This window comes from Pseudomonas sp. 3-2 (genome assembly GCF_019710535.1).
Taxonomy (GTDB): Bacteria; Pseudomonadota; Gammaproteobacteria; order Pseudomonadales; family Pseudomonadaceae; genus Aquipseudomonas; species Aquipseudomonas pharyngis.
The window spans coordinates 5,593,391-5,651,061 of sequence record NZ_CP081200.1; the positions used below are offsets into that span (position 1 = coordinate 5,593,391).

A 57,671-nucleotide genomic window follows, 5' to 3' on the forward strand; every position below is an offset into this window, starting at 1 on the left:
GCGACCACTCCTGCAATGGCAGGTCAATGCGGTACAGGTTGGTGCCGTCCAGCGACGGTGGCTGGTTGGTGACTTCGTGGGTTTCGGCGAACTGATGCAGGTTCATGACGGGGCTCCTTGATCGGCCAGAACCTCAGTTAAGCACCGCCCCGAAACCGATCAAAGTGTCATATCGGCCTTAATACCGACGCTTTCACCCTGTCAGCAACTCAACACCCGCCGCTGCATCGCCACCTGCAGATCCTCGAATTTCACCGGTTTGCTCAGGTAGTCGATCGAGCCACCCGACGCACAATGCTCGCGATCCGCCCCCAGCGCGATCATGAACACCGGCAGATGAGCGCATCCCGGCAGGTCACGAATCTGGCAACACAGCGATGCCCCGTCGAGCGGCGGCAACTGGCAGTCGATCAGCACCGCATCGAAGCGCTCGCGCTGCAAACAGTCGAGCGCCGCCGCGCCGTGGTCGGCAGTGCGCACCCGAAATCCGAGCTTGAGCAACATGCCGCGCATCACCAACTGGTTGACGCTGTTGTCGTCCACCAGCAGCACGGTGCAATCCTGCGGCGCGCGCACGGTGTCGCGGCTGAACGCGGGCACGGCTTCCACTTCCGGCAACTCAAACTCGACATCCAGTTGAAAGCGGCTGCCACTCCCCGGTTCGGAACGGTGCGTGAGCTTGCCACCGAGCAATTCCACCAGTTGACGGCAGATCGCCAGGCCGACGCCCAGCCCGCCATATTCGCGGGTCATCGAGCCGTCGAGCTGGAAGAACCGCTGATACATCGTCGCCTCGCCCAGATCGGTAAAACCGATGCCGGTGTCGATCACCGCGAAGGACAGCGCCAGGCGATTGTCCGTCGACGGTTTGCCGGTGACCCGCAAGGCGAGGCCGCCGACGCGGGTGAACTTGATCGCGTTGTCCAGCAGGCATTCCAGGCATTGCGCGAGTTTGGCGCTGTCGCCGTGCAGGCGATCCGGCAGGGTCGGCAGCACGTCGACCTTGAAGTCCAGCGACTTGCTCGAAGCATTGCCATCGAACTGCATCCGCAACGCCTCGACCACCCCGCGCAGGCTGAAACTGCCCGGCGTGGCCTTGAGCTTGCCGGCCTGCAATTCGGTCAGGGTCAGGATGCCGTTGACCATGCGCATCATGTCTCGCGCCGAACCGGCGGCGGTCTGCTGGTATTGCTCCAGTTCCGGATCGAGTTCGACGGTCTGCATCAGCTCCAGCGAACCGATCACCCCGTTCATCGGCGTGCGTAGTTCGTGGGTCAGGGTCGCGAGGAATTCGTCCTTGAGCTTGTTGCTGTGGGCCAATTGCTGGTTCAGCACTTCAAGTTTCTGGCCGGCGTCGAACAGGGTCTGCGCCTGTTGTTCGCGCATGGCGTTGATGCGGTCAGCCAGCGCCAGGGACAGCAGCGCCACTTCAATGGCCGAACCGATCTGGCTGGCGTACATGGTCAGGAACACATTCGGCAGCAGGCCCAGCACCATCATGGTGTTGACGATGCCGCCGATCAGGAACGCCGACCAGGCAATGATGAAATAGCGCGCCACCCGCAGGCCGCGCCACCAGGCCAGGATCCCGGCGGCGAAAATCACCACGGTAAAGGTCAGGGCCAGGGTCGTCGCCAGGCGCAGGGCCAGGCCATAACTGGTCATCAACGACAGGCCGATCACCACGGCGCCGAACGCTATCAGGGCAATCAGCAGGCGATCGAGCCAGCGGCTGTGGTTCCTGGTCTGCAGGAAGCTGCGGGCGAACTGGCTGCCGAACAGCCCCGCACAACCGATGAAGAACGGCGTGGCGGCGTTGGCCCACCACGGGTTATCCGGCCAGAAATACTCGACCGCCGCGCCGTTGACCGAGAGCTGATAAAGGCCGAACGAAGCGATATAGAAGATGTAATAGAGGTAACTGGTGTCGCGCACGCTGAGGTAAATGAACAGGTTGTAGACCAGCATCCCCAACAGCACGCCATATATGATCCCCAGCACGTACAGGCGCACCGGCTGGTCTTCGAGGTACGCGGTGCTCGACCACAACGTTACCGGCGCCTGGATCGAGCCTTCGCTGGACAACCGCAGGTAAACGGTTCGTTGCTGATCCGGCTTGAACGCCAGGTCGAACAGGTAATTGTTCTGGCGGATCTCGCGACTGGCGAACGGCAAGGCGTCCCCGGTCTGCCGCACCAGACGGTAGTCGCCGGCGGCATCGGGCAGATACAGGTCGAGATGATCGAGCGGCGGATACGCCAGTTCCAGCAGCCAGCTGCGCTGCGCCGACGGGTTGGTCGGGCGGTAATGCAGGTCGATCTTCAGCCAGAACGCCGAGCGCGAATAACCGGCATTGAGCGTGGCTTTGTCATGGGGTTTGAAGTTTCCGGCGGCGGCTTGCGCGCGGACGTCGGCAATGCTCGCCTCACCGCTCGGGTCTTCGAACACTTGCAGGGATCGACCCAGCGGGAGGCTCTGGGTGAACTCGTCGAACTCGACGGCGCTTGCCAGGAGGGGCAAGCAGAACAGCAACATCAACAAATAGCGCATTGAAGCCCCAGCGTGGCTTGGCCGGTTGTGTCAGGAAGCCCCCCATTCCCTTTGAGATGACGTAAAACCGGTATTACCTGTTATTGGTTTGGATCCACTCTAGCATAGCCGTTGATGGCCATTGAGCACCATGGAAATTTTTCCCACAAAGGCTCTAGAACGGGCGTTCCAGAGCAAAACACCGGACTAGAGCTGTTGGCTCGGTCAGATTGTGGCAAGCGCTGTGGATCTCGCTACCCGGGTTATCGGCCGCGCACTGCGCCACAACACCCGGAAAACAGGTTTGGTGGTAAGCTCGCGCACCATGAATATCTACAGCTCACGCCCCGTTGTCCTCTGTCTCTCCGGCCACGACCCCAGTGGTGGCGCCGGCCTGCAGGCAGATATCGAAGCCCTGCTCGCTCAGGGTTGCCATGCGGCTCCGGCCGTCACCGCCCTGACCGTGCAAGACACCGTCAACGTCACTGACTTTCGCGTCCTCGACCGTGAGTGGGTACTGGCCCAGGCCAATGCCGTGCTCAACGACTCCGAAGTCGCGGCGGTGAAACTGGGCATGCTCGGTTCCCTGGAAATGGTCGACACCGTCGTCGAACTGCTCCAGGCGCACCCGCACTTGCCAGTGGTCTGCGACCCGGTGCTGCGTGCCGGCGGCGGCGGACGCCTGGGCAAGGACGAAGTCGGCTACGCCATGCGCGAACGCCTGCTGCCGCTGTCGATCATCGCCACCCCCAACCTTCCCGAAGCCCGGATCCTTGCCGAACTGCCGGAAGGCACCGCGGACGAGTGCGCTGAAAAACTCCTGCCGTTCATCAAGAACCTGCTGATCACCGGCGGTCACGGCGACGAAACCGAAATCCACAACCGCCTGTACAGCCGCGACGGTCTGCGCGAAACCTTCAAGTGCCAGCGCCTGCCCGGCAGCTATCACGGTTCCGGCTGCACCCTGGCCAGCACCCTCGCCGGCCGCCTGGCACTGGGCGAAAACCTCGCCAGCGCGGTGCGTACTGCGCTGGATTACACTTGGCGCACCCTGCGCGATGCCGAACAGCTGGGCAAAGGCCAGTTCGTGCCGCGTCGTCTGCCGCTGGATTTCTGTTCCTGATGTTCCGAGCCTGAGGTCTGCGCGATGAAACTACGTGGCCTGTATGCCATCACCGACAGCCAGTTGCTGGCCGGCAAGTTTCTGTCCTACGTGGAGGCGGCGCTGGAAGGCGGCGTCACCCTGCTGCAATACCGCGACAAGAGCAGCGACGAGGCCCGCCGTCTGCGTGAGGCCGAAGCCCTGCGCGATCTGTGCGAGCGCTACAAGACGCAACTGATCATCAACGATGACGCCGAACTGGCCGCGCGCCTGAACGTCGGCGTGCACCTGGGCCAGACCGACGGCCCGCTGTCGCCGACCCGCGCCCTGCTCGGCTCCAAGGCGATCATCGGTTCGACCTGCCACGCGCAGCTGGAACTGGCCGAACAGGCCGCCAGGGAAGGCGCGAGTTACGTCGCCTTCGGTCGGTTCTTCAATTCCAACACCAAACCCGGTGCACCGAGTTGCAGCCTCGATCTGCTCGACGAAGCCAAGCGCACCCTGCACCTGCCGATCTGCGCGATCGGCGGCATCACCCTCGACAACGCTGCGCCATTGGTGGCCCACGGTGTCGATCTGCTGGCCGTGGTCCATGGCCTGTTCGGCGCCGACAGCAGCGCCGAAGTGACCCGCCGCGCCCGCGCCTTCAATGAATTATTAAAAGTCTGAGAGCCCGATCATGTCTCGTTCCGAAACCCTGTTTGCCAACGCCCAGAAACACATTCCCGGTGGCGTGAACTCGCCGGTGCGCGCGTTCAAGAGCGTTGGCGGCACGCCGCTGTTCTTCAAGCACGCCGAAGGCGCCTACGTCACTGACGAAGACGACAAGCGTTATGTGGATTACGTCGGCTCCTGGGGCCCGATGATCCTCGGCCACAGCCACCCGGACGTGCTGGACGCAGTGCGTAACCAGTTGCAGCACGGCCTGTCCTACGGCGCGCCGACCGCGATGGAAACCGAGATGGCCGACCTGGTCTGCTCGCTGGTGCCGTCGATGGAGATGGTGCGCATGGTCAGCTCCGGCACCGAAGCGACCATGAGCGCGATCCGTCTGGCCCGTGGTTTCACCGGCCGCGACAGCATCATCAAGTTCGAAGGCTGCTACCACGGTCACTCCGACAGCCTGCTGGTCAAGGCCGGCTCCGGCGCACTGACCCAAGGCGTACCAAGCTCGGCCGGCGTACCGGCAGCGTTCGCCAAACACACCCTGACCCTGCCGTTCAACGACATCGACGCGGTTGAAAAAATGCTCGCCGAAGTCGGCCAGGACGTCGCGTGCATCATCGTCGAGCCAGTGGCCGGCAACATGAACTGCGTACCACCGGCGCCGGGTTTCCTGGAAGGCCTGCGCAGCCTGTGCGACAAGCACGGCGTGGTGCTGATTTTCGACGAAGTGATGACCGGTTTCCGCGTCGCCCTCGGCGGTGCCCAGGCCTACTACGGCGTGACCCCGGACCTGACCACCTTCGGCAAGATCATCGGCGGCGGCATGCCGGTCGGCTGCTTCGGCGGCAAGCGCTCGATCATGGAGCGCATCGCGCCGCTGGGTCCGGTCTATCAGGCGGGTACCTTGTCGGGTAACCCGCTGGCGATGGCCGCCGGCCTGACCACCCTGCGCCTGATCAGCCGTCCGGGTTTCCACGCCGAGCTGACCGACTACACCACGCGCCTGCTCGACGGCCTGCAACAGCGCGCCGATGCCGCCGGCATTCCGTTCGTGACCACCCAGGCGGGCGGCATGTTCGGTCTGTACTTCAGCGGTGCCGACGACATTGTTACGTTTGAAGACGTAATGGCCAGCGATGCAGCGCTGTTCGGCCGCTTCTTCCACCTGATGCTGGAAGGTGGCGTGTACCTGGCACCGAGCGCCTTCGAAGCCGGTTTCACCTCGATCGCCCACGGCGAAGCCGAACTGAAACTGACCCTCGACGCTGCCGAACGCGCCTTCGCCAAGTTGAAGTAAAACGCCCCGCCGCTGACGTTGGCCATTGCCAGCGTCAGCGTTCTCCTACATCTGCACGCCTTTTCCGACATGCCTGCCAAAAATCTCCCATAAAGTGGGCGATATATTTCCCGCGCAGCAGAAAATCGAGTAAAGACTTTGTAAGGATGGCCCTGCTTATTTCATAATGCGCGCTTATTGGATCCCTCGACGGGTCCGCGCGCCCTTCAGAGGTAAGTCGATTCCCATGAACCGCACCGGCCGCACCCTTGCCTTGGGCTGCCTGTTGCTCCTTCAGCCGCTGCTCGCACATGCACAAGCAGGCGGCAACTCGTTGTTGATCCCGGCGATGGGTCGCTGCACCCTCAATACTCAGCCGCAAGACGTCACGCAGGCCCTCGCCGCCTGCCAGAAAGCGGCGGACGAGGGGGATGCGCAAGCGCAATACGAGTTGGGTGAGTTCTACTACGACGGCAAGAATACGCCGCGCGACCTCAATCAAGCCCTGAGCTATTTCGAAAAGGCCTCGCTGCAGGGTCACGCCCAGGCGCAGTTCAAGCTCGGCACCATGTTCTTCCACGGGGAAGGCGTGCAGGCCAACAACATTCAGGCCTACATCGTGCTGAAGATGGCGGCGGTCAACGGCGCCGAAGACGCGCTCGACACCGCCGACGAAGTTTCTGAAAAGATGTCCCGCGAGGATCTGGAAACCGCCACCCAGGTGCTCGGGCAAATTTTCCGTAAATACCTGATGGAACTGCAAAGCGCCGACGGGCGTACGCCGTTCTCGCCCCTTCCCTGATTTCTCTATAGATTTTTCTGGCTTGCTCGCGAATGAGGCGACTCGGTCTTACGGTTTACTTCTCAGGCATCGGCATCGGAAACGGCATCACGTTACCAACGCCGCCACGGGCTTCGCTGATCTTCGGCGTTCCCAGACGCTCGACCTCGTCGATGCGCACGATCGAGTGCATCGGCACAAAGCTGCGCACCACACCTTCGAACTGCGCCTTGAGCTTTTCTTCGCTCGGGTCGACGACGACTTGCGTGCGCTCGCCAAAGACGAACTCTTCCACTTCCAGGAAGCCCCACAGATCACTTTGATAGATCTGTTTGGCGTACATTTCGAACACCTGGCCCTGGTTGAGGAAAATCACCTTGTAGATTGGAGCTTCGCGTTTGGTCATGGCGGGCAGACAGCATCGGGGTAAAAAATGAGGGCGCGAACTATAGCATAGCCACCGGACGCACAGCGGTAGGAACCTGGGGACATGTTCCCTATAATGCGCGGTTCTTTGAACCACGTGACGACCCTATTCCATGGCCAAGAAGCTTTACATCGAAACCCACGGTTGCCAGATGAACGAGTACGACAGCTCGCGCATGGTCGATCTGCTGGGCGAACACCAGGCCCTGGAAGTCACGGCGCGCGCCGAAGATGCCGACGTGATCCTGCTCAACACCTGCTCGATCCGCGAACGCGCCCAGGACCGGGTGTACTCCCAGCTCGGCCGCTGGCGCGAACTGAAACTGGCGAACCCGGACATGGTGATCGCCGTCGGCGGTTGCGTGGCCAGCCAGGAAGGCGCGGCGATCCGTGATCGCGCGCCGTATGTCGACGTGGTGTTCGGCCCGCAGACCCTGCACCGCCTGCCGGAAATGATCGACGCCGCGCGCATCAGCAAGCTGCCGCAAGTCGACGTCTCGTTCCCGGAAATCGAAAAATTCGACCACCTGCCCGAGCCGCGCATCGACGGCCCCAGCGCCTACGTGTCGGTGATGGAAGGCTGCAGCAAGTACTGCACGTTCTGCGTGGTGCCTTACACCCGCGGCGAAGAAGTCAGCCGCCCGTTCGACGACGTGATCGCCGAGATCATCCACCTGGCCGAAAACGGTGTGCGTGAAGTGACCCTGCTGGGGCAGAACGTCAACGGTTATCGCGGGTTGACCCACGACGGTCGCCTGGCGGATCTGGCGGAACTGATCCGCGTGGTCGCGGCGGTCGACGGCATCGACCGCATCCGCTACACCACCTCGCACCCGCTGGAGTTCTCCGACAGCCTGATCCAGGCCCATGCCGAAGTGCCGGAACTGGTGAAGCACCTGCACTTGCCGGTGCAGTCGGGTTCGGACCGGATCCTGGCCGCGATGAAGCGCAACCACACGGCACTGGAGTACAAATCCAAGCTGCGCAAACTGCGCGCCGCCGTACCGGGCATCTGCATCAGTTCGGACTTCATCGTCGGCTTCCCGGGGGAAACCGAGAAAGACTTCGAACAGACCATGAAGCTGATTGCCGACGTCGGTTTCGACTTTTCCTACTCGTTCGTCTACAGCCAGCGCCCGGGCACCCCGGCCGCCGATCTGGCCGACGACACCCCGGAAGAACTGAAGAAAGAACGCCTGAACGCCTTGCAGCACCGTTTGAATCAGCAAGGGTTCGAGATCAGCCGACAAATGGTCGGTTCGATCCAGCGGATTCTGGTGACCGATTATTCGAAGAAAGACCCGGGCGAGCTGCAAGGGCGAACCGAGAATAACCGTATCGTCAACTTCCGCTGCGACAATCCGACCCTGATCGGCCAGTTCGCCGACGTGCACATCGACGCGGCGCAACCGCACTCGCTGCGCGGCTCGCTGATCCAGTAACACCGCATATTTCCCTTGTGGGAGCGGGCTTGCTCGCGAAGACGTCGTATCAGCCACTATTGACTGTGCTGACACACCGCTTTCGCGAGCAAGCCCGCTCCCACAGGAACTGTGATTGATCTTGCGCTATTTAAGAGCTTTCGCACCCACGCCACTGGCGTTATCCTTCAATTCATCCCAATTGCCCCAGGGCGGCTAAATACGACCTTGAACGCACCCATCGAACCACATCGTTTTATCCTCGAGCCCTTTGAGGCTCGCCGCTTCGCCAATCTGTGCGGGCAGTTCGACGAGCACCTGCGCCTGATCGAACAGCGCCTGGCCATCGAGATCCGCAACCGCGGCAATCAGTTCGAGCTGATCGGCGAACCCAAGCACACCACTTCCGCGGAAAACCTGATTCGCCGCCTGTACCGGGAAACCAAGGGTTCAGAGCTGTCGCCGGATACGGTTCACCTGTTCCTCCAGGAATCGGCCGTCGAGCAACTGGACAACCACGCCCCCGCCGAAGCCTCCGTCGCCCTGCGCACCAAGAAAGGCATGATTCGCCCACGCGGCTTGAATCAGCTGCGCTACGTGAAGGAAATCCTCGGCAACGACATCAACTTCGGCATCGGCCCCGCCGGTACCGGCAAGACCTATCTGGCCGTGGCCTGCGCCGTCGATGCCCTGGAGCGCGAGCAGATCCGGCGCATCCTGCTGGTGCGTCCGGCGGTCGAAGCGGGTGAAAAACTCGGCTTCCTGCCCGGCGACCTGTCGCAGAAGATCGACCCGTACCTGCGCCCGCTCTACGACGCGCTGTACGAGATGCTCGGCTTCGAATACGTGGCCAAGCTGATCGAGCGTCAGGTGATCGAAGTTGCGCCGCTGGCCTACATGCGCGGTCGCACGCTGAACAACAGCTTCATCATTCTCGATGAAAGCCAGAACACCACCGTCGAGCAGATGAAGATGTTCCTGACCCGGATCGGTTTCGGCTCCACAGCTGTGATCACCGGCGACATCACCCAGGTCGACCTGCCGCGTGGCACCAAATCCGGACTTCATCACGTCATCGAAGTCCTGAAAGATGTGCCGGGCATCAGCTTCACCCATTTCCAGCCCAAAGACGTGGTGCGCCACCCGTTGGTGCAACGCATCGTCGAAGCCTACGAGCGCTTCGAGACGCGTATCGCTGAAGAAGCGCCAAAGGACACTCGCCACGATGCTTGAGCTTGACCTGCAAATCGCGACCGAAGCGTCTGCGCCGACCGAAGCCGAATTCCGCCAATGGTGCGAACTGGCCTTGCGTCAGCGCACCGCCGACTCGGAAATGACCATTCGTCTGGTCGACGAGGAAGAAGGCCGCGAACTGAACCACACCTGGCGGCACAAGGATTACGCGACCAACGTCCTGTCCTTTCCCGCCGAAGTGCCCGACGAGTTTCTCGACATTCCATTGCTGGGCGATCTGGTGATCTGCGTGGCCGTGGTCGAGCGCGAAGCTGCCGTACAGGGCAAGGAACTAAAGGCCCACTGGGCACATCTGGTCATTCACGGCTGCTTGCATCTGCTTGGTTACGACCATATAGATGACGAGGAAGCCGAGGAAATGGAAGCACTGGAACGCGAGTTGCTTGCCGAATTGGGTTATCCCGATCCGTACGCGGACGACGAAACCGAAACATCCCCTACTGTTACAACAAAGGATTCAGAGTAATCGCTATGAGCGAAGATCGATCGAGCAACGGGCAAAAGTCATGGCTGGGTAAACTGACCCAGGCTTTTGCCCACGAGCCGAAGAACCGCCAGGAGCTGCTTGAGCTGCTGCGCGATGCACATCAGAACAAACTGCTGGACAGCGAAGCGTTGGCCATCGTCGAAGGCGCCATCCAGGTGGCTGACCTGCAGGTTCGCGACATCATGGTGCCGCGCTCGCAGATGATCAGCATCAAGGCGACCCAGACACCCCGCGAATTCCTCCCCGCCGTGGTCGACTCGGCCCACTCGCGCTACCCGGTCATCGGCGAAAGCCATGACGACGTGATGGGCGTGCTGCTGGCCAAGGATCTGCTGCCGCTGATCCTCAAGGAGAACGGCGACAGCTTCAACATCAAGGACCTGCTGCGCCCGGCCACCTTCGTGCCGGAGTCCAAGCGCCTGAACGTGTTGCTGCGCGAATTCCGCGCCAACCACAACCACATGGCCATCGTGATCGACGAATACGGTGGTGTGGCCGGTCTGGTGACCATCGAAGACGTGCTCGAGCAGATCGTCGGCGACATCGAAGACGAACACGACGTCGAAGAAGACAGCTACATCAAGCCGCTGCCCAGCGGTGATTTCCTGATCAAGGCCCTGACGCCGATCGAAAACTTCAACGAATTCTTCGACAGCGAATTCTCCGACGACGAGTTCGACACCGTCGGCGGGCTGGTGATGAGCGCGTTCGGGCACTTGCCAAAACGCAACGAAATCACTGAAATCGGCGCCTATCGCTTCCGCATCCTGAACGCCGACAGCCGTCGGATTCACTTGCTGCGACTCACGCCAATCGCCCGGTAAATTTAAGGACTGAAATGCGCTGGACAACCCGCCCCGGCTGGCCCGGTAACCTGCTGGCCGTGGCGGCCGGTGCAATCACCACCTTCGCTCTGGCACCGTTCGATCTCTGGCCGCTGGCCCTGCTGGCGGTCGGCCTGTTCTACGCCGGCCTGCGCGAGCTGAGCCCACGTCAGGCACTGGGTCGTGGCTGGTGCTTCGGTTTCGGCCTGTTCGGCGCCGGCACCAGTTGGATCTATTACAGCATCCACCACTTCGGCGGAGCTTCGGTGCTGCTGGCCGGTTTCCTGATGCTGATCTTCACGGCGGCCATTGCCTGGTTCTTCGCCCTGCCCGCCTGGCTCTGGGCGCGCTGGTTGCGGCGTAACGAAGCGCCGGTGGCCGACGCCCTTGCATTTGCGGCGCTATGGGTAGGCCAGGAAGCTTTCCGCGGCTGGTTCCTCACCGGTTTTCCGTGGCTGTATTCCGGTTACAGCCAGCTCGATGGCCCGTTGGCCGGACTCGCGCCGGTGGGCGGCATGTGGCTGGTGTCGTTCGTCCTCGCACTGACCGCTGCACTGATCTACAACGCACCGCGCCTGCTGCAAACCCGCCGCAAAGCGTTCATCGCTGCTGGGCTGGTATTGCTGATAGGACCATGGGCAGCGGGCATTGCACTCAAGGGTCATGCCTGGACCAGCCCGGCCGGCGCGCCGCTGACCGTTGCTGCGATTCAGGGCAACGTCGCACAAAGCATGAAATGGGACCCGGCCGAGCTCAATGCGCAACTGGCGCTGTACCGCGACCTTAGCTTCCGCTCCAAACCGGTCGACCTGTTGATCTGGCCTGAAACCGCTGTCCCGGTGCTCAAGGAGTCCGCCGAGGGCTACCTGACCATGATGGGCAACTTCGCCGCCGAGCGTAAATCGGCGCTGATCACCGGCGTGCCGATCCGCGAAATGGTCCGTCACGAAAAACGCTTCTTCAACGGCATCACCGTAGTCGGCGAAGGCGACGGCACTTATCTGAAGCAGAAACTGGTGCCGTTCGGCGAATACGTACCGTTGCAGGACATCCTGCGCGGGCTGATCGCGTTCTTCGACCTGCCGATGTCCGACTTCGCCCGCGGCCCTGCCGATCAGGCGCTGTTGCAAGCGAAGGGCTACCAGATCGCGCCGTTCATCTGCTACGAAGTGGTGTATCCGGAATTCGCCGCAGGCCTGGCGGCACGCAGCGATCTGCTGCTGACGATCAGCAACGACACCTGGTTCGGTACGTCAATCGGCCCGCTGCAACACCTGCAAATGGCGCAGATGCGCGCGCTTGAAGCAGGACGCTGGATGATTCGCGCGACCAACAACGGCGTGACCGGGCTGATCAACCCGTTCGGCCAGATCACCGAGCGAATTCCGCAGTTCGAGCAGGGCGTGCTCTACGGCGAAGTGGTGCCGATGCACAACCTGACGCCGTATCTGCAATGGCGCTCGTGGCCGCTGATCATCCTGTGTGTGGTGCTGTTCGGCTGGGCGCTGATGACCAACCGGATGTCCAAGACGCTCTGAGAAATCGCTCGCTCCCACAGTTGACCACTGTGGGAGCGAGCTTGCTCGCGAAGGCGCCATCAACGACAACGCATCAATCGGTGCTGCCATTCCCTCGGTAGAACAGCGAATAGCCGATCTGCCCCACCGCCTCGTTCATCAACTGCCCGCTCTGCCAGATCGACTTGAACTCCGGCAGCCAGCCGCCGAACGGTCGCGCATTGTCCGTGCCGAGGAAACCGACCGGCGCCGGCACGACCTCGAACCCGGCCTGTTGATAACTCCACACCGCTCGCGGCATATGCCAGGCCTGGGTGACCAGCACGATGCGTTTGACGCCTTCCGGCAACAGCATTTTGGCGCTGAATTCGGCGTTCTCCCACGTAGTGCGGCTCTCTCCCTCCTGCCAGCGCACGGTCACGCCGAAGTCATCGCGCAATGAATCCGCCATCAGTTTCGCTTCAGTCGGCGGCGTACCGTAATGCAGGCCACCGCTGGTCAGAATCGGCAGCCCCGACGCCTTGGCCAGTCGCGCCGCATAACGTTGGCGCTCGAGCCCGACACCGGTCGGTTGATCTTCACCCCAGGCCAGATCGCCGCGCTCGCGGCCGGAACCCAGCACCACAATCGCATCGGCGCGCTGCGCCAGATTTGTCCATGCTTCCCGGGCCAGCGGCGGCTCGCGTTCCAGAGCCTTGGCGCCCCACTGCACGACCACCGGCAGACTCATCAGCAAGAAGCCACCAAAACCCAGGGCGAAACACAGCCCGGCCAGTCGCGGCCGCGAACGTCGCAACCACCAGGCGACGAGTAGCAGCAACAAGAGAAGGCCTGGCGGCAATAGAAGTTGTTTAATGAAATAACGAAAAGGCATCGAGCATCTCCAGAGATGCCCGAAGCCTAAGTGGGTTGATACAGCACGACAACCAGTAGGGTCGGATCCCGTTGAAAAAGATCCGCTTTTTGACCTGCCATGCGTTTACTTGGCCTGCAGAGTCCGCACTTTGACGGCGTCTCTGCCGGGTGCCTTGTCCTTGAGCCAGATGACCTTGGCCGAATGGGCAGCATCGAGCTGTTTCACTGCTTGTGACAGGTATCCGTGGGTTTCACGCTCACTGCGATCCAGATAGGCCTTGACCAGTTTGAACTCGGCGGGACTCAAGCCACGCAATTCCAGCTCCAGGGGGCGCTCGTCGCGCAGCCTTCCAGCGGTTTTTGCCGCGTCCAGGGCCATCCCCAGACGATCGATCAACCGCTCGTACAACTCGGGTTTGGTAACGTTTTTTTGCTGTGACTCCACCATCCCTCACCTCATTGAAGATAAGACTCACTCCCCAGTTAGAGCTTAGCTTCGCTGCACAAACCGGCTGCGTGCCGCGACCAACGGCCCTCGCCGCGATTTCGGCCGGTCAAACGGCTGCAATCAGGGTTTCCCTAGGCCAAGCGCGGTCATGTATGCTACGGCGCTTCCTGTAACTCCACTTCCAGCTCGTCCGACATGCCCGGGACGTCGCATTGAAGAGGATTAGGCCACCCCTATCCAGTACAAAAGTAGCCATGCACGAACAATATCAGCCCCGTGAAATCGAAGCCGCCGCCCAATCGTTCTGGGACGAGCAAAAGTCCTTTGAAGTCAGTGAACAGCCAGGCAAGGAAACCTACTACTGCCTGTCGATGTTCCCTTACCCCAGCGGCAAGCTACACATGGGGCACGTGCGCAACTACACCATCGGCGACGTGATCTCCCGCTACCAGCGCATGCTCGGCAAGAACGTTCTGCAACCGATGGGTTGGGACGCCTTCGGCATGCCGGCGGAAAACGCCGCCATGAAGAACAACGTGGCCCCGGCCAAGTGGACCTACGAAAACATCGCCTACATGAAATCCCAGCTGCGCAGCCTGGGCCTGGCGGTCGACTGGTCGCGGGAAGTCACCACCTGCAAGCCGGATTACTACCGCTGGGAACAATGGCTGTTCACTCGCCTGTTCGAAAAAGGCGTGATCTACCGCAAGAATGGCACCGTGAACTGGGACCCGATCGACCAGACCGTTCTGGCCAACGAACAGGTGATCGACGGTCGCGGCTGGCGTTCCGGCGCGCTGATCGAAAAGCGCGAAATCCCGATGTACTACTTCAAGATCACCGCCTACGCGGATGAGCTGCTGGAGAGCCTCGACGAACTGACCGGCTGGCCTGAGCAGGTCAAGACCATGCAGCGCAACTGGATCGGCAAGTCGCGCGGGATGGAAGTGCAGTTCCCGTACAACGTCGACTCGATCGGCGAAACCGGCACCCTGAAAGTCTTCACCACCCGTCCGGACACCCTGATGGGCGCAACTTATGTTGCCGTGGCCGCCGAGCACCACCTGGCCGCTCTCGCCGCGAAGAACAACCCTGAGCTGCAAGCGTTCATCGCCGAATGCAAGGGCGGCAGCGTCGCCGAAGCCGACGTCGCCACTCAAGAGAAGAAAGGCCTGCCGACCGGCCTGTTCGTCGAGCACCCGCTGACCGGCGAAAAACTGCCGGTGTGGGTCGCCAACTATGTACTGATGCACTACGGCGACGGCGCGGTCATGGCTGTGCCGGCGCACGACGAGCGCGATTTCGAATTCGCCCACAAGTACAACCTGCCGGTCAAATCCGTGGTGCGCACCAGCTCCGGTGAAACCAACCCGGCGCCATGGCAAGACGCCTACGGCGAGCACGGCACGCTGATCAACTCCGGCGAATTCGACGGTCTGGACTTCGCTGGCGCGTTCGACGCCATGGAAGTCGCCCTGATCAAGAAAAACCTCGGCGCCTCGCGCACCCAGTTCCGCCTGCGCGACTGGGGCATCAGCCGTCAGCGCTACTGGGGCTGCCCGATCCCGATCATCCACTGCGATGCCTGCGGCGACGTGCCGGTGCCGGAAGATCAACTGCCGGTCGTCCTGCCGGAAGACGTGGTGCCGGACGGCGCCGGCTCGCCGCTGGCACGCATGCCCGAGTTCTACGAGTGCACCTGCCCGAAATGCGGTCAGCCTGCCAAGCGTGAAACCGACACCATGGACACCTTCGTCGAGTCGTCCTGGTACTACGCCCGTTACGCCTCGCCGCACTTCGAAGGCGGTCTGGTGGAAAAATCCGCGGCCGACCACTGGCTGCCGGTGGATCAGTACATCGGCGGCATTGAACACGCCATTCTTCACCTGCTGTACGCGCGTTTCTTCCACAAGCTGATGCGCGACGAAGGCCTGGTGAGCTCCAACGAGCCGTTCAAGAACCTGCTGACTCAAGGCATGGTGATTGCCGAGACTTACTATCGCCGCGAAGCCAACGGCGCCTACACCTGGTTCAACCCGGCGGACGTCGATCTCGAACGCGACGGCAAGGGCAACGTCACCAGCGCCAGACTGAAAACCGACGGTCTGCCGGTGGAAATCGGCGGCACCGAGAAAATGGCCAAGTCGAAGAACAACGGCGTCGACCCTCAATCGATGATCGACCAGTTCGGCGCGGACACCTGCCGCCTGTTCATGATGTTCGCCTCGCCGCCCGACATGAGCGCCGCGTGGTCCGACTCCGGCGTTGAAGGTTCGCACCGCTTCCTCAAGCGCGTCTGGCGTCTGGCTCAGGCCCACGTCACTCAGGGCCTGCCGGGCAAACTGGACATCGCCGGCCTGAACGACGAGCAGAAAGCCGTTCGTCGCGCGATCCACCAGGCGATCAAGCAGGCCAGCCATGACGTCGGCCAGAATCACAAATTCAACACCGCCATCGCTCAGGTGATGACGCTGATGAACGTGCTGGAAAAAGCAGCACAATCCACCGAACAGGATCGCGCGCTGGTTCAGGAAGGTCTGGAAGCCGTTACGCTGTTGCTGGCTCCGATCACCCCGCACATTTGCCACGAACTGTGGAATCAACTGGGCCACGCCGACCCTGTGATCGACGCCGGCTGGCCAGTGGTGGATGAAAGCGCACTCGTTCAGGACAGCCTGACGCTGGTGATCCAGGTCAACGGCAAGCTGCGTGGCCAGATCGAAATGCCGGCCGCCGCCACCCGTGAAGAAGTCGAAGCGGCAGCCCGTGCCAACGAGAACGTACTGCGTTTCGTTGACGGCCTGACGATTCGCAAAGTGATCGTAGTGCCCGGGAAACTGGTCAATATCGTCGCCAGCTAATTGGATCGGGCGTCAGGTGTGCCTGACGCCCAGTAAAACCTTTCGGGCCACAGAGTCGGCCCACATGGTTTCAAGGGGAGCAACACAATGATCAAACGCAATCTGCTGGTGATGGGCCTCGCCGTCCTGTTGAGCGCCTGCGGTTTCCAGCTGCGTGGTACCGGCACCAACGAACTTTCGATCAAGGAGCTCGATCTGAGCGCCCGCAACGCCTACGGCGAAACCGTGACGCAACTGCGTCAGGTGCTGGAGGCCAGCGGCGTCAAGGTCGTTTCCGGTGCGCCGTACAAGCTTTACCTGTCCGATGAGCAGGAAAGCCAGCGCATCCTCAGCTACGCGGGCGCCGGTCGTACTGGCGAATATCAGGTGAGCACCGTGCTGACCTACGATATCCGCGGCGAAAAGGACCTGTTGCTCAAGAGCGACAAGCTTGAAGTGCAGAAAGTGTTCATCCACGACGGCAACAACCTGGTGGGTTCCGACCAGGAAGCCAACGATGCCCGACGTGAAACACAACGCGAGCTGGTACAGCGCATGATGCTGCGTCTGCAACAGCTGACACCGGCACAGCTTGACGCTCTGCAGCAAACCGCCAACGCACGGGCCAAGGCAGAAGCCGACGCCCTCGAAGCGGCACAGAAGGCTGAAGCGGAAACCCCGCGCCAGTCGCCGCTCGAACTGCCGCAGCAGTAAGACGTTCGGGGCGCTCAGGCGCCCCGTTCGCCCTCTCTTATGAAGCTCGCTCCCGCCCAACTCGGCAAACACCTGCAAGGCGCTCTTGCGCCGGTCTACATCATCAGCGGCGATGACCCGCTGCTGTGTCAGGAAGCCGCCGACGCCATCCGCTCCGCTGCCCGCCAGCAAGGATTCGATGAACGCCAGGTGTTTGCCGCCGACGCCAATTTCGATTGGGGGACATTGCTCCAGGCCGGCGCCAGCATGTCGCTGTTCGCCGAAAAACGCCTGCTGGAACTGCGCCTGCCTTCGGGCAAGCCCGGTGACAAGGGCGCCGCCGCGCTGATCGAATATTGCTCGCGCCCGGCTGAAGACACGGTGCTGCTGATCAGCCTGCCGAAGCTGGACGGTAGCGCGCAGAAAACCAAGTGGGGCAAGGCGCTGGTCGAAGGTCAGCAGACCCAGTTCGTGCAGATCTGGCCGGTGGACGCCAACCAGCTGCCGAGCTGGATTCGTCAGCGCCTGTCCCAGGCCGGCTTGTCGGCCAGCCAGGACGCGGTCGAGCTGATTGCCGCGCGGGTCGAAGGCAACCTGCTGGCCGCTGCGCAAGAGATCGAAAAGCTTAAGCTGATGGCCGAGGGCGGACAGATCACCATCGAAACCGTACAGGCGGCCGTGGCCGACAGTGCGCGTTTCGACGTGTTCGGCCTGACCGATGCAGTGCTCAACGGCGAACCGGCCCACGCCCTGCGCATGCTCGAAGGGCTGCGCGGTGAAGGGGTCGAGCCGCCGGTGATCCTCTGGGCCCTGGCTCGGGAGTTACGGCTGCTGGCCAACATCTCGTTGCAATACAGCCAGGGCACGCCGCTGGACAAGTGCTTCAGTCAGGCCAAGCCGCCGGTCTGGGACAAGCGCAAACCGCTGATGAGCAAGGCCCTGCAACGCTACTCGGCGCAACGCTGGGCGCAGTTGTTGCTGGAAGCCCAGCGCATCGATGCACAAATCAAGGGCCAGGCGGCCGGCTCGCCGTGGATGAGCCTGAGCCGGTTGGCGCTGCTGATGGCCGGTCAGCGTCTGACATTACCTGCCGAATGAAATCCGGGATCGCGCGCGGCGGTCCCGTTGTTTACCGAGTCCATTTCCTACAGAACATCCCGCCGTCGGTCCTATAGACAGACGCTCTAGATCGGCAGATTATCTGCCGCGCAAAACCTCACTCAATCGAGAGAATCATCATGAGCAAAAAGCCATCGAAACATGGCCACAACAAGGCCAAATCCATCGTCGCCCAACCCCTGTTCCGCAGCCGTCAGGAACGACCAACCAAGGGTAAAGGCAGCTACCGCCGCGAAGCCTTCCAGTCTGACAGCTGGGAGGCTTCTTACTTTCTGGCCGCTTGAAGCGCAGCACCCCTTCCTCATGTTAAGGTCTGCACCTGATTCGTATTCCCTGGACCCGTGCATGCCCCTCAGTCTTTCCCGTCGTTGGCCCTTGCGCCAACTGATCGCTGCCTCCAGCTTCGTATTGCTCGTCGCCTGCGCGGAAAAACCCACCGCCGCTGACGCTCAACCGCTTCAGACCGTCCCCGTTGCCACAGCCCCAGCGGTTATCCCGCCGGTAGTGCCGTCCGGTGATAACCTCGACCTGCAACCGACCCAGACCTTTGCCGAATGGCAGGCAGGTTTCCGCAAGGAAGCCCTGGCCGCCGGCATTCGTGCCGACCTGTTCGACCGTGCCTTCGCCAATGTCAGCTTCGATGCCAGCGTGATTCGCGCCGACCGCAGCCAGCCGGAATTCGCCCGGCCGGTCTGGGAATACCTGGATGGCGCACTGTCGCCGTTGCGCGTGCGCAAAGGCCAGGCACTGATCAGCCAGTACGCCGACATTCTGCAGAGCATCGAACAGCGTTACGGCGTTGACCGTCAGGCGTTGGTCTCGGTGTGGGGCATGGAAAGCAACTTCGGCCAGTTCCAGGGCAGCAAGTCGGTGATCAACTCGCTCGCCACCCTCGCCTACGAAGGCCGCCGCCCGGGTTTTGCTCATGCACAGCTGATCGCCGCCCTGCAGATCCTGCAGCAGGGTGATATTACGCCGGAGAAGATGCTTGGCTCGTGGGCCGGCGCCATGGGGCAGACCCAGTTCATTCCGACCACCTACAACACCCATGCTGTGGACTTTGACGGCGATGGTCGCCGCGACATCTGGGGCAGCCCGGCTGACGCATTAGCCTCCACCGCGCATTACCTGCAAAGCTCGGGCTGGCAGCGTGGCCAGCCGTGGGGCTTCGAAGTGCAACTGCCAAGCGGTTTCAACTACACCTTGGCCGACGGCGCTATTCGAAAAAGCGTCGCCGAATGGCGGCAATTGGGCGTAACCCTGCCGAACGGCGGCCAGGTGCCGGCCGGCTCCGAGCAACTGTCTGCTGCTCTGCTGCTGCCGGCTGGCTACCGTGGCCCGGCGTTCCTGATCCTCGATAACTTCCGGGCGATCCTCAAGTACAACAATTCGTCGTCCTACGCACTGGCCGTCAGCCTGTTGTCCGAGCGCTTCAACGGCGCCGGCCTGATCAATGGCACCTGGCCAAAAGACGACCTGCCGTTGAGCCGCACCGAGCGGATCGAACTGCAAAACCTGCTGACCGCGCGCAACTACGACGCAGGCACCGCCGACGGGATCATCGGTGCCAATACGCGCAAGGCGATTCGCGCTGCGCAGCAGTCATTTGGCTGGCCGGCGGATGGTTATCCGACGCACAAGCTGCTGGAAAGCCTGCGTAACCAGTAAAAAGCATCGCGGGCTTGCCCGCGATGACTGACTATCAGGCGATCAGTCTCTACGCCTTGATCACCACATCCTGTTCCAGCATCAACTCCTTCTTGCCCGCATCCAGTCGAACCAACGCCCCCAGCGGCAACGTCAGGTTCGGATCGCAGTGCCCGCTGCGCCAGCCGGACAGCACCGGAATCCGCAGGGGTTCAAAGGTCTGTTTGAGCAAGCGGTTCAAGGCCTCGACATCCACGCCCGCCACGTCCCCGACCAGCACCCCACGCAATCGGGCCAATTTGCCCGCCAGACGCATCTGGGTCAGCAAGCGGTCGATCCGGTACAGCGGCTCGTTGATGTCCTCGATGAGCAGAATCACCCCTTCGACATCGATTTCGTAAGGCGTGCCAAGAGTCGAGGCGATCATTGCCAGATTACCGCCCTGCAAACGCCCGTGGGCAATGCCGGGCTCCACGGTGGTCAACGGATAAGCCGCCGGATGACTCAGTACACTGCCGGCCTTCAACTGACCGCGCAGCATGGCGAAGAACGACGTTACCGTCGGCGGCTCCTTGTCACCCAGCAGATCGGCATTCAACAGCGGCCCGTGAAAGGTCACGAACCCGGCGTAGCGACTGATGGCCAGATGCAGTGCGGTGATGTCGCTGTAACCGACGAAGGGCTTGGCATGGCGGCTCAGCAGGTCGTAATCGATCCGATCCAGCAACCGTGGCGTGCCGTAACCACCGCGCAGGCAAATGATCGCATCGACCTCTTCGTCAGCGAACGCCGCGTGCAGATCGTTGAGCCGCACCTCGTCGCTGCCGGCCAGATAACCGTCCTTTTCATAGACGCCCGGGAACACCCGTAAACCGTAACCCCGGGCGCGCATCCACTGAACGGCCTTTTCGGTATCCAGCGTGCCGGGGCCGGCGGGCGCAATGACGCCGATCAGCCCTTCCGACGGCAGTGCGGGCACAGGCTTGTGCGGAAAAAGGGTGTGGGTCGGTCGAACGGTCATCCATGGATCTCCCTGTGTGAAGTCATGCTCACACAGTAGTCAGGAACGGCGACAAACAGAAGAGTCTCAGCTGCGCCGCAGATTGCGGGAAAAGTCAGTAACGAGTGTAGGCCGGGCAAAAAAATGCCCGCCGGGCGATAAACCCCGGCGGGCATTCTTTCATTCAGCGCTGAATCAGGAGCCGAGCAGCTCGGCCTTGACCAGTTTCGCTTGCTCGTCAGCGTGGTACGAAGAACGCACCAACGGGCCGGACGCGACGTTCTTGAAGCCCATCTTGTAACCTTCCTCGGCGAACCAGGCGAAGGTGTCCGGGTGCACGAAACGCTGCACCGGCAAGTGGCTGCGGGACGGTTGCAGATACTGGCCCAGGGTCAGCATGTCGATGTCGTGTTCGCGCATGCGCTTCATGACTTCGATGACTTCGTCGTCGGTCTCGCCCAGGCCCAGCATCAGGCCGGATTTGGTCGGGATGTGCGGCATCATCTGCTTGAAGCGTTGCAGCAGGGTCAGCGACCACTGGTAATCCGAACCCGGACGCGCAGCCTTGTACAGGCGCGGTACGGTTTCCAGGTTGTGGTTGAACACATCCGGCGGCTCGGCAGCGGTGATTTCCAGGGCGATGTCCATGCGGCCACGGTAGTCCGGGACCAGGGTCTCGAGCTGCACGTTCGGCGACAGTTTGCGGATTTCGCGGATGCAGTCGGCAAAGTGCTGGGCACCGCCGTCACGCAGGTCGTCGCGGTCAACCGAGGTGATCACCACGTACTTGAGCTTCAGATCGGCGATGGCGATGGCCAGGCTTTCCGGCTCGTTGACGTCCAGTGGCTTCGGACGACCGTGGCCAACGTCGCAGAACGGGCAACGACGGGTGCAGATGTCACCCATGATCATGAAGGTCGCGGTGCCGCCGGAGAAGCACTCGCCCAGGTTCGGGCAGGATGCTTCTTCGCAGACGCTGTGCAGCTTGTGCTTGCGCAGCAGGCTCTTGATGCGGTCGACTTCCGGCGAAACCGGGATGCGCACGCGGATCCAGTCGGGTTTCTTCGGCAGTTCGGTGGTCGGAATGATCTTCACCGGGATGCGTGCAACCTTCTCGGCGCCGCGCAGCTTGACGCCGGCTTCAACCTTGGGACGCGGGGCCGGGCGCTCGGTCACGTCGAGCGTCGGGATCATGGTTTGCACTGCATCAGTAGTCATATCAGTCGATTCCGCCCGTCAGGGTCGTCTGCTCAGCATAGTCGAGGTGTTTGACGAGCTGCGCGCGCAGCCGGGCACTTACCTCGGCAAATTCAATCGATCCTGCGTGCTCGCTCAGCTGGGTCATCGCCAGCCCGGCATAGCCGCAGGGATTAATCCGTCGAAACGGTTCCAGGTTCATGTCCACGTTCAGGGCCAGGCCATGAAAGGAGCAACCGTGGCGAATCCGCAAACCCAGAGAAGCGATCTTCGCTCCGTCGACGTAGACGCCGGGAGCATCCGGCTTGGCCACGGCGGTCACGCCGTAGCTGGCCAGCAGTTCGATCAGGCAGCGCTCCATGCGGCTGACCAGATCGCGCACGCCGAAACCGAGTCGGCGCACATCCAGCAGCAGATAGGCCACCAACTGGCCTGGGCCATGGTAGGTCACCTGACCGCCGCGGTCGACCTGCACCACCGGAATATCCCCCGGCAGCAACAGGTGCTCGGCCTTGCCGGCCTGGCCCTGGGTGAACACCGGCGGGTGTTCCACCAGCCAGATTTCGTCCGGGGCCGTGGTGCCACGCTCGTTGGTAAAACGTTGCATGGCCTGCCAGACCGGCTCGTAAGCCATCTGGCCAAGCTCGCGAAAGCCCAGCGTGCCCGGCATCACAGCACCATGTGCACGAAACCGGTAGCCCGCAGTTCGCTGTTGATGTTGTACAGCTGATCCTGATCGGTCGCGACGATGTGCAACTGAATGGTGGTGTATTTGCCGTTGCTGCTCGAACGCTCGTCGACACGCTCATCGTTGATCTTCGCGAATTTCTTCACGATTTCGATGATCTTGTCTTTGTGGCCAACCCCCGTATCGCTGATCACCTTAACCGGATAATCAACCTGGGGAAATTCGATCTTTGGCGCCTTTACTTCGGTATCGGTCATGGCGTAACGGCCTCGTAAGCGTAAGCCCGGTAACGAACAAGGCCCCGCTCCGGATCGGAACGGGGCCATGCAGGTCAACTCAAATCAGTTGAACAAGCCGTAGAAGAATAGACGGATGCTATCCCACATGCGGCGGAAGATACCACCCTCCTCGACAGCGTCCAGGGCGATCAGGTCGGCGCTGTGCACCACCTTGTCGTCCAGTTTCACTTCGACTTTACCGATCACGTCGCCCTTGGCGATTGGCGCGGTCAGTTGCGGGTTCATGGTCATGCTGGCAGCGAGCTTCTTCAGCTGGCCTTTCGGCAGGGTCATGGTCAGGTCTTGTGCCAGGCCGGCCTTGACCTGGCTGGTAGTGCCTTTCCACACCGGGGCCTGAGCCAGTTCGGTGCCCTTCTGGTAGAAGGTCTGGGTTTCGAAGAAGCGGAAACCGTAGGTCAGCAGCTTCTGGGTCTCGGCGGCGCGAGCCACTTCGCTGTTGGTGCCGAACACCACGGCGATCAGGCGCATGCCATCACGTACGGCCGAGGACACCATGCAGTAGCCGGCTTCGTCGGTGTGGCCGGTTTTCAGACCGTCAACGGTCTTGTCGCGCCACAGCAGCAGGTTGCGGTTAGGCTGTTTGATGCCGTTCCAGAAGAACTCTTTCTGCGAGTAGATCGCGTAGTGAGCCGGATCTTCGTGGATGATCGCGCGCGCCAGGATCGCCATGTCGTGAGCCGACGAGTAGTGCTCGGGGTTCGGCAGACCGGTCGGGTTCATGAAGTGGGTATTGGTCATGCCCAGATCGGCGACGGTCTTGTTCATCAAGTCGGCGAAGGCGTCTTCGCTACCCGCGATGTGTTCAGCCACCGCGACGCTGGCGTCGTTGCCGGACTGGATGATGATGCCGTGCAGCAGGTCGCTGACAGTGACCTGCGAGCCGACCTTGATGAACATCCGCGAACCGCCGGTGCGCCAGGCGTTTTCGCTGACGGTCACCGGGTCGTTTTCACCGATCTGGCCGCGACGGATTTCCAGCGTGGCGATGTACGCGGTCATCAGTTTGGTCAAGCTGGCCGGCGGCAGACGCTGGTCACCGTTGTTCTCCACCAGCACGTTGCCGCTGTTGGCATCCATGAGCACGTAGGATTTGGCGGCCAGTTGTGGTGGCGACGGCATCATCTCGGCCGCGAACGCGGCAGGCGAGAGGAGCAGCGGGACTAGCAGACACAGGCGTTTGGCAAAGGTGGTGATGTTCATCCGTCTCTCGAAATCGCTAATGGAAACTGTCCTGGCGGACAAAATTTAATCAGATGTCTTTCAGGCTTTGCCCGAAACCTGCCTGCGCGACGATCATGCTGCGTTAAAAACAGATTCGGAATGCTCATGTAGGTCCCCTACACTCCGCTTCCTCACCTGTTTTTGCCTTGCCTGATCGCCGCTCGGCGAGCTTTCGAGCAAACCCTACGAGCATCGCGTGTTCAGTTGCTCACTCCAGTCACCCTTGCCGGGCTTTTGTTCTTCGACGAGCCAACAACCTGGTTCACCCCCCAATCGCTGGTGAACCGTCAATCAAGTCCTACGTTTACTCGGTGACCACACTTGGCGAACCGAGGTTGGCCAGGCGCACGCTGTTCTGTACCTGGGCAATTTCACCCGGCGAACCGATCGGCCCCAGGCGAACCCGGTGCAGGGTCTGCTGATTGCGCACGATCGAGCTGATGAACACCGGAGCGCTCACCATCCCGCTGAGCTTCGACCTCAGGAGTTCTGCAGCGTCCGGGTTGGCGAACGCGCCCACCTGCAGATACTGGCCAGACGCTGGTGCAGAAGCGTTTTTTTTTGCATCGAGCTGGACTGGCACGACGGCCGCGGCGTGCTGCTGCGGCGGCGGAGTCCATTGCTCGACGGTGCCGGCCGAGGCCGTGATCACCGGGGCGCTATTCTGCGCGACTTGCGGCTCGTTGAGCATCAAAGGCGCCGGACGGCCCTTGGCGGCCCACCATTGCTGCGGGTCGATGCCTTCGACCTTGACCCGCGCGGTGCCGATTTCGGCATAACCGAGTTTTTTCGCGGCGGCGTAGGACAGGTCGATGATCCGGTCCGAGTAGAACGGCCCGCGGTCATTGACCCGCAGAATCACGCTCTTGTTGTTGTCCAGGTTGGTCACCCGAACGTAACTCGGCAGCGGTAATGTCTTGTGGGCGGCACTCATGCCGTACAGGTCGTAGACCTCCCCGTTGGCGGTGTTCTGACCGTGGAACTTGGTGCCGTACCAGGACGCAGTGCCGGAGGCCACGTAAGTCTTGGATTCCTGCAACGGGAAGTAGGTCTTGCCCAGCACGGTGTACGGGTTGGCCTTGTACGGGCCGGTGTGCAGGGTCGGCGTGGCGTCCGGGATGCGCGATACGTCGACGTCCCACCACGGCGCGCCGTCCTTGTGGGCCCGGTTGATGTCCAGGCCCGGCTGCGAACGTACGGCGGTGGTCGGCTTCTGGGTCGGCGAACGACTGGTCGAACAACTGGCGACCAGTACCGCCAATGCAGCAAAGGCCACCAGCTTCAGGGGTTTATTGATAGGCAATGCCCGCATTACTTGACGCCCCGTGCTTGTACCAGCTGTTCAGACAGTTGATGTACGGCCATGGCGTACATCACGCTGCGGTTATAACGCGTGATCGCGTAGAAATTCTTCAGGCCCATCCAGTATTCCGGGCCGTTGTCGCCTTCCAGGCGGAATGCGGTGACCGGCATGTCATCGCGCAGCGCATCATGACTCGACCAGCCCAGCGCTCGCAACTCCCCGACGGTTTTCGTCGGCTCGATGCCGGTGGTAAGGCCTTCATCCACCTGCTCGCCACGGACATCCGCGCGGCTGACTACCGGTTCACCGGCGACCCAGCCGTGACGCTTGAAATAGCTGGCGACGCTGCCGATCGCATCATCCGGGTTGTTCCAGATATTGATGTGGCCGTCGCCGTCGAAATCCACCGCGTAGGCGCGAAAACTGCTCGGCATGAACTGCGGCAAACCCATCGCCCCGGCATAGGAACCCTTGAGGGTCAGCGGGTCGACCTGCTCTTCCCGCGCCAGCAGCAGGAACTCACGCAGCTCCTTGCGGAAAAATTCGGCACGGGGAGGATAGTCGAAACCCAGCGTGGACAAGGCATCGATCACCCGGTAATTGCCGGTATTACGTCCGAAAAAGGTCTCAACGCCGATGATCGACACGATCACCTGGGCTGGAACACCGTATTCGTGCTCGGCGCGGGCCAGGGTGGCCTCGTGCTGGCGCCAGAAGTCCACACCGCGGGCGATGCGCGCGTCGGTGATGAACATCGGCCGGTATTCTTTCCACTGCTTGACCCGTTCGGCGGGTTTGGAAATGGCGTCGAGAATCGCCTGCTTGCGCTGGGCTTCGCGGAACACGGCCATCAGCTGTTCGCCGGCAAAACCGTAGTCGCGGGTCATTTCACCGACGAATTCGGCCACCTGGGGCGAGCCTTCGTAATCGCCGGCCAACGCTTCCTGCGCGCTGCCAAGGATGCCTACCAGGCCGAGCCACGGTGCGTATCGTGTCGCCCAGTCACGCATTACTTGCATTGAACTCTTCACCTTATTCAAACCTGTGCGATCCACTTGCGATGGGTATGGATCGACATCAAAACCCCAAACGCTGACAGCAGCGTCACCAGCGAAGTTCCGCCATAGCTAATGAACGGCAACGGCACCCCCACCACCGGCAACAGGCCACTGACCATACCGATGTTGACGAAAACGTAAACAAAAAACGTCATGGTCAGAGCACCGGCGAGCAATTTGCCGAACAGCGTCTGCGCCTGGGCGGTAATCACCAGGCCGCGGCCGATCAGCAGCAGATAGATCAGCAACAGTGCGCAGATGCCCACCAGCCCGAACTCTTCGCCGAGCACCGCGATGATGAAGTCGGTGTGGCTTTCCGGCAGGAAGTCCAGGTGCGACTGGGTGCCCAGCAGCCAGCCCTTGCCGAATACACCGCCGGAACCGATGGCGGCTTTCGACTGAATGATGTTCCAGCCGGTGCCCAGCGGATCGCTCTCCGGGTCGAGGAACGTCAGAATCCGTTGCTTCTGGTAGTCGTGCATGATGAAGAACCACATCGCCACCGACACCGGAATCGCCGCCGCCAGTACGCTGAGAATCCAGCGCCAGCGCAGCCCGCCCATGAACAATACGAAGGCGCCGCCGGCCAGAATCAGCAGTGAAGTGCCCAGATCCGGCTGACGCACGATCAGGGCAAACGGCACGCCGATCAGCAGCAGACTGATGCCCACGTGCTTGAGCTGCGGCGGCAGCGTGCGCTTGGACAGGTACCAGGCGATGGTCGCCGGCATCAGGATCTTCATGAATTCCGAGGGCTGGAAGCGGATCACCCCGGGAATGTTGATCCAGCGGGTCGCGCCCATGGCGTTGTGGCCCATGATGTCCACCACCATCAGCAATACCACCCCGATCACGTAGCCGAGCGGCACCCAGCGCGCCATGAACCTTGGCTCGAACTGGGCGATGACGATCATCGACACCAGACCGATGCCGAACGACGTGGCCTGTTTGGCCAGCAGGTCCCAGCTCTTGCCGCTGGCCGAATACAGCACGAACAGGCTGCCGGCGGCCAGGATCAACAACAGCACCAGCAACGGGCCGTCGATATGCAAACGTTGCAGCAGCGTCGCCCGGCGACGCATCACATCCTCGCTGGAGAGCATGCGATCGAAATTATTCATCACGGGCCGTAGCCTCCGCACTGATAGGGCTGGCGTATTCGGCCTTCAACCGTCCGTCCTGATCCAGCAGCCAGGCATCCATGACCTGGCGCACCACCGGTGCCGCGACGCCGGAACCGGACTCACCGTTCTCGACCATCACCGACACCACGATTTTCGGGTCATCCGCCGGCGCGAAACCGACGAACAGGGCGTGGTCACGGTGGCGCTCCTGAACCTTGGAGCGGTCGTACTTCTCGCCTTGCTTGATCGCCACGACCTGTGCCGTACCCGACTTGCCGGCGATCCGGTATTGCGCGCCGATCGAGGCCTTGCGCGCGGTGCCACGGGCACCGTGCATCACCTGCTGCATGCCGTGGTTGACCTTGTTCCAGTCCGAAGGATCGCGAAGGATGATGTCCGGCATCGGATTTTCATCCTTGGGCTTCTCGCCTTCGATAGTCCTGGCCAGGTGCGGGCGATTCCACACGCCCTTGTTGGCCACCAGCGCCGTGGCCTGGGCCAGTTGCAGCGGGGTCGATTGCATGTAGCCCTGGCCGATCCCGAGAATCAGGGTTTCGCCGGGGAACCACGCCTGACGCCGGGTCGCGCGTTTCCACTCGCGGGACGGCATCAGGCCGGGGGACTCTTCGAACATGTCCAGCGAGACCTTCTGGCCGATGCCGAACTTGTTCATATAGGCCGACAACCGATCGATGCCCAGCTTGTGCGCCAGATCATAGAAGTAGGTGTCGTTGGACCGCATGATCGCCGTGTCGAGGTCGACGAAGCCGTCCCCGGTGCGGTTCCAGTTGCGGTACTTGTGATCGTAGTTGGGCAGCATGTAGTAACCGGGGTCGAACACCCGGCTCGACGCCGTCACCACACCCGCATCGAGACCGGCAATCGCCACCGCCGGCTTGATCGTCGAGCCCGGCGGGTACAGACCGCGCAGCACGCGGTTGAACAGCGGCCGGTCGATCGAATCGCGCAGCTCGGCGTAAGCCTTGAAGCTGATGCCGGTGACGAACAGGTTCGGGTCGAAGCTCGGCTGACTGACCATCGCCAGCACTTCGCCGGTTTTCGGATCGAGCGCCACCACCGCGCCACGCCGGCCGCCCAGCGCAGCCTCGGCGGCTTCCTGCAATTTGATGTCGAGGCTCAGGACAATGTCCTTGCCCGGCACCGGATCGGTCCGCTTGAGCACGCGCAGGACGCGGCCACGGGCGTTGGTCTCGACCTCTTCGTAACCCACCTGACCGTGCAGCTCGGCTTCGTAAAAGCGCTCGATGCCGGTCTTGCCGATGTGGTGGGTACCGCTGTAGTTGACCGGATCGAGGGTCTTCAGCTCTTTCTCGTTGATCCGCCCCATGTAACCCACCGAGTGCGCGAAATGCGCGCCCTGCGGGTAATGACGCACCAACTGCGCGACCACCTCGACACCCGGCAGACGGAACTGGTTCACCGCGATCCGGGCGATCTGCTCTTCGGTCAGTTCGAACAGGATCGGCACCGGCTCGAACGGCCGGCGGCCCTGGCGCATGCGTTTCTCGAAGATCACCCGGTCTTCCGGCGTCAGCTCCAGCACCTCGACGATCACGTCGAGCACCTGCTGCCAGTCGCCGGAGCGCTCGCGGGTCATGCTCAGGCTGAAGCTCGGACGGTTGTCCGCCACCACCACGCCGTTGCGGTCGAAAATCAGGCCACGGGTCGGCGGGATCGGCTGAACGTGAACCCGATTGTTTTCCGACAGGGTCGAGTGATATTCGTACTGAATCACCTGCAAGTAATACAGCCGTGCAATCAGCACGCAGATCAGCGCCACCACCGCAATTGCGCCGAACACGACGCGACCACGCACCAGACGGGCGTCTTTTTCGTGGTCCTTGATGCGGATCGGCTGAGACATGAGGGCGGGTTACTTGTGGTAAGGGTGGCCGGACAGCACGGTCCAGGCACGATACAACTGCTCGCCGATGAGGATGCGCACCAGCGGGTGCGGCAGCGTCAGCGGCGACAACGACCAGCGCTGATCCGCGCGGGCACAGACTTCCGGCGCCAACCCTTCCGGGCCACCGACCATGAAGTTGACCGTGCGCGAGTCCAGGCGCCAGCGATCGAGTTCGACCGCCAGTTGCTCGGTGCTCCACGGCTTGCCATGAACCTCGAGGGTGACGATCCGCTCGTTCTGCCCGACCTTGGCCAGCATGGCTTCGCCTTCCTGACGGATAAAGCGGGCCACGTCGGCGTTCTTGCCACGGGTATTGAGCGGAATTTCCACCAGTTCCAGCGCCAGCTCGGACGGAAGACGCTTGGCATACTCATGCCAGCCTTCTTCCACCCACTTGGGCATGCGTGAACCGACGGCGATCAGTCGCAGTCGCACAGCAATCCCCTACAGCTGGTCTTTGTTGAGCTTGGTGAAATGCTCGTGGGTGTTTTCCGGGCTGTGGTGCTTGGCGTCCGCCGCACGGCTCTGCTCGGCACCGGCCCACAGGCGTTCCAGGTCGTAGAACTGACGTGCCGAGGCAGTCATCATGTGCACGATCACCAGGTCCAGGTCCAGCAGCACCCAGTCGCTGTCGCCCTTGCCTTCTTCGCCCAGCGGCCTGGCGCCCTGCTTTTTCACTTCTTCGCGAACCTTGTCCAGCATCGCGTTGATCTGGCGGTTGGAGGTACCGGTGGCGATGATCATGTAGTCGGTGATGCTCTGCTTGTCGCGCACATCAATGATCTGGATGTCCTGGGCCTTGACGTCTTCCAGGGCTGCCACGGCCACCTTGACCAGCTCGTCGCCCTTCAGCGGTTCGTTGGTGTTGACCGGTTCTGGCAGCGGGGCGCTCTTGAATGTGCCTTTGCGCTTTACTTTGGTTTGGTCTTTGTCAGTCATATAAAACTCGTTTTGCTCATATTTTCGGCGGCTTGGCGACACGTGGATTCGTATCAGTGAAGCACGCCTTGTTCAGTTCGACGCACGATACAGACCGTGCGCATCGATGTAGGCCAGGACCGCGTCGGGCACCAGGAAACGTACCGACTTACCGCTGGCCAGCAGTTGACGGATCTGGGTGGCGGAAACCGCGAGCGGTGTCTGCCAGACGAATGCAATCTGTCCGCTCGGCCCTTTGAGGGCCAACGGGTCGCTCACCGAACGCGCTGCCAGCAGGTTGCGCAAGGCATCCGGCGGTTCGCTGTCGGCGTCCGGGCGCTGTAGCACCAGGATGTGGCAATGCTGGAGCAACTCATCCCAGCGGTGCCAAGTGGGCAGGCCGCAAAATGCGTCCCAGCCCAGAAGCAGAAAAACCTGGGTCTCGGCGGCCATTTCGGCACGCAGCGACTCCAGGGTATCGATGGTCCAGGACGGTTTGTCCCGCTGCAACTCACGGGCGTCCACCACCAGCGGCGGCACACCGGCCACCGCACATTCAACCATCGCCAGCCGGTCCTGCGCCGACACCTGCGGCGTATCACGGTGCGGCGGCCGGGCGCTGGGCATCATGCGCAGCTCATCGAGCCCCAGCGCTTCGGCAACTTCCAGCGCACCGCGCAAATGGCCGACATGCACCGGGTCGAACGTCCCGCCCAGTACGCCGATGCGCCGGGGACGGGACTTCTTGCCGGGCTTCGGCGCTTTCAGGTCGAGGTCGGACAAGTCAGACCGTCGCCTGGCCGCGCAACTGGCCATCACCGACCACGATGTACTTCTCGCAGGTCAGTCCTTCCAGGCCCACCGGGCCACGGGCGTGCAGCTTATCAGTAGAAATGCCGATCTCGGCACCCAATCCGTATTCGAATCCGTCGGCGAAGCAGGTCGGGGTGTTGATCATCACCGACGCCGAGTCGACCTGAGCCACGAACTGGCGGGTGTCGGCGAGGTTTTCGCTGACGATCGCGTCGGTGTGATGGGAGCCGAAACGGTTGATGTGCTCGATGGCCTGATCCAGGCCATCCACCACGCGGATCGACAGGATCGGCGCCAGGTATTCGGTGCTCCAGTCTTCTTCGGTCGCCGCTACGGCTTCGATGAACGCCCGGGTGCGTTCGCAACCGCGCAGCTCGACACCTTTTTCGCGGAACTGCTTCGCCATCGACGGCAGGAAATCCTTCGCAACACTTTGATCGACCAACAACGTTTCCATCGCACCGCAGATGCCATAGCGATAGGTCTTGGCATTGAAGGCAATGCGCTGGGCTTTCGGCAGGTCGGCGTGTTCGCTGACATAGACGTGGCATATGCCGTCCAGGTGCTTGATCACCGGCACTCGGGCGTCACGGCTGATGCGCTCGATCAGGCCACGGCCACCGCGCGGTACGATCACGTCGACGTATTCGGGCATGGTGATCAGCGCGCCAACGGCGGCGCGGTCGGTGGTTTCCACCACTTGCACCACGGCGGCCGGCAGTTCGGCTTCGGCCAGACCGCGCTGGATGCAGGCGGCAATCGCGCGGTTGGAATGAATCGCTTCGGAACCGCCGCGCAGGATCGTCGCGTTGCCGGACTTCAGGCACAGGCTCGCGGCATCGATGGTCACGTTGGGACGGGATTCGTAGATGATCCCGATCACGCCCAGCGGGACACGCATCTTGCCGACCTGAATGCCCGACGGACGGAAGCTCATGTCGCGGATTGCACCGACCGGATCCGGCAGCGCTGCGACCTGACGCAGGCCGACGATCATGCCGTCGATGCGTGCCGGGGTCAGTTCCAGACGTTCCAGCAGTGCCGGCTCCAGACCGTTGGCGCGACCGGCGGCCAGATCCTGTTCATTGGCTGCCGCAAGCTCGGCGCGGGCGGCGTCCAGGGCATTGGCGGCGGCCAGCAGGGCGCGGTTTTTCTGCGCGGTGCTGGCACGGCCGATGACGCGGGAGGCTTCGCGGGCGGCGCGACCCAATCGGGTCATGTAGTCAAGAACGGACTCAGTCATGGTCTGCTGGGGTCTTGGCAAAGAGGAAAGCGGCAGATTATAGCTGCCGCGTCCCGGGACTAACAGCGGTGACGGGCGGATGGTCGAAATGGACGGCGATTTGCCGACGTTCAGCCGGGATTAAGCCGCGAATTGTTATCATCACGACCTCCTTCGCCTGGATAACCAGTGTTTGCCATGTCCAACCTGACCGTTCGCGCCCCCTCCGCGCGCCAGCCCGTCGGCCTCGCGGACGCTTTTTTCGACCGTGACGCCCAGACGCTGGCCAAGGATCTGCTCGGCAAAGTCATTCGCCATCGGGTCGGCGATTTATGGCTCAGCGCCCGGATCATCGAAACCGAAGCGTATTACTGCGAAGAAAAAGGCAGCCACGCGTCCCTCGGCTACACAGAAAAGCGTAAGGCTTTGTTTCTGGATGGCGGCCACATCTATATGTATTACGCCCGGGGCGGCGATTCGCTGAACTTCAGCGCGCAGGGCCCTGGCAATGCGGTGCTGATCAAATCGGCCTATCCGTGGGTCGACGAGATCAGCGGCCCGGCCAGCCTGGCGCAGATGCTGCTGAACAACCCAGATGCCCAGTGGCGACCGCGCCCGTCACAGAAACTGTGTGCCGGGCAGACGCTTCTGTGCAAGGCGCTGGGACTGAAAGTGCCGGTGTGGGATGCCAAGCGCTTCGACCACGACATTCTGCTGGTGGAAGACACCGGCCCTGCGCCGACCCACATAATTCAGACCACCCGCCTGGGCATTCCCCATGGCCGCGACGAACACCTGATGTATCGCTTCGTCGATGCCGCCTATGCCCAGTGGTGCACGCGGAACCCGCTGCGCCGGGGTCAGGTCGAAGGTCGCGATTATTTTCTGCTGTGAATGCACACCCTGCGGCTCGCCGTTCAGGGACATCAATGAAATGGAGTGGTTTGTATGGGCCCATGGCTCGATAGCGTGACCGGGTGGCTGGCCGCCAATCCGCAGTGGCTGGCCGCCGCTGTGTTCATCGTGGCCTGCGTGGAATGCCTGGCGATTGCCGGGTTGATCGTGCCCGGCACGGTATTGCTGTTTGCGGTGGCGGTGCTGGCCGGCAGCGGAGCGCTGTCGTTGAGTGAAACCCTGTTGCTGGGTTTCCTTGGCGGGATCCTCGGTGATGTGATTTCGTATTTCCTCGGCCGCCACTTCCACCAGAACATCCGGCGTCTGCCAGGCCTGCGCCATCACCCGGAATGGATGGCCGGCGCGGAAACCTATTTCCAGCGCTATGGCATTGCCAGCCTGCTGGTCGGACGCTTCATCGGGCCGTTGCGGCCGATGTTGCCGATGGTCGCCGGGATGTGCGACATGCCCTTCCCGCGCTTTGCGGCCGTAAGTCTGTTGGCCGCCGCCGGCTGGAGCCTCGCGTACCTGCTGCCGGGCTGGGCCACCGGAGCGGCGATTCGGCTGCCACTGCCGGAAGGCTTCTGGCTGCAGGCCGGGATCGTTGCCGGCAGCATCGCGGTGATGGTCGGCCTGAGTGCCAACAGCAGCTTACGTCGTCATCGCCGGGCGACGCTCTGGATCAGCAGCATGAGCCTGTTGATCCTGATCGGCCTGTTCATCGGCTACCCGTACCTGACCGCCCTCGATCAGGGCGTCATGGCCCTGGTGCAGGAACACCGCCGCCCGGCGCTGGATGAAGTCGCGGTGGTTTTCACCCTGATCGGTGAATTCCGCAACATGCTGCTGTTCAGCGCCCTGCTGACTGCGTTGCTGTTGCTGTGCCGACAGTGGCGCCACGCGATATTCGTGGGCGGCACCCTGCTCGTCACGGCCCTGGCCAACACCGGCACCAAAATGTTCTTCGCCCGGGTGCGCCCGGAAGTACTGACTGATCCGCTTACCAGCTACAGCATGCCCAGTGGTCACGCTTCGGGGTCGTTCGCGCTGTTCCTGGCGCTCGCCGTGCTGGCCGGACGCGGGCAGCCGCCACGGCTACGCCTCACCTGGCTGTTGCTCGGCTGCATACCGGCGCTGGCCATTGCCCTGTCACGGGTGTATCTGGGCGCGCACTGGCCAACGGATGTCCTGGCCGGCGCCATGCTCGCCGCCTGTGTCTGCGCAGCGGGCCTGTGGCTCAGTCAACGCCATGCACCTCTGGGTGCAATGCAGCAGAAAGTCTGGTGGCTGGTATTGCCGGCCCTGGTCGCTCTGTTTGGCTTCTTCGTATTGCGACACTTGCCACACACCTTGTTGCGATATGCCTACTAGGCCCGCGCTCAACGCCTACCGGCGCATGCCCGGGCGGTGAGCGCCGGCAAACATTTGGCAAAGCAAAAGCTCATGAACAAGTCCGTGCCTCATGCCACATTCCGGCAGCGGCACCACAAACGGACTTGTGAAAAGAGCAATGACTTTGATGAATCAACCGATCCACCCTCCCCGGGCTGACCGACCGTCAGCGCCAATCAAAATATCCGACCTGACCACCCAACCGGATCACCCCATCCAGTACAGCCCCCCGCCCTCGGGCCAAAAGCCGGGGCTCGCAGACCTGGACGACCTGTTCGGCCCGTTGCGTATCGGTGAATTCAGTGTCAGTCGCCAGACGCTTCAGGCCTTGGGCGTCCGAATCGATGGGCAAACCCTATCGGCGGCCAATACCTACTTTGCCGACCCTGACCAGGCATTCATCGATGCGCTGGAATTCGACACCGTTCAAATGGAACAACGGATGAGAGCCGTACCCTCGCCCGAAAACCTGCAGATCCCTCCCCTGCTGTACGAAATCGTCACCCAACGCTCCCCCGATGCGGCACCGCTCATGCGCGAGATGCCCACCGGCGAGTTCGCTGATGCCATGAACAAGATCAACCATTTACTGAACGCCACCCAACGCCTCGACATTCGTCGAGACCCGCTGCCCGAGCACCTGCCGAACTGGGTCGACAAGGCCAAAAGCCGCGGAATGACCAGCATGGGTGTCGGCATGCAGGCGTATGGACTCTACAGCGCTTACATCGGTGCTATCGATGCCCTCAAGAAGGGCGACACAGGTGAAGCGCTGATCAATGTTGGTGGAGGCGTCGCGGAAATCACCTCTCTGGGCGTCGAGTACGCCCTGAGCAAGAGCGGGGAACAAATGATCCGCCAGGGATCCATGGCCTTCGAACAATTCGGCAGGACTTCCATGGGCAAGTGGCTATGCCGCGGGGCCGGGTTGATCGCCAGCGTGCTGACACTACCTTTCGATATCTATATCGCGATCAAGTCCTTCAACGATGCCGCCAAGGTTCAGGGCAAGGAAGCTCAGGATCTGTACGTGACGGGTGGACTGAGCGTGTTCAGCGGCGCATTGTCCCTGGCACTTGGCTGCGCGGCATTGACAGGGTTCCAGGCAGCGGGTCCGCTGGGCATTGCCGCCGCCGCAATAATGATTGTCGGGGCAAGAATCTATGGTGCCGTGCGAGCCGTCGACGACATCGACGATTACATCGAGCTGACGGTGAACGAGCGCTGGCGGGCCGGCTGGTTTGCGTTCACCGGACAGGATCAGGACAAGGCGCTCATGGATCGCTACCTGATCGCCAAGACCACCGCCGACTACACCAAAGCCCTGAAAACCCGCAGCCTTCACTGGCTGGCCAATGAATTCAGGGAAACCGTCGACGTCATTGTCAACGGTCGATTCGAGGTGACACTGCAACCCACCCGCCTCTATCGTTACCAATGGGACGAAGACAAGGGCGAAACGCCTTACACCATCGAAAACCTGCCCCTCACCAAAGACACGGACGACTCGTATGACACGCGAGACGGTTTACCGGATTCGGATTCCGTCGTCTCCATAACGAAAAGCGACCCTGCCAAAGGGGTTTTCTGGAATCTGGGCGGTGGCCATGACACGGTGCAGGGTGCCAAGGACAAGCCAAACTTCTTCAGCTACACCACAGGCCGCAAAACCCTGAGCGGGGGCGACAGAAACGACTCCTTTGTGTTTCAGACAGCGTCAGAAGCACTCTCCTACGATCCGATCAGGGTCAGCGAGCTGTCGGGGGGCGACGGAATCGATCTGTTGTGGCTTCAAGGCACGCACAAACACCTCGACCATGTTCCAGACCCACCCCGCCACCTCGGTTATGACATCGATCTGAAACGTGGAAGGCTGGCGTTGCGCCCCGCGAGCCCGGGACTTGAACCGGTACTGCATTCGACGCTCAAGTCCATCGAAAAGGTCGAAACACTTGCCGGCGCAACCAATCGGGTCACCGGCTCCGATCAGGCGGACATCATTGCGGCCAATGGCAACGATCACGTCGATGCCGGGGCCGGGGACGATCAGATATCCGTACGTGGTCTGAATGCCACAGTCGATGGCGGTCGCGGCAGTGATACCTATTATCTCGACCCGATGTGCCACAAGATCTCCATCACCGAAGACGGTCTGGAGCCGAGCAAGGTCTATCTGGGCGTATCGCTTGAAGCCATCCAGCGCTGGTTCGTCCGGGAGAACGCGCTGGTGATCGAGTCACTTCGAGACGATGACCTCCGGTCGCCCAGGCGCGAACTGATACTGGAGAACGCTTACCAGACCATCGATGGCAAGCGCATCCTGCATCACGACAAATGGGCGTTCATTACCCAGGACGGTTTTCACTTGCAGCCGGATTGGCCCACCGAGATTCCGGAGTCCGGCGATCTGCCCGTCAGCGTCACAATCCCCACATCAGGCGTACCCAAGGCGTCTCCGGTGCAGATCAACGATCATCCGCACGTACTTTCGGCTCAAGCACACTCCCACTATTTCGTTTCCCGCCAGATCCGTCGCGCCGCCCTGTTCGCCCCGAAAGATGGCCTTCCTTCGCACAGCACCGTGTACGTCGATTTCGACAGCCAGGAAATTTCCAGCGTCAATGCCACTTATGTCGTGAGCATCACGGAGACTGAGGCGTTCACATTCCTCGATTACGACAATGTCTATTTCACCCTGACCTTCGCTCCGGGAGCCCGGCTCTCGCTACATGGAAACGTGATCGGGAGCCGGGACCGAAAGAGCGACATGGGCGCCGGCAACATGGCCGCCGGATGGGCAATGAATCATCCCTTGACCCTGGTGATGCGAGATGGCGTTTCTTACCATCTGGACTGCCCTCGGAACACCTATCTGGAGGATGCAAGGAACCCGGGCTACCGGGTCATTGAAAGTCGTGCCTCATTACGCGAGCGGGCAGGTCGATACCTGTTCGTCAGACCGTCTGTCAGCAAGCGCACCCTGAAGAACACGCCGCAACGGGTCGATTTTCTGGCCACCGAGCACAACGCAACCTACTGGCTGGAAGGAAGATCGGCAAGCTATGAGCTTTTTCCTGCCAGCAATCTCTCAATCCGCCTGTCCACCGCCGACGCTGAGGCCAGACTTTCCGGCTCCTCCACGTGGCTCATTCATACGCATCTTCTGCCCGAAAAAATCACCCGGCGCGACCTCAGCATCAAGAACGACCTGATCAGGATCGGCAGCGTTCACGTCCACCTGCCGGACAGCAATGATCCACTACTGCCACTGGAAACCATCGAGGTGGCGATCTCATCGGGGAACCGTTACCGGATCAATGCCCTGTTCGAGGTGATCGGCCTCTGCGCTGCCGATGCTCGGGCCTACTCGACAATTGATGCACTTGTTCAGGACGCAAAGGATCACCAGCATCGCGACGAGCTTGAACGCAGTGACTTGCAGGTCCTGAACCTGCGCTTGCACGATGCCGCTCCCGGCAGGATTTTTTACAACGTCGCCACCAACATCTGGAGACTCGAGAGCGAGCCGTCCCGGGTGATATCGATCGAACAACTGTCCATCGTCAAGGAATGACACCATGCACCCCAAAGCCCCCTCAACGCCGACGCCGTCCAGGATCGACACGTCTGCCAACCCATCGATACAACCTCCCCGGCTCCGGCCACAGGGTCAGGCCCCACACTCACATGATTCAATTTCCGATCCGGTCATATCAGGCAATCAAAACCCGGGCCATCACCTGCCACCCGCAACGATACCCGGCCCTTCGAGAATCGAAGTCTCGGATTTGCCTGAGCTGCCCCGGGAATCGACACCCGTATTGAGCCACTACCTGTTGAGCCCCGCCTTGCTGCGCAACATGCAGCCGGCCAATGAAGAAGGCTTGCGTTATGTCGTCGGACGCAAGTTCGTTGATGTGAAAGACAGCGGCACTGTGTATGTGGAGTTCGATCCGAACCCGAGTGCCTATCGGGCGATGGATCTGTACAAAAAGCTCGCACCGGGACCTGTGCTCTACAGAAACATCGACGAATCAACCTGGAGCCCTGCTCGCCAGACCGATATAGGCAATCCACTCAAACGGCCGAATGCAGATAACCGTGCCGCAGAAGCGGCGGTGCCCACCAGACAGCCTCGAATCACGTCGATGCCCGCACAATTGAAGGCGGCAACGTCCGAATTGCTGGATACACATTTCGCACTGCTGCATCCGCAGATGAATCACGGCGAACGGGTCATGGAATTGCGCTCGTACAACCTGTCGCCTCTCCAGCACGTCCGACTGCGCGACGACCTCATCGCCCATCCGTCAGCGCTTCCGGAATGGGTCGCACAGCACAAGAGCCGGTCACTGAACGCGGACGACCCTGCACGCTACGACGCACTGCATCAGGAAATAGAGCCCCTGCTCCTGCCACTGAGAAACGGCAAGTTACTGCTCAGTCATCTGGGCGATCATGAAGATTTCAGCGAAAGCGTCAGCCGCGAATTCCTCGACGGATTCCTCGCAAAGCTGGGGTACCTGCGTAATGGCAGCGGCTGCCTGTACCGGACCGACATCCCCGGCCTGTTCAGGGCCGATGAGCGCACACCGTTCGAGCTGTACAACGATCGCCGGATGCTGCCACGCATGCACCACAAACGGGGCGCAACGAGCGAAAAGCCGATCAGCGCTACGGTCGGCCTGGAACTGGTTCACGAGTACGCGGGCCACGGCAGGGCCGAGCCGGATCCGGAATACCTGCGTTACAACAATCAGAAGAACCAATACCCCGGGAAAAAACCCGGTGAGTCCGACAATGACTCCGGAAAGTCCGACAACGAATGGTCCGAGACCTCCGATGTCGAGCTGGACTCCGAGCGAAACTATGAAACGATCCGACACGACCAAAGCTTCATCTTCGAATACATCATCGATACTCGGAACATGGAAGTGGTTTTGCGTGAAGAGAACATCTTGTTGAATGGGAGCGCCAGAGATCGCGGCGCGTGGTTCCCGGAAGACGAAAACGAAGCCTTGATTTCCGCCTCAAGAAGGGGCATTCCCTCGGAACGCATCTGGTTGCTCGACTCAACTCGCACCCGTGCGGCAAAGGTCGACGATATCGCCGAGCTGACGCCCTATTACGATCGAAGCCGTATAGAGGACGCAACGCACAACGGCGACCGCAACCAGTCTGTCTATGACACGTTGATCGACGATGCGGCGGCAGCAGGCAACCCCATTGTGTATCTGGACAAGGGCAAGAAGTGGTTCGCCAACGATATCGTCTGGCCTGAGTGACCGAGGCGGTCCTAGGCGAACAGTTCACCCTGCAACTCGTCGAGCAACGCCTGGATCGCATCCAGGCGTTGCTGCGGATCGTCGAGTTGCAACAGGTCGATCTTGTCTTCCTCGGCAAACGGCAGCAGGTAGGCCAACTGGTTCGCCAGCGCCTGCTGCCCCGCCGCTTCGATACCCATGTTCAGCGCTTCGACCATCGGATGCTCGGCCAGGGCCTTGAGCAGCGCCACCAGATCAGCGTCTTCGTCCTGCAGAGGCTGCTCGGGCTCTTCATCCAGCCACTCGACCTCCGCGACGATCAGCTGATCGCGCTGCACCTCGGTGCGCAGAACATGAAAGCGCCGCCCGCCCTGCACACGAATCCCCAGTAGGCCGTTGTCCTGTTGCTGGAAATCGGTGATCCGCGCTTCGCACCCGACCATCGCAAATCCTTCGGGCGCCACTCCGACTTCGTGGCCTTCGAGGATGCATACCACGCCAAAGCCGCCGCCCTGTTTCATGCAGCGACCGATCATGTCCAGGTAGCGTGCCTCGAAGATCTGCAGATCCAGATTGCAGCCGGGAAACAGCACCGTGTTCAGCGGAAAAAGCGGCAGACTCATAGACATTTCCTTACACCACCATCGACACCGCCAACGGCAGGAACACCGCCGTGGCCACGCCCATCAGACTCATCGCCAGCGCCGCGAAGGCGCCGCACTCATCGCTTTCCTGCAACGCCACCGACGTGCCGACCGCATGCGCCGTCATGCCCAGCGCCATGCCACGCGCCTCGGGGCTGTGCACGCCGAGGCGGGTCAGCAGCGCCGGGCCGAAGATCGCGCCGATGACTCCGGTGATCAACACGAATACCGCCGCCAGTGCCGCGACACCGCCGATCTGCTCGGCCACCAGCATGGCAATCGGCGAGGTCACCGACTTGGGCGCCATGGTCATCAGAATCATGTGATCGGCCCCGAACCACCAGCCCAGTGCCACGCCCATCCCCGTGGCGACCACGCCGCCTATCACCAGCGTAGTAAAAATCGGCCAGAACAATTGGCAGATGCGCCGCAGATTCAAATACAGCGGCACGGCCAGCGCAACGGTCGCCGGACCCAGCAGAATACTGAGGATCTCGGTGCTCTTGCGGTACTCGGCGTAAGTCAGGCCGCAGCCGACCAGCACGCCGATCACCAACAGCATCGAGACCAGCACCGGTTGCAGGAAGATCCAGCGGGTTTTCTCGAACGCCGCCAGCACCAGTTGATAAGCCCCCAGGGTGATCCCGATGCCAAAGAGTGGGTGGTGAATCACCGAAGCCCAGGCACCTTGCCAGTCGAACAGCATCAGGATTCCTCCGAAGGCGGCGCGTGACGCTTGACCAGCCGTTGCATCAGCACGCCGGCGAAGGCCATCGACAGAATCAGCGAGACCACCAGCGCACCGACGATGGCCCAGAAATCCGCGGCAATCGCCGTGGCGTAGACCATCACACCCACCGCCGGCGGCACCAGCAGCAATGGCAGATAACGCAACAGGCTGCCGGCGGCGAGGTTCAGCGGCTCGCCGACTTCACCGCGCACGATCAGGAACACCAGCAACAGCAAAAGGCCGATGATCGGCCCCGGCAGCACCGGCAACAGCAAATGATTGAGGGCCGTGCCGAGCAATTGAAACAGCACCAGCATGGTCAGGCCGCGTAGCAACATCCGTCATCTCCGTCCGACATCCCGCCAAGCACGGGCCGGGCATTATAAGCACGCCTGCGCTATGGATCGGCATTCGCCAAAAGCATGGTCGGTTGACCTGAGCAAATCGCCATGATGATCTACAGTGGTTCGCAGGGCGGTCAAATCCCCCACCTGAAAAACTATAAAACCGATGAACCCAAGGAGAGTCTCAATGCCCTATGTTCCAGTTGCAGAGCTCAAAGATTATGTCGGCAAGGAACTCGGACGTTCCGAATGGCTCACCATCGATCAGGAGCGCATCAACCTGTTCGCCGAAGCCACCGGGGATTACCAGTTCATCCATGTCGACCCGGTCAAAGCCGCGCAAACGCCATTTGGCAGCACCATCGCCCACGGATTCCTGTCGCTGTCGCTGATCCCCAAACTGATGGAAGACATTCTGGTTCTGCCGCAAGGCGTGAAGATGGTGGTCAACTACGGCCTGGACAGCGTGCGCTTCATCCAGCCGGTCAAGGTCGACTCCAAAGTCCGGCTCAAGGTCGATCTGGGTGAAGTGACCGAGAAAAAACCTGGCCAGTGGCTGCTCAAGGCCACCGCCACCCTGGAGATCGAAGGCTCGGACAAACCGGCCTACATCGCCGAACCACTGTCGCTCTGCTTCGTTTAAGCGCCTGGATGCGAAGCGGCTCACGCTGTTTCGCATCCGCTCCTCCCTGCCGGCTGTATAAGGTCACATAGCTGCGGCATACTCGGTCGCCTAATTGCCCGGATCCCGCTATGCGCTCATTCGCCCCTCTTGCTCCCCTTGCCTTGACCCTGTTGCTGGCCGCGTGTGGCGACGGCGAATCGTTGTTGCCGCCGGATGCGCGCCTGCCCGACGGCGGCCGCTATCGCGGTGAACTGGTCGATGGCTTGCTGCAAGGCCAGGGCCGGGTCGACTACCCCAACGGCAGCTGGTACGCCGGGGCGTTCGACAAGGGGCAATGGCATGGCCAGGGCGAATGGCACGGCAGCAATGGCGAGGTCTATCGCGGCAACTTCCAGCAAGGGCTGTTCGACGGCCAGGGCACGTTGACCACCACCGCCGGCAGCTACACAGGCGGTTTCAAGCTGGGCCGGCGCGACGGCGAAGGCACCCTCAAGGAAAACGCGATGACCTATCGCGGCGAATTCAAGGCCGACCAGTACTCCGGGCTCGGTCGCCTGGAGCTGGACGACGGCAGCTCCTATCAGGGCCAGTTCGCCCACGGCAAACCCAATGGCGAAGGCCAGCGCGGCGATGCCAGCGGCAATCAGTTCACCGGCCATTTCGTCAACGGCCAGCTCGAAGGCAACGGCACCTTCAACAGCGCAGATGGCGATATCTACGTCGGTGGTTTCAAGAACAATCAACTGCACGGCAAGGGCCGCTACGAGAACGCCGATGGCGACGTCTGGCTCGGGCAGTTCAAGGAAGGCGCGCTGACCGGCAAGGGTGAATTGATCGGCGCCGACGGCAGCCATTACATCGGTTATTTCAATGACTGGCGCTTCAGCGGTCAGGGCCGCCTGAACCTGTCCGATGGCAGTTTCTACGTCGGCGGATTCGACAGCGACAGTTATTCCGGACGCGGCACCCTGGTGCTCACCGATGGCAGCGTGCTCAGCGGCACCTGGATCAACGGCCAGCGGGTGCGCGATGCCGACGGCAAATTGCTGCCGGACACCCTCGAACTCGGCCTGTTGGCCCAGGGTCGTCTGCTCGACGAGGCGCTGGCCAACGTACCGGCCTCAACCCCGGCCGTTGAGCTGTACACCCTGACCCTCGGCGGCGACGGCAAACAGAGCGTGTTCCTGCGCGAATCCGATTACGTCGCGAACATGCTCACCAGCCGTTTCGGTGCCTTTGGCCAGATTCGCCTGGTCAACCACCGCGACCACCTCGGCGACCGGCCGATGGCCACCCGCGAAAATCTGCGGCGCGCCGCTCAAACCCTGGCCGAACGCAGCGGCCCGGAAGATCTGGTCTTCATCTATCTGACCAGCCATGGCACCGCCGAGCACGAGCTGGTGCTCGATCAGCCGCGAATGGAACTGGCCGACCTGCCCGCCGACGAACTCGCCGCCGTGCTCGCACCGCTGAAGAACCGCGACAAGATCATCGTCATCTCCTCGTGCTATTCCGGCGGTTTCATACCGGCGCTGAAGGACGAACGCACGCTGATCATGACCGCCTCACGCGCCGACCGCGTGTCGTTCGGTTGCTCCGAGGAGGCCAACTTCACCTACTTCGGCGATGCCCTGTTTGCCCAGGCACTGAACCAGACCGACGACCTGGAGCAAGCCTTCAAACTGGCCAAGGCTACCGTTGCCGAGCGCGAACTGGCGGACAATTTCGAAGCCTCTGAACCGCAGATCTGGGCGCCGAAAACCGTGCTGGCGCACTGGCAACTGCTGCGTAAACAACAAGCGAGAAAAGCATTGCAAAGTGCTGCGTTGAACGACGGAGCGACAAACAGCAACTAAGCTGAACAGTATCAAGGGAGAGACACTATGTACTTGACGCCTCAGCATGTCCTGCTTGCCGGAGCCACCGGTCTGACCGGTGAACATCTGCTCGACCGTCTGCTCAACGAGCCGACGATCAGCCGTGTCCTGGCCCCCTCACGCCGGCCACTGGCCGAACATCCGCATCTGGAAAACCCGGTCGGCGACCCACAGACCTTCCTGCCGCAGTTGGCGGGTCGCGTCGACATCGCCTATTGCTGCCTGGGTACCACCATCAAGCAGGCCGGCTCCGAAGAAGCGTTCCGCGCCGTGGATCTGGACATGGTCGTAGCCTTCGCCAAGCGCGCCCGGGAAATGGGCGCACGGCACCTGATTGTGATCAGTGCCCTGGGCGCCGATCGCCGATCCTCGATTTTCTACAACCGGGTCAAAGGCGAGATGGAATACGCCTTGCGTGCGCAAAACTGGCCGCAACTCACCATTTGCCGGCCGTCGCTGTTGCTCGGCGAACGCAGCGAGCCCCGCCTGGGCGAACAGCTGGCCGCACCACTCTCAAAACTGATTCCCGGCAAATACCGTGGCATCGAGGCCTGCCAACTGGCCCGGGCCATGTGGCGTCTGGCACTTGAAGAGCAGGATGGCGTGCGAATTGTCGAGTCGGATGAATTGAGAAAACTCGGCAAATAAGCTCACAGCGGTTCAACGCAGATCCGCACAAACATTTGCAATGAATGTCCGAGGATATTGCGTTGAACCACCCGACAACTGAAATGAACCGACTCGAATCAACCATCGTGTCGTAACTATCTACCACTCGCCCCTTTCCTTTCATGGATAACGTGCCCTCCCCGGCATGCCTGCGTCTGCCATCCTGTTATCGGATGGCAGCCTGAACGCCAGATAATCAATGAACGGATTCCTTGATGCGACCCAAAAACCCGACACCGAAATTACCCGGCACACCTCACCGTCACCCCGAGACACCGCATCCTCTGCCGATTCCGCGTTCTGAGCCTCCAGTGGTGATTCGCCCCGGAGGACCGGATATCTACCTCTCCGACCGACAACTGGCGACACTGCCGCCGCCGGACAATCAGTTGCCCACAGTACATATCCATGACTTGTCCCCTTCGGTCAGGGAAAGTGGAAGAGGCCCATCCAGCGACCCGCGCTCGACTGAATCGATCCGCCACTACGAGTTGCCGCCCCAGACGCGAACGCTCTTGCCCGACGTCATCACCGAAGGATTGCGCGTCCACAGGGGGCGTATTTATGCCGAAGTGCAGTACACCACAACCGGAACGGTCATGGTGGCCTGGGACGAGAGCCTCGGAACCTACCGGGCCATGTTTCCACAGGAAGCGCAACCCTCTGGCCCTGCCCTGCACTTCGACCCCGCCAGCAATACCTGGCGGGTTGGCGAGCCGCAAAAGACTCCTCAAACCATAGAACAGCAGATACATCGGCCGGCAGACAACACAGATGACACCCCGGCGCAGATCCCTGCGTCACTTGCGGGCAGCTCCTCCCGAACGCAATCGAACACTGTGACAGCTCACATCGACACCCGGCACTACATTTGGGACAACACCGCCACCAATCACCATGGCTACGTGGTCATGCACCGAAAAATGCGGCTGGACGACTCCGTCGGCCCTCTGATGCACCATGCCTTCATGGACGATAACGGGTCGTTCACCAGCGTCGAGCCTTCTGCCCCACGTATCGATCAGCCCGCCGAATTGCTGCCTGCCTGGACAGACCGCGACATCTGGGATCTCTACGGTCTGCAGGGCGCAGAGATCACTCGCTTTCGCACCGAAGCAGATCGCACGGGCAGAAAACCACAGTGGGCCAAGGTACGGGAACAAAGGCTGGAGAATGCGTACCTGTATGACGAGCTTCGCCGCTGGCTAGGCCCTGAGATGGACCGAGATATGTTCAACCGCCTTCTGGAGCACCAAAGGCTCACGCCCGCCAAGTGGGCAGAGCACCTCGAATCCGTCACGCTGCACCGCAGTACTCCAGACACACAAACGCCATTGCCGGGCCTGCCGAGACCCGAAACGCCGGAGCACCACGACACACCAACCACGCAAACGCCGTCACCACGCCTGCCGCCTCCCGCAACGCCCGAGACAACAGACACCACGCCAGCGTACGGGGACCAGAGTTACTACACCTGGGACCTCGGCAAGACAAACTTTCATGGTTACGTCGAGATGCAGCGCAAGCCCGGTCTGGATGACAGTCACGGCCCGCTCGTTCAAGTAGCGTTCCGTGACGGCATTGCGCTGACTATCGTCAAGCCGACCGGGTATCCACTGCATAAAGAGACTGCTCTGCGGCCCTTCTGGCGAGACGTCGATATCTGGAACCTGTACAGGATCGAAGGGGAAGACATCCTGCGCTTTCGTCGGGATGTTGCGCTCCACATGAAAGAACCAGAGTGGGCCATACAACGGGACTATCCTTCCCGGCGTGAACAGTTGATCGACTACCTGCGGCTATGGACCAATCCTGATTCTCCGCTCAAATCAAAGGAACAGGTCCTTGCCCGCTTCCAGCCCTACAATCTGTCAACTCTGCAATTCGCTCGACTGAGCAAGGAAATTTCGCCAACAGGGCAGTTCAAACACCTCATCAATGATGACGTGCCTGCATGGGTGACGACGCATCAGGCTCGCACGCGGCTTGTCACCAATTCAAAACTTTTCGATCCGTTTCTGCCGGAAATGAACGCCGAAATCATCAGGCTTAGAAACCGGGGGGAAGGCACCAGTATCCTGAAGGCCACTCTGACAAAACCGTTTTTTCAGGAGTTACTGCGACTCTGTGGCTATCAGCGCAACGGACAGGATTATCTGTACAGAACCGACATCCCGGCGGTATTCAAGGCGGATGAGCGGACACCCTTCGACATCGCCAGGCCTGCGGTCATGGTTCCGCAGAAGGTATCGGCCCGAGTCGTCACGACCGAGACGCCAGTAAGCGCAATGTTCAGCCTCAAGGCTGCAATGGATTTCGCGAACGAGGTTAAAGACGTAACAGGCTCGAACTACACGCAACCCAAGGATCCGCTGACCGGCAACGAATCGCACCAGACCAGTAGCGGCGCTTCGACGCCCCACGCTCAGCGCATCCTGTTTTGCTACCTGCTCGATACCCGCAATATCGAGGTCGTTCCAGGACAGGAAAATCGCGCCTACAACTCAGCGCGGCTCGAACAAAGCTCCCCGGGCGACAGCACGTGGTTTCCGAGCATGCGGATGGAGGGCCATGTTTCGACGTCACCCATCGGTTTCACGTCGCGACGGGTCTGGCTGGTCAACTCAGCCATGACCCGTGCAGCTACCGTGGAGGATGTACATTTGCAGGCACTTGCACACGCCACCGGCTCGAATCAGACCCGCGCCGACGCCATCCAGGCCCGCACGAAAGCCGGGGCTCTCAACCGGAATGAATATGACGCATTGATCGATGAAGTCGCGAACGCCGGCAAACGCATCCTCGAGTTGCCGACGGGAAACGCAATATTCTCCAACGACATCGAGTTTCCTCCCGAAATAATCACTCTGTAGGAGGCTTAATCGGCTCGCTCTTGCCAAATCGAGCCGATGATTTTCATAAACCTCCGGTCGCCTGAAAGCCTACGCCGATCACCGTCAGCAAAGACAACGGTAAAAGCAGGGTATCGAGCAACGCACTGGCCGGCAGGTCGACTCCGGGATAGCCCGGAGCCTCGGCGCCGAAGCGATCCTTTGCGCAACAGCCGCCGTTCAGGGCGTATAAGTCCAGCCGCGTGCCGGAGTACACCACCGGCGCGCCGGGCTTGGCCGCATCGAGCGTGCGCGCCGTGGCGCAGCCGGTCAGTTGCAGCGCCAGCAGGAGCGCCAGCAGCTTATTCATCGCTGCTCAGGTGATGTTCACCCCAGCGAGGCAGCATGTCCTGCGGAATGCCCAGCAGATTGAGAATCCGCGCCACCACGAAATCGATCAGGTCATCGATGGTCTGCGGCTGGTGATAGAAACCCGGCGACGCTGGCAGGATGGTCACGCCCATGTTCGAGAGCTTGAGCATGTGTTCCAGGTGAATGCTCGAATACGGCGCTTCGCGCGGCACCAGAATCAACTGGCGCCGCTCCTTCAACGTCACGTCCGCCGCCCGCTCGATCAGGTTGTTGCAGGCGCCGGTGGCGATGGCCGACAAGGTGCCCGTCGAACACGGCACCACCACCATGGCCGCCGGAGCGCCGGAGCCCGAGGCCACTGGCGACATCCAGTCTTCCTTGCCGTACACGCGGATCTGCCCGGCGGCCGCGCCGGTGTATTCGGTGAGGAACGCCTGCATCATTTGCGGCTTGGCCGGCAACGACACGTCGGTCTCGGTGGCCATCACCAGTTGCGCGGCCTTGGAGATCAGAAAGTGCACCTCGCGATCCTCGCGCACCAGGCAATCCAGCAGGCGCAAACCGTACTGGGCGCCGGACGCGCCGGTCATCGCCAGCGTGATGCGTTCGGGGCCGTTGCTCTCGAAACGAGTGTTCATTTCAGCGCCTCGGCGAGTTTGCCGTGCAGGCCGCCGAAGCCGCCGTTGCTCATGATCACCACGTGGGTGCCGGGCTGGGCCTGGCTCTTCACGCGTTCGATGATGCCTTCCAGCGAATCGCTGACGATCGACGGCACGGTGCACAACGCGGCGGTGCCTGCCAGATCCCAGCCGAGGTTGGCCGGGGCGTACCAGATCACCTGATCGGCATCGACCACGCTGTCCGGCAGACCGTCACGGTGCGCGCCAAGCTTCATCGAGTTGGAGCGCGGCTCGATGATCGCGATCAGCGGCGCATCGCCAATGCGCTTGCGCAGGCCGTCGAGGGTGGTGGCAATCGCGGTCGGGTGGTGGGCGAAGTCGTCGTAGATGGTGATGCCGCGCACCTCCGCGACTTTCTCCATCCGGCGCTTGACGCTCTTGAACGCGCTCAACCCGGCGATGCCCATCGACGGCACAACGCCGACGTGACGCGCGGCGGCCAGAGTGGCCAAGGCGTTGGCGACGTTGTGCTGACCGGTCAACTCCCACTCGACCACGCCTTGGGACACGCCTTCGAACATCACTTCGAACGCCGAGCCGTCGTCTTTCAGCAACTTGACCTGCCACTGACCGCCGGCACCGGTGGTTTGCACCGGGGTCCAGCAACCCATCTCGATCACACGCTGCAAGGCCGGTTCGGTGGTCGGGTGAATCACCAGCCCTTCGCTCGGAATGGTGCGCACCAAGTGGTGGAACTGCCGCTCGATGGCTGGCAGATCGGGGAAGATGTCAGCGTGATCGAACTCAAGGTTATTGAGGATCGCCGTACGTGGACGGTAGTGGACGAACTTCGAACGCTTGTCGAAGAACGCGCTGTCGTACTCGTCGGCTTCGATCACGAAGAACGGCGTGCCGCCCAGACGCGCCGACACCGAGAAATTCTGCGGCACGCCGCCGATCAGGAAACCCGGGCTCATGCCGGCATGCTCCAGCACCCAGGCGAGCATGCTGCTGGTGGTGGTCTTGCCGTGCGTACCGGCAACCGCCAGCACCCAGCGACCTTGCAGCACATGGTCGGCCAGCCACTGCGGGCCGGAAACGTATGGCAAGCCTTTGTTCAGCACATATTCCACCGCCGGGTTGCCGCGGGACATGGCGTTGCCGATCACCACCAGATCCGGCGCCGGATCAAGCTGCGCCGGGTCGTAACCCTGGGTCAGCTGAATACCCTGAGCTTCGAGCTGGGTGCTCATCGGCGGATAGACGTTGGCATCGGAGCCGGTCACGTGATGGCCCAGCTCTTTGGCCAGAACCGCCATCGAGCCCATGAAAGTCCCGCAGATACCCAGAATATGAATGTGCATAGTCGACCTCGTAAAACATGGCCGCAGGTTAGCGCAGGGAGGGGGAAATCGCACTCTTTAGCTGATCACCCGACCTTGTCGGGAGGGGGATTCAAGCAGTTCGGGCGATCCCGTGCTTGCGCAGCTTTCTGTAGAGCGTATTGCGACTGACGCCCAGTTGCTGCGCCGTGTGGGTCATGTGCCAGCGCGTGTGTTCCAGCGCACTGAGCAACGCCAGCCGCTCGGCATCTTCCAGCGGCTGTCCGGACGCCGCTTCATCGGTTTTGACCAACAGTGGCTGCACCTGCCGAAACATCGCCGGCAGATCCTCCAGTCCGATCCGCCCTTCATCGCACAACGCCGCCAGCGTACGCAGCACATTGCGCATCTGCCGCACATTGCCCGGCCAGTTGAAGCCCAGCAACGCCTGGCGCGCCGGCTCTTCGATCAGGATCGTTTCCCCGCCCGCCTCTTCGGCCAGCAGAAAATCCAGCAGCTGCGACTTGTCACTGCGCTCGCGCAACGGTGGAAGCGCCACTTCCAGCCCGTTGAGCCGGTAGTACAAGTCTTCCCGGAAACCGCCGTCGCCAACCCGCTCCAGCAGATTGCGGTGGGTGGCGCTGATGATCCGCACGTTGACCGCTTCCGGCTCGCCACCGATCGGCACCACTTGCCGGTCTTCCAGCACTCGCAGCAAACGGGTTTGCAGAGCCAGCGGCATGTCGCCGATTTCATCGAGGAACAGCGTGCCGCCATCGGCCTGCTGCAGCTTTCCGCGCATGCCGTCCTTGCGCGCGCCGGTGAAACTGCCGCCGCGATAGCCGAACAGTTCGCTCTCGATCAGGCTTTCGGGAATCGCCGCGCAGTTGAGGGCAACGAAGGCTTTGCCGGCGCGCTGACTGGCGTTGTGCACAGCCTTGGCGAATGCCTCCTTGCCGGAGCCGGTTTCACCGTTGATCAGCAGCGGCACGTCACGCTCGAATACCCGCAACGACTTGCGAAAATCCGCCTGCAACGCCGCATCACCGAGACAAATGCCTGCAAGACGCGGCGCTTCGACCGGCGTGGGAACCGGCGCGACCGGCAGCGGCCGACGGGTTTCGCCGCGCAGCACCGCAAACAGATGCCGCCCGTCACGAGTGCGCAACGGCCAACTGGCGCTGGCATTGGCACTGGCGCGCCCGAGCAATTCATCCAGCGAACAATCGAAAAACGCCTCAACCGGTTTACCGAGCAAGCCGCCACGAATGTGCCCGAGCAAATTCAATGCGCTCTGATTGACCGCGCTGATCCGCCCTTCCCCGTCAAACGCCAGCAGCCCTTCGCTGAACAGCCCGACGGACTCGGCCTGGAGATGAAAACGCAGCAACCATTGGTTATCGAAACAGCGCAGGAAGTAGCAGCTCTCGATCATCTTCGCCGACAGATTGACCAGCGTCATGGTGTGGAACTGGCTCTGGCGCGATACGTCATGCCGGGCCGAGGAAACGTCGAGCACCGCCAGCAGTTCGCCGTGCGGGTCGAACACCGGGCTCGCCGAGCAGGTCAAGCCCGTGTGACGGCCGCGAAAGTGTTCGTCCTGATGAATCGTCAGGGCCTGACGCTCCACCAGACAGGTGCCGATGCCGTTGGTGCCCTCGCAGGCCTCGCTCCAGTCGGAACCCAGCCACAGGCCGGCGCGTTCGAAAATCTTGCGTTCAGCGGGAGCGGTGACGCAGTTCAGGATCACCCCGCGCGCGTCGGTCAGCAGCACCGCGTGGCCGGCGCCGGAGAGTTGTTGATGCAGGCTGCTCATTTCATTGCCGGCAATCTGCAACACCTGTTGCAGCCGTTCGCGGCTTTCGAGGATTCGACCGTGTTCGAGCACGGTCGGCGCCATGGTCAGGGCCGGGTCGAGGTGATAGTCCTCAAGACAACGCAGCCACGAACGGGCAATCGACGGGTCGGCACCGGGGCCGTGCAGGTGCGGCTTGCCCTGGGTGACGGTGAGAACCTGCCGGGCATGGCGACTCAAATGATTGTCGTGCATTTCTTATTATTCTCCCCGAGGCTCATCGGCCCATGCGTGAAGTGGTGCCCAGCATCCTCCAGCCCACCGGTCTTTGCAATGCTGGCAAGACCGCCCGGTCACGGGCTGTGCCAGAAGCGGTACAAACTGTCACCCGGGCTGTACCGATACCGTCACAGATGCTTGCCACTTGTCCGACAGAAATCACGCAAGGCCTTGATTTGCCTGACCTGCACGGCAGTGGCCCGGCCTTTGCTCTACGCTTATAGCAAGCGCTCATGCGCGTCTCTCTGATAAGTACAACAGCCAAGGAGAACATCATGCGTTACGCTCACCCCGGTACTGAAGGCGCCAAAGTCTCGTTCAAGAGCAAGTACGGTAACTACATCGGCGGCGAGTTCGTCGCGCCTGTCAAAGGTCAGTACTTCACCAATACCTCGCCAGTAAATGGCCAACCGATTGCCGAATTCCCGCGCTCCACGGCCGAAGACATCGAAAAAGCCCTGGACGCCGCCCACGCCGCTGCCGATGCCTGGGGCTCGACTTCCGCCCAGGCGCGCTCGCTGATCCTGCTGAAAATCGCCGACCGCATCGAACAGAACCTCGAAACCCTGGCGATCACCGAAACCTGGGACAACGGCAAAGCCATCCGCGAAACCCTCAACGCCGACATCCCGCTGGCCGCTGACCACTTCCGCTATTTCGCCGGTTGCCTGCGCGCCCAGGAAGGCAGCGCCGCCGAGATCGACGGCAACACCGTCGCCTATCACATCCATGAACCATTGGGCGTGGTCGGCCAGATCATCCCGTGGAACTTCCCGATCCTGATGGCTGCGTGGAAACTCGCCCCGGCCCTGGCCGCTGGCAACTGCGTGGTGCTCAAACCTGCCGAGCAAACCCCGCTGGGCATCAGCGTGCTGCTGGAACTGATCGGTGACCTGCTGCCGCCGGGCGTGCTTAACGTTGTCCAAGGGTTCGGCAAAGAAGCCGGCGAAGCCCTGGCCACCAGCAAACGCATCGCCAAGATCGCCTTCACCGGCTCGACCCCGGTCGGCTCGCACATCATGAAATGCGCCGCCGAAAACATCATTCCGTCCACCGTTGAGCTGGGCGGCAAGTCGCCGAACATCTTCTTCGAAGACATCATGCAGGCCGAGCCAAGCTTCATTGAAAAAGCCGCCGAAGGCCTGGTGCTGGCGTTTTTCAACCAGGGCGAAGTCTGCACCTGCCCGTCCCGTGCACTGGTTCAGGAATCGATCTATCCGCAGTTCATGGAAGCGGTGATGAAGAAAGTCAGCCAGATCAAACGTGGCGACCCACTCGACACCGACACCATGGTCGGCGCCCAGGCGTCCGAGCAGCAATTCGACAAGATCCTGTCGTACCTGGAAATCGCCAAGGGCGAAGGTGCCGAACTGCTGACCGGCGGCAAGGTGGAAAAACTCGAGGGCAGCCTGGCGACCGGGTATTACATCCAGCCGACGCTGCTCAAGGGCACCAACAAGATGCGTGTGTTCCAGGAAGAAATATTCGGCCCGGTGGTGAGTATCACCACCTTCAAGGACGAAGCCGAAGCCCTGGCGATTGCCAACGACACCGAGTTCGGCCTCGGCGCCGGCCTCTGGACCCGCGACATCAACCGCGCCTATCGCATGGGCCGCGCCATCAAGGCCGGTCGTGTATGGACCAACTGCTACCACCTGTACCCGGCGCACGCCGCGTTCGGCGGGTACAAGAAGTCCGGCGTCGGCCGGGAAACCCACAAGATGATGCTCGACCACTACCAGCAGACCAAAAACCTGCTGGTGAGCTACGACATCAATCCGCTGGGCTTCTTCTAAAACACGGGCTAGGCAGGTGTTTTTGCCTAGCCTTTCTACCGCTATCGCGAGCAGGCTCGCTCCCACACTTACAACGCGTTCCCCCTGTGGGAGCGAGCCTGCTCGCGATTGGCGTCCTTGATGACTACATACATAGCCTGGCCGCTCTGGCACGGGCCTTGCGTACCCGTCATTCAGGATTTGCCTGAACACTGCCGCTGCGTGAACAGCCTCCACCCACCCAACCGCTACTCCTGAAAGTCCAACAGATCGAACAATAAAAAAGACAGAGAGGACTTATGACTTCCACCACACAGCTCAAACCCACACTCGGCACCCTGCACCTCTGGGGCATTGCCGTCGGCCTGGTGATTTCCGGCGAATACTTCGGCTGGAGTTACGGCTGGGGCACCGCGGGAACCCTGGGTTTCCTGGTCACGGCCCTGATGGTCGCGACCATGTACACCTGCTTCATCTTCAGTTTCACCGAACTGACCACCGCGATTCCTCACGCGGGCGGGCCGTTTGCCTACAGCCGTCGGGCGTTCGGCGAAAAAGGCGGATTGATCGCCGGCATCGCCACCCTGATCGAATTCGTGTTCGCCCCGCCGGCCATTGCCATGGCCATCGGCGCCTATCTGAATGTGCAATATCCGGGGCTCGATCCCAAACTTGCGGCGGTCGGCGCGTATTTTGTGTTCATGACCCTGAACATCCTCGGCGTCAGCATCGCCGCGACCTTCGAGCTGGTGGTGACCGTGCTCGCTGTCGCCGAATTGCTGGTGTTCATGGGCGTGGTCGCACCGGGCTTCAGCTTCAGCAACTTTGTGCTGAACGGCTGGTCAGGCGCCAATGAGTTTACGATGGGCGCGATTCCTGGCATTTTCGCCGCTATTCCCTTCGCGATCTGGTTCTTCCTCGCCATCGAAGGCGCGGCCATGGCGGCCGAGGAAGCCAAGGACCCGAAACGCACGATTCCACGGGCCTACGTCAGCGGCATCCTGACCCTGGTGTTCCTGGCCATTGGCGTGATGGTGATGGCTGGCGGCGTCGGCGACTGGCGTCAACTGTCGAACATCAACGATCCGCTGCCGCAGGCAATGAAAGCGGTAGTCGGCAACAATTCGACCTGGATGCACATGCTGGTGTGGATCGGCCTGTTCGGGCTGGTGGCGAGTTTCCACGGGATCATCCTCGGCTACTCGCGACAGTTCTTTGCCCTGGCCAGGGCCGGTTATCTGCCCAAAGGTCTGGCCAAACTCTCGCGCTTCCAGACGCCGCACCGGGCGATCCTGGCGGGCGGCGTGGTCGGCATCGCGGCAATCTACAGCGACGGTCTGGTCAATCTGCAAGGCATGACCCTGACGGCGGCAATGATCACCATGTCGGTGTTCGGCGCCATCGTGATGTACATCATCAGCATGCTCAGCCTGTTCAAACTGCGCAAAACCGAGCCGAATCTGGAACGCACCTTCCGCGCGCCCGGTTACCCGGTGGTGCCGGCCATCGCGCTGTTTCTGGCGCTGGTGTGCCTGGTGGCGATGGCCTGGTTCAACACGCTGATCGGTTGTGTGTTCCTCGGGTTCATGGCCGCTGGCTACCTGTACTTCCAGCTGACCGCCAAGCAACGCTCCGAAGCACCGGCAGACGCTATGCTCGAAGGTATATGAGTTGCACCGGCACCGCGCCTTTCGCCCGGTGCCCGCTATATAGAAGTGCATAAAGATCCAATGTGGGAGCGGGCTTGCTCGCGAATGCGGTGCGTCATTCAACAATGATGTCGCCTGACACGACGCCTTCGCGAGCAAGCCCGCTCCCACAGGGGATCGAGTTATCCACAGAATCAGGAGGAACGCGCCCAATGGCCGCATTTGCTCATACCGTCGGCGCCCAGACCTATCGTTTCGACAGCCTCAAGGACGTGATGGCCAAGGCCAGCCCGGCACGCTCCGGGGATTTCCTGGCCGGCGTCGCCGCGCTCAACGATGGCGAGCGGGTAGCCGCGCAAATGGCACTGGCCGACATCCCGCTCACGCATTTCCTGCAGGAAGCGCTGATTCCCTACGAAACCGATGAAGTCACCCGACTGATCATCGACACCCACGATAAACAGGCTTTCGCCGTGGTCAGCCATCTCACCGTCGGCGGTTTTCGCGACTGGCTGCTCAGTGACGCCGCCGATGAAACCAGCCTGCGCGCCCTCGCCCCCGGCCTGACGCCGGAAATGGTCGCTGCCGTGTCGAAGATCATGCGCGTGCAGGATCTGGTGCTGGTGGCGCAGAAGATCCGCGTGGTCACGAAGTTTCGCGGCACCCTCGGCATGCGTGGGCGGTTATCCACAAGGCTGCAACCCAATCATCCGACTGACGAGCCGTCCGGCATCGCCGCGAGCATTCTCGACGGTCTGCTGTACGGCAATGGCGACGCGATGATCGGCATCAACCCGGCCACCGACAGCATCGCCTCGATCTGCGCGATGCTGGAAATGCTCGACGCGATCATCCAGCGCTACGACATTCCGACCCAGGCCTGCGTGCTGACACACGTCACCACCTCTATAGAAGCGATCAACCGTGGGGTGCCACTGGATCTGGTGTTCCAGTCGATTGCCGGCACCGAAGCGGCCAACGCCAGTTTCGGTATCAACCTGAACATCTTGCAGGAAGGTTATGAAGCGGGCCTGAGCCTCAATCGCGGCACACTCGGGCGGAACCTGATGTATTTCGAAACCGGTCAGGGCAGCGCGCTGTCGGCCAACGCCCACCACGGCGTCGATCAACAGACCTGCGAGACAAGGGCCTACGCCGTGGCGCGCCATTTCAAGCCGTTTCTGGTGAACACCGTCGTAGGATTCATCGGCCCGGAATACCTCTACAACGGCAAACAGATTATCCGCGCCGGCCTCGAAGACCACTTCTGCGGCAAGTTGCTCGGCGTGCCGATGGGCTGCGATATCTGCTACACCAACCACGCCGAAGCCGACCAGGACGACATGGACACCCTGCTGACCCTGCTCGGCGTGGCCGGGATCAACTTCATCATGGGCATCCCCGGTTCCGACGACATCATGCTCAACTACCAGACCACTTCGTTCCACGACGCGCTCTACGCGCGCCAGACCCTGGGCCTGAAACCGGCGCCGGAGTTCGAGCAGTGGCTGGCGAACATGGGCATTTTCACTCAGGCGGATGGCAAGGTCCGCTTCGGCAACAACCTGCCGCCGGCCTTTCGTCAGGCCTTGGCGCAACTGGGATGAGTCAGATGGAAAAACCACCCGTCGATCCACAAAACCCATGTCTGGAGCTGCGTCGTCTGACCCCGGCGCGCATTGCCCTCGGTCGTACTGGCACCAGTCTGCCAACCAGTGCACAGCTGGATTTCCAGTACGCCCACGCCCAGGCGCGGGACGCCGTGCATTTGCCGTTCGATCACGCCGCGCTCAGCGCCCAACTGACCGAGCGCCAACGCGACAGTCTGCTGCTGCACAGCGCGGCGGTGGATCGCAACAGCTACCTGCAACGCCCGGATCTGGGGCGCAAGCTGAGCGATCAATCGGCGCGAGCCCTGCGCGAATACGCCGAGG

General features: G+C 61.6%; 51 protein-coding genes (2 of these 51 running past the window's edge). 26 read left to right on the top strand and 25 right to left on the bottom strand.

Going from position 1 to position 57,671, the window contains the following annotated elements:
• Positions 1–106: the start of an acyl-CoA dehydrogenase family protein gene (locus K3819_RS25380; protein WP_221398162.1), read on the bottom strand. It extends 1,544 nt beyond the left edge of the window; 106 of the gene's 1,650 nt are visible here — the first part of the coding sequence; the start codon lies at positions 104–106; the stop codon falls past the left edge of the window.
• Between the two features lie 95 nt (positions 107–201).
• On the bottom strand, positions 202–2,550 hold the full coding sequence (locus tag K3819_RS25385) for a hybrid sensor histidine kinase/response regulator (protein ID WP_221398163.1): 2,349 nt from the start codon (positions 2,548–2,550) through the stop codon (positions 202–204).
• A 304-nt stretch (positions 2,551–2,854) separates the two neighbouring features.
• Between K3819_RS25385 and K3819_RS25390 the strand changes: the two genes are divergently transcribed.
• The 4 genes from K3819_RS25390 to K3819_RS25405 all read left to right on the top strand — a co-directional run bounded on the left by K3819_RS25390 (position 2,855) and on the right by K3819_RS25405 (position 6,375).
• The gene (locus K3819_RS25390; RefSeq protein WP_039771996.1) at positions 2,855–3,652 is read left to right on the top strand and encodes a hydroxymethylpyrimidine/phosphomethylpyrimidine kinase; all 798 of its coding nucleotides are present in this window, start codon (positions 2,855–2,857) and stop codon (positions 3,650–3,652) included.
• A gap of 24 nt (positions 3,653–3,676) precedes the next feature.
• Positions 3,677–4,300 (top strand): thiamine phosphate synthase, encoded by a 624-nt coding sequence (thiE, locus tag K3819_RS25395; protein ID WP_085612558.1) that lies wholly within the window; start codon positions 3,677–3,679, stop codon positions 4,298–4,300.
• Positions 4,301–4,310: 10 nt separating this feature from the next.
• Positions 4,311–5,594, top strand: coding sequence for a glutamate-1-semialdehyde 2,1-aminomutase (hemL, locus tag K3819_RS25400; RefSeq protein WP_064599654.1), 1,284 nt, complete (start codon positions 4,311–4,313; stop codon positions 5,592–5,594).
• A gap of 226 nt (positions 5,595–5,820) precedes the next feature.
• Positions 5,821–6,375 carry a tetratricopeptide repeat protein gene (locus K3819_RS25405; RefSeq protein ID WP_085612557.1) on the top strand — a complete coding sequence of 185 codons (555 nt, stop codon included), beginning with the start codon at positions 5,821–5,823 and terminating at the stop codon, positions 6,373–6,375.
• Positions 6,376–6,430: 55 nt separating this feature from the next.
• Here the strand turns inward: K3819_RS25405 and K3819_RS25410 are convergent, their stop codons facing one another.
• Positions 6,431–6,760, bottom strand: coding sequence for a DUF1820 family protein (locus K3819_RS25410; protein WP_027617776.1), 330 nt, complete (start codon positions 6,758–6,760; stop codon positions 6,431–6,433).
• A gap of 133 nt (positions 6,761–6,893) precedes the next feature.
• Between K3819_RS25410 and miaB the strand changes: the two genes are divergently transcribed.
• The 5 genes from miaB to lnt all read left to right on the top strand — a co-directional run bounded on the left by miaB (position 6,894) and on the right by lnt (position 12,304).
• Entirely contained in the window at positions 6,894–8,222 is a 1,329-nt protein-coding gene (gene miaB, locus K3819_RS25415) for a tRNA (N6-isopentenyl adenosine(37)-C2)-methylthiotransferase MiaB (protein WP_064382169.1), read from the top strand.
• Positions 8,223–8,429: 207 nt separating this feature from the next.
• A complete protein-coding gene (locus K3819_RS25420) occupies positions 8,430–9,434 on the top strand; it encodes a PhoH family protein (protein ID WP_085612556.1) in 1,005 nt (334 codons plus the stop codon).
• The gene (ybeY, locus tag K3819_RS25425) at positions 9,427–9,921 is read left to right on the top strand and encodes an rRNA maturation RNase YbeY (protein ID WP_085612555.1); all 495 of its coding nucleotides are present in this window, start codon (positions 9,427–9,429) and stop codon (positions 9,919–9,921) included. Before K3819_RS25420 ends, ybeY begins: the two co-directional genes overlap by 8 nt.
• A gap of 5 nt (positions 9,922–9,926) precedes the next feature.
• A complete protein-coding gene (locus K3819_RS25430; RefSeq protein ID WP_007909641.1) occupies positions 9,927–10,766 on the top strand; it encodes an HlyC/CorC family transporter in 840 nt (279 codons plus the stop codon).
• A gap of 14 nt (positions 10,767–10,780) precedes the next feature.
• Positions 10,781–12,304 carry an apolipoprotein N-acyltransferase gene (gene lnt / locus K3819_RS25435; protein ID WP_039771840.1) on the top strand — a complete coding sequence of 508 codons (1,524 nt, stop codon included), beginning with the start codon at positions 10,781–10,783 and terminating at the stop codon, positions 12,302–12,304.
• A gap of 73 nt (positions 12,305–12,377) precedes the next feature.
• Here lnt and K3819_RS25440 read toward each other — a convergent pair whose 3' ends face one another.
• Both K3819_RS25440 and K3819_RS25445 read right to left on the bottom strand, forming a co-directional pair.
• Positions 12,378–13,157, bottom strand: a complete 780-nt coding sequence (locus K3819_RS25440; RefSeq protein ID WP_221398164.1) for a YdcF family protein — start codon at positions 13,155–13,157, stop codon at positions 12,378–12,380.
• Positions 13,158–13,262: 105 nt separating this feature from the next.
• A complete protein-coding gene (locus K3819_RS25445) occupies positions 13,263–13,586 on the bottom strand; it encodes a hypothetical protein (protein WP_039771843.1) in 324 nt (107 codons plus the stop codon).
• Positions 13,587–13,840: 254 nt separating this feature from the next.
• Here K3819_RS25445 and leuS point away from each other — a divergent pair, with 254 nt between their 5' ends.
• The 5 genes from leuS to K3819_RS25470 all read left to right on the top strand — a co-directional run bounded on the left by leuS (position 13,841) and on the right by K3819_RS25470 (position 19,906).
• On the top strand, positions 13,841–16,447 hold the full coding sequence (gene leuS / locus K3819_RS25450; protein ID WP_064599659.1) for a leucine--tRNA ligase: 2,607 nt from the start codon (positions 13,841–13,843) through the stop codon (positions 16,445–16,447).
• A gap of 87 nt (positions 16,448–16,534) precedes the next feature.
• Positions 16,535–17,140: an LPS assembly lipoprotein LptE gene (lptE, locus tag K3819_RS25455; RefSeq protein WP_064599662.1), complete on the top strand. Its 606-nt coding sequence runs from the start codon at positions 16,535–16,537 to the stop codon at positions 17,138–17,140.
• Between the two features lie 39 nt (positions 17,141–17,179).
• Positions 17,180–18,217 carry a DNA polymerase III subunit delta gene (gene holA / locus K3819_RS25460; protein WP_039771848.1) on the top strand — a complete coding sequence of 346 codons (1,038 nt, stop codon included), beginning with the start codon at positions 17,180–17,182 and terminating at the stop codon, positions 18,215–18,217.
• A gap of 140 nt (positions 18,218–18,357) precedes the next feature.
• Positions 18,358–18,522: an alternative ribosome rescue factor ArfA gene (gene arfA, locus K3819_RS25465; RefSeq protein WP_007958672.1), complete on the top strand. Its 165-nt coding sequence runs from the start codon at positions 18,358–18,360 to the stop codon at positions 18,520–18,522.
• Between the two features lie 61 nt (positions 18,523–18,583).
• Positions 18,584–19,906, top strand: coding sequence for a lytic murein transglycosylase (locus K3819_RS25470; RefSeq protein ID WP_221398165.1), 1,323 nt, complete (start codon positions 18,584–18,586; stop codon positions 19,904–19,906).
• Positions 19,907–19,955: 49 nt separating this feature from the next.
• Here K3819_RS25470 and K3819_RS25475 read toward each other — a convergent pair whose 3' ends face one another.
• From K3819_RS25475 to K3819_RS25535, 13 genes are all read right to left on the bottom strand, one after another.
• Positions 19,956–20,906, bottom strand: a complete 951-nt coding sequence (locus tag K3819_RS25475) for an LD-carboxypeptidase (RefSeq protein WP_221398166.1) — start codon at positions 20,904–20,906, stop codon at positions 19,956–19,958.
• A gap of 174 nt (positions 20,907–21,080) precedes the next feature.
• Positions 21,081–22,079 (bottom strand): lipoyl synthase, encoded by a 999-nt coding sequence (gene lipA / locus K3819_RS25480; protein ID WP_162130488.1) that lies wholly within the window; start codon positions 22,077–22,079, stop codon positions 21,081–21,083.
• A gap of 25 nt (positions 22,080–22,104) precedes the next feature.
• Positions 22,105–22,752, bottom strand: coding sequence for a lipoyl(octanoyl) transferase LipB (gene lipB, locus K3819_RS25485; RefSeq protein ID WP_039771855.1), 648 nt, complete (start codon positions 22,750–22,752; stop codon positions 22,105–22,107).
• Complete coding sequence (locus tag K3819_RS25490) at positions 22,752–23,027, bottom strand: DUF493 domain-containing protein (RefSeq protein ID WP_008087908.1); 276 nt, start codon at positions 23,025–23,027, stop codon at positions 22,752–22,754. The genes lipB and K3819_RS25490 overlap by 1 nt, the downstream gene beginning before the upstream one ends.
• Positions 23,028–23,111: 84 nt before the next feature.
• Complete coding sequence (locus tag K3819_RS25495) at positions 23,112–24,269, bottom strand: D-alanyl-D-alanine carboxypeptidase family protein (RefSeq protein ID WP_011336095.1); 1,158 nt, start codon at positions 24,267–24,269, stop codon at positions 23,112–23,114.
• Positions 24,270–24,594: 325 nt separating this feature from the next.
• Positions 24,595–25,602 carry a septal ring lytic transglycosylase RlpA family protein gene (locus K3819_RS25500; protein WP_085612550.1) on the bottom strand — a complete coding sequence of 336 codons (1,008 nt, stop codon included), beginning with the start codon at positions 25,600–25,602 and terminating at the stop codon, positions 24,595–24,597.
• A complete protein-coding gene (gene mltB, locus K3819_RS25505) occupies positions 25,602–26,612 on the bottom strand; it encodes a lytic murein transglycosylase B (protein WP_221398167.1) in 1,011 nt (336 codons plus the stop codon). Before mltB ends, K3819_RS25500 begins: the two co-directional genes overlap by 1 nt.
• A gap of 17 nt (positions 26,613–26,629) precedes the next feature.
• Positions 26,630–27,733: a rod shape-determining protein RodA gene (gene rodA, locus K3819_RS25510; RefSeq protein ID WP_050761190.1), complete on the bottom strand. Its 1,104-nt coding sequence runs from the start codon at positions 27,731–27,733 to the stop codon at positions 26,630–26,632.
• A gap of 31 nt (positions 27,734–27,764) precedes the next feature.
• Complete coding sequence (gene mrdA / locus K3819_RS25515; RefSeq protein ID WP_039771860.1) at positions 27,765–29,660, bottom strand: penicillin-binding protein 2; 1,896 nt, start codon at positions 29,658–29,660, stop codon at positions 27,765–27,767.
• A 9-nt stretch (positions 29,661–29,669) separates the two neighbouring features.
• On the bottom strand, positions 29,670–30,137 hold the full coding sequence (gene rlmH, locus K3819_RS25520) for a 23S rRNA (pseudouridine(1915)-N(3))-methyltransferase RlmH (RefSeq protein ID WP_009051038.1): 468 nt from the start codon (positions 30,135–30,137) through the stop codon (positions 29,670–29,672).
• A 9-nt stretch (positions 30,138–30,146) separates the two neighbouring features.
• Positions 30,147–30,641, bottom strand: a complete 495-nt coding sequence (gene rsfS / locus K3819_RS25525; protein ID WP_064382180.1) for a ribosome silencing factor — start codon at positions 30,639–30,641, stop codon at positions 30,147–30,149.
• 72 nt (positions 30,642–30,713) lie between these two features.
• Entirely contained in the window at positions 30,714–31,436 is a 723-nt protein-coding gene (gene nadD, locus K3819_RS25530; protein WP_085612549.1) for a nicotinate-nucleotide adenylyltransferase, read from the bottom strand.
• Positions 31,405–32,676 carry a glutamate-5-semialdehyde dehydrogenase gene (locus K3819_RS25535; RefSeq protein WP_221398168.1) on the bottom strand — a complete coding sequence of 424 codons (1,272 nt, stop codon included), beginning with the start codon at positions 32,674–32,676 and terminating at the stop codon, positions 31,405–31,407. The genes nadD and K3819_RS25535 overlap by 32 nt, the downstream gene beginning before the upstream one ends.
• 177 nt (positions 32,677–32,853) lie before the next feature.
• Here K3819_RS25535 and K3819_RS25540 point away from each other — a divergent pair, with 177 nt between their 5' ends.
• The 4 genes from K3819_RS25540 to K3819_RS25555 all read left to right on the top strand — a co-directional run bounded on the left by K3819_RS25540 (position 32,854) and on the right by K3819_RS25555 (position 40,226).
• Complete coding sequence (locus K3819_RS25540; RefSeq protein WP_221398169.1) at positions 32,854–33,549, top strand: DNA-3-methyladenine glycosylase; 696 nt, start codon at positions 32,854–32,856, stop codon at positions 33,547–33,549.
• A gap of 54 nt (positions 33,550–33,603) precedes the next feature.
• On the top strand, positions 33,604–34,920 hold the full coding sequence (locus K3819_RS25545) for a bifunctional DedA family/phosphatase PAP2 family protein (protein WP_221398170.1): 1,317 nt from the start codon (positions 33,604–33,606) through the stop codon (positions 34,918–34,920).
• 148 nt (positions 34,921–35,068) lie between these two features.
• On the top strand, positions 35,069–38,515 hold the full coding sequence (locus K3819_RS25550; protein WP_256575391.1) for a calcium-binding protein: 3,447 nt from the start codon (positions 35,069–35,071) through the stop codon (positions 38,513–38,515).
• A 247-nt stretch (positions 38,516–38,762) separates the two neighbouring features.
• Positions 38,763–40,226, top strand: a complete 1,464-nt coding sequence (locus K3819_RS25555; protein WP_260328996.1) for a hypothetical protein — start codon at positions 38,763–38,765, stop codon at positions 40,224–40,226.
• Between the two features lie 11 nt (positions 40,227–40,237).
• On the opposite strand, the gene K3819_RS25560 is transcribed toward K3819_RS25555, so the two are convergent.
• The 3 genes from K3819_RS25560 to K3819_RS25570 are packed head-to-tail and all read right to left on the bottom strand — an operon-like array spanning position 40,238 to position 41,917.
• On the bottom strand, positions 40,238–40,828 hold the full coding sequence (locus K3819_RS25560) for an LON peptidase substrate-binding domain-containing protein (RefSeq protein ID WP_064599681.1): 591 nt from the start codon (positions 40,826–40,828) through the stop codon (positions 40,238–40,240).
• 10 nt (positions 40,829–40,838) lie between these two features.
• Positions 40,839–41,555 (bottom strand): LrgB family protein, encoded by a 717-nt coding sequence (locus K3819_RS25565; protein WP_221398172.1) that lies wholly within the window; start codon positions 41,553–41,555, stop codon positions 40,839–40,841.
• Positions 41,555–41,917 (bottom strand): CidA/LrgA family protein, encoded by a 363-nt coding sequence (locus K3819_RS25570; RefSeq protein WP_085612544.1) that lies wholly within the window; start codon positions 41,915–41,917, stop codon positions 41,555–41,557. The genes K3819_RS25565 and K3819_RS25570 overlap by 1 nt, the downstream gene beginning before the upstream one ends.
• 193 nt (positions 41,918–42,110) lie before the next feature.
• Between K3819_RS25570 and K3819_RS25575 the strand changes: the two genes are divergently transcribed.
• The 4 genes from K3819_RS25575 (at position 42,111) to K3819_RS25590 (ending at position 47,967) form a co-directional block, all read left to right on the top strand.
• Entirely contained in the window at positions 42,111–42,566 is a 456-nt protein-coding gene (locus tag K3819_RS25575; RefSeq protein WP_064599685.1) for a MaoC family dehydratase, read from the top strand.
• 110 nt (positions 42,567–42,676) lie between these two features.
• Positions 42,677–44,404 (top strand): C13 family peptidase, encoded by a 1,728-nt coding sequence (locus K3819_RS25580; protein ID WP_221398173.1) that lies wholly within the window; start codon positions 42,677–42,679, stop codon positions 44,402–44,404.
• A gap of 27 nt (positions 44,405–44,431) precedes the next feature.
• Positions 44,432–45,073, top strand: coding sequence for an oxidoreductase (locus K3819_RS25585; protein WP_085612542.1), 642 nt, complete (start codon positions 44,432–44,434; stop codon positions 45,071–45,073).
• A gap of 536 nt (positions 45,074–45,609) precedes the next feature.
• Positions 45,610–47,967 carry a hypothetical protein gene (locus K3819_RS25590; RefSeq protein WP_221398174.1) on the top strand — a complete coding sequence of 786 codons (2,358 nt, stop codon included), beginning with the start codon at positions 45,610–45,612 and terminating at the stop codon, positions 47,965–47,967.
• A gap of 43 nt (positions 47,968–48,010) precedes the next feature.
• Here the strand turns inward: K3819_RS25590 and K3819_RS25595 are convergent, their stop codons facing one another.
• The 4 genes from K3819_RS25595 to K3819_RS25610 all read right to left on the bottom strand — a co-directional run bounded on the left by K3819_RS25595 (position 48,011) and on the right by K3819_RS25610 (position 52,289).
• Complete coding sequence (locus tag K3819_RS25595) at positions 48,011–48,295, bottom strand: YceK/YidQ family lipoprotein (RefSeq protein WP_085612540.1); 285 nt, start codon at positions 48,293–48,295, stop codon at positions 48,011–48,013.
• Complete coding sequence (gene ubiX, locus K3819_RS25600; protein WP_039771880.1) at positions 48,288–48,935, bottom strand: flavin prenyltransferase UbiX; 648 nt, start codon at positions 48,933–48,935, stop codon at positions 48,288–48,290. The genes K3819_RS25595 and ubiX overlap by 8 nt, the downstream gene beginning before the upstream one ends.
• Positions 48,932–50,281 carry a UDP-N-acetylmuramate:L-alanyl-gamma-D-glutamyl-meso-diaminopimelate ligase gene (gene mpl, locus K3819_RS25605; protein ID WP_007958628.1) on the bottom strand — a complete coding sequence of 450 codons (1,350 nt, stop codon included), beginning with the start codon at positions 50,279–50,281 and terminating at the stop codon, positions 48,932–48,934. The genes ubiX and mpl overlap by 4 nt, the downstream gene beginning before the upstream one ends.
• Positions 50,282–50,372: 91 nt before the next feature.
• On the bottom strand, positions 50,373–52,289 hold the full coding sequence (locus tag K3819_RS25610) for a sigma-54-dependent Fis family transcriptional regulator (protein ID WP_221398175.1): 1,917 nt from the start codon (positions 52,287–52,289) through the stop codon (positions 50,373–50,375).
• A 299-nt stretch (positions 52,290–52,588) separates the two neighbouring features.
• On the opposite strand from K3819_RS25610, the gene K3819_RS25615 reads away from it, so the two are divergent.
• From K3819_RS25615 to eutC, 4 genes are all read left to right on the top strand, one after another.
• The gene (locus K3819_RS25615; RefSeq protein ID WP_134020938.1) at positions 52,589–54,109 is read left to right on the top strand and encodes an aldehyde dehydrogenase family protein; all 1,521 of its coding nucleotides are present in this window, start codon (positions 52,589–52,591) and stop codon (positions 54,107–54,109) included.
• Between the two features lie 278 nt (positions 54,110–54,387).
• Positions 54,388–55,758 carry an ethanolamine permease gene (gene eat, locus K3819_RS25620; RefSeq protein WP_039771884.1) on the top strand — a complete coding sequence of 457 codons (1,371 nt, stop codon included), beginning with the start codon at positions 54,388–54,390 and terminating at the stop codon, positions 55,756–55,758.
• A 191-nt stretch (positions 55,759–55,949) separates the two neighbouring features.
• Complete coding sequence (locus tag K3819_RS25625) at positions 55,950–57,344, top strand: ethanolamine ammonia-lyase subunit EutB (RefSeq protein ID WP_085612538.1); 1,395 nt, start codon at positions 55,950–55,952, stop codon at positions 57,342–57,344.
• Positions 57,341–57,671: the 5' portion of an ethanolamine ammonia-lyase subunit EutC gene (eutC, locus tag K3819_RS25630; RefSeq protein WP_371857729.1), read on the top strand. The gene runs 503 nt beyond the window's last position; only the first 331 of its 834 coding nucleotides appear in the window; it begins with the start codon at positions 57,341–57,343; its stop codon lies beyond the right edge, outside the window. The genes K3819_RS25625 and eutC overlap by 4 nt, the downstream gene beginning before the upstream one ends.

What these genes read in the sequence shown, in the direction of transcription:
- lnt (WP_039771840.1), top strand. Translation starts at nt 10,781, where the DNA reads ATGCGCTGGACAACCCGCCCCGGCTGGCCCGGTAACCTGCTGGCCGTG.
- rodA (WP_050761190.1), bottom strand. Translation starts at nt 27,733, where the DNA reads ATGCGTCGCCGGGCGACGCTGCTGCAACGTTTGCATATCGACGGCCCG.
- K3819_RS25575 (WP_064599685.1), top strand. Translation starts at nt 42,111, where the DNA reads ATGCCCTATGTTCCAGTTGCAGAGCTCAAAGATTATGTCGGCAAGGAA.
- K3819_RS25595 (WP_085612540.1), bottom strand. Translation starts at nt 48,295, where the DNA reads ATGAATAAGCTGCTGGCGCTCCTGCTGGCGCTGCAACTGACCGGCTGC.
- lipA (WP_162130488.1), bottom strand. Translation starts at nt 22,079, where the DNA reads ATGATCCCGACGCTCGACGTGACCGAGCGCCCGGCCCCGCGTCCCAAG.
- rsfS (WP_064382180.1), bottom strand. Translation starts at nt 30,641, where the DNA reads ATGACTGACAAAGACCAAACCAAAGTAAAGCGCAAAGGCACATTCAAG.
- K3819_RS25540 (WP_221398169.1), top strand. Translation starts at nt 32,854, where the DNA reads ATGTCCAACCTGACCGTTCGCGCCCCCTCCGCGCGCCAGCCCGTCGGC.
- K3819_RS25445 (WP_039771843.1), bottom strand. Translation starts at nt 13,586, where the DNA reads ATGGTGGAGTCACAGCAAAAAAACGTTACCAAACCCGAGTTGTACGAG.
- ubiX (WP_039771880.1), bottom strand. Translation starts at nt 48,935, where the DNA reads ATGAACACTCGTTTCGAGAGCAACGGCCCCGAACGCATCACGCTGGCG.
- mrdA (WP_039771860.1), bottom strand. Translation starts at nt 29,660, where the DNA reads ATGTCTCAGCCGATCCGCATCAAGGACCACGAAAAAGACGCCCGTCTG.
- miaB (WP_064382169.1), top strand. Translation starts at nt 6,894, where the DNA reads ATGGCCAAGAAGCTTTACATCGAAACCCACGGTTGCCAGATGAACGAG.
- K3819_RS25610 (WP_221398175.1), bottom strand. Translation starts at nt 52,289, where the DNA reads ATGCACGACAATCATTTGAGTCGCCATGCCCGGCAGGTTCTCACCGTC.
- holA (WP_039771848.1), top strand. Translation starts at nt 17,180, where the DNA reads ATGAAGCTCGCTCCCGCCCAACTCGGCAAACACCTGCAAGGCGCTCTT.
- K3819_RS25500 (WP_085612550.1), bottom strand. Translation starts at nt 25,602, where the DNA reads ATGCGGGCATTGCCTATCAATAAACCCCTGAAGCTGGTGGCCTTTGCT.
- mltB (WP_221398167.1), bottom strand. Translation starts at nt 26,612, where the DNA reads ATGCAAGTAATGCGTGACTGGGCGACACGATACGCACCGTGGCTCGGC.
- K3819_RS25390 (WP_039771996.1), top strand. Translation starts at nt 2,855, where the DNA reads ATGAATATCTACAGCTCACGCCCCGTTGTCCTCTGTCTCTCCGGCCAC.
- thiE (WP_085612558.1), top strand. Translation starts at nt 3,677, where the DNA reads ATGAAACTACGTGGCCTGTATGCCATCACCGACAGCCAGTTGCTGGCC.
- ybeY (WP_085612555.1), top strand. Translation starts at nt 9,427, where the DNA reads ATGCTTGAGCTTGACCTGCAAATCGCGACCGAAGCGTCTGCGCCGACC.
- mpl (WP_007958628.1), bottom strand. Translation starts at nt 50,281, where the DNA reads ATGCACATTCATATTCTGGGTATCTGCGGGACTTTCATGGGCTCGATG.
- K3819_RS25440 (WP_221398164.1), bottom strand. Translation starts at nt 13,157, where the DNA reads ATGCCTTTTCGTTATTTCATTAAACAACTTCTATTGCCGCCAGGCCTT.
- K3819_RS25490 (WP_008087908.1), bottom strand. Translation starts at nt 23,027, where the DNA reads ATGACCGATACCGAAGTAAAGGCGCCAAAGATCGAATTTCCCCAGGTT.
- eat (WP_039771884.1), top strand. Translation starts at nt 54,388, where the DNA reads ATGACTTCCACCACACAGCTCAAACCCACACTCGGCACCCTGCACCTC.
- K3819_RS25535 (WP_221398168.1), bottom strand. Translation starts at nt 32,676, where the DNA reads ATGACTGAGTCCGTTCTTGACTACATGACCCGATTGGGTCGCGCCGCC.
- K3819_RS25615 (WP_134020938.1), top strand. Translation starts at nt 52,589, where the DNA reads ATGCGTTACGCTCACCCCGGTACTGAAGGCGCCAAAGTCTCGTTCAAG.
- arfA (WP_007958672.1), top strand. Translation starts at nt 18,358, where the DNA reads ATGAGCAAAAAGCCATCGAAACATGGCCACAACAAGGCCAAATCCATC.
- K3819_RS25475 (WP_221398166.1), bottom strand. Translation starts at nt 20,906, where the DNA reads ATGACCGTTCGACCGACCCACACCCTTTTTCCGCACAAGCCTGTGCCC.
- K3819_RS25495 (WP_011336095.1), bottom strand. Translation starts at nt 24,269, where the DNA reads ATGAACATCACCACCTTTGCCAAACGCCTGTGTCTGCTAGTCCCGCTG.
- hemL (WP_064599654.1), top strand. Translation starts at nt 4,311, where the DNA reads ATGTCTCGTTCCGAAACCCTGTTTGCCAACGCCCAGAAACACATTCCC.
- lipB (WP_039771855.1), bottom strand. Translation starts at nt 22,752, where the DNA reads ATGCCGGGCACGCTGGGCTTTCGCGAGCTTGGCCAGATGGCTTACGAG.
- K3819_RS25560 (WP_064599681.1), bottom strand. Translation starts at nt 40,828, where the DNA reads ATGAGTCTGCCGCTTTTTCCGCTGAACACGGTGCTGTTTCCCGGCTGC.
- K3819_RS25625 (WP_085612538.1), top strand. Translation starts at nt 55,950, where the DNA reads ATGGCCGCATTTGCTCATACCGTCGGCGCCCAGACCTATCGTTTCGAC.
- nadD (WP_085612549.1), bottom strand. Translation starts at nt 31,436, where the DNA reads ATGGCCAGTTGCGCGGCCAGGCGACGGTCTGACTTGTCCGACCTCGAC.
- K3819_RS25550 (WP_256575391.1), top strand. Translation starts at nt 35,069, where the DNA reads ATGAATCAACCGATCCACCCTCCCCGGGCTGACCGACCGTCAGCGCCA.
- K3819_RS25545 (WP_221398170.1), top strand. Translation starts at nt 33,604, where the DNA reads ATGGGCCCATGGCTCGATAGCGTGACCGGGTGGCTGGCCGCCAATCCG.
- K3819_RS25570 (WP_085612544.1), bottom strand. Translation starts at nt 41,917, where the DNA reads ATGTTGCTACGCGGCCTGACCATGCTGGTGCTGTTTCAATTGCTCGGC.
- K3819_RS25410 (WP_027617776.1), bottom strand. Translation starts at nt 6,760, where the DNA reads ATGACCAAACGCGAAGCTCCAATCTACAAGGTGATTTTCCTCAACCAG.
- K3819_RS25470 (WP_221398165.1), top strand. Translation starts at nt 18,584, where the DNA reads ATGCCCCTCAGTCTTTCCCGTCGTTGGCCCTTGCGCCAACTGATCGCT.
- lptE (WP_064599662.1), top strand. Translation starts at nt 16,535, where the DNA reads ATGATCAAACGCAATCTGCTGGTGATGGGCCTCGCCGTCCTGTTGAGC.
- leuS (WP_064599659.1), top strand. Translation starts at nt 13,841, where the DNA reads ATGCACGAACAATATCAGCCCCGTGAAATCGAAGCCGCCGCCCAATCG.
- K3819_RS25405 (WP_085612557.1), top strand. Translation starts at nt 5,821, where the DNA reads ATGAACCGCACCGGCCGCACCCTTGCCTTGGGCTGCCTGTTGCTCCTT.
- K3819_RS25580 (WP_221398173.1), top strand. Translation starts at nt 42,677, where the DNA reads ATGCGCTCATTCGCCCCTCTTGCTCCCCTTGCCTTGACCCTGTTGCTG.
- K3819_RS25430 (WP_007909641.1), top strand. Translation starts at nt 9,927, where the DNA reads ATGAGCGAAGATCGATCGAGCAACGGGCAAAAGTCATGGCTGGGTAAA.
- K3819_RS25385 (WP_221398163.1), bottom strand. Translation starts at nt 2,550, where the DNA reads ATGCGCTATTTGTTGATGTTGCTGTTCTGCTTGCCCCTCCTGGCAAGC.
- K3819_RS25585 (WP_085612542.1), top strand. Translation starts at nt 44,432, where the DNA reads ATGTACTTGACGCCTCAGCATGTCCTGCTTGCCGGAGCCACCGGTCTG.
- K3819_RS25565 (WP_221398172.1), bottom strand. Translation starts at nt 41,555, where the DNA reads ATGCTGTTCGACTGGCAAGGTGCCTGGGCTTCGGTGATTCACCACCCA.